Here is a 57,671-nt window from a genome sequence, read left to right as displayed (position 1 = left end):
GCAGCAGCGCGACCCGCACGATCGCAATGAACGCCAGGATGAGGCCCATCACCACCGCGAGTCCGATCATCCAGATCAGGAACATCTGCGGGCTCTGCAGCTGCCCGACCGGGTTGGTGAGCTTGTTGGCGATCAGGTCGCCGGCCCGCCGCCCGTCCACCCCCTCGCCGAGCAGCGCCGCGACGAGGCCGTTGGCCAGCTCGATGGCGTATTGGCAGAGGGTGAGTGAGAAGTTGAGCGTGATCGCAGCGACCACCAGGCGGGGTGCGACCTCGGCGGCGGTGGTGGAGGTCTGCACGCTGCCGTACGCCATCACGATCACACCTGCGGCCAGCACGAACAAGGCCAGCAGCGCGTTGGCCACCACCCGCACGTGCGCCGACAGCTCCTGCACCCGCGCCACCATCGACGGCGGCGGCGCCGACAGCAGCAGCGTGCCGACCGTCTGGAAGGCGGGCTGGATGGCCTCGGTGACGATCAGGCCGAACCAGCCGTTCAACGCCCGGTTGATCTTGCAGCCGAAATCCAGCCAGCCACACTCCTCTGCGCCACCGGCCGAGTCAGGTTCCGGTACCGGGTGTGGTTGCGAGGTGGGAGCTGCGGGTTCGGTGCTGGGGTTCGGCTGGACCGGCGGCGTCAGCATCGGCCCCGTCGGTGTCCTCGGCGTGGAGGACTGTGTGGAGCCCGGTGTGGAGCCCGGTGTGGATGTTGAGGCGGGCGGTGTGGGCTGCGGGTTCGACGTCGGCGAAGGTCCCGGCGGTTCTGGTTCCGCGGCGGCTGAGGCTGCTGCGGCCGCGGTGACGGTGAGGGTGATGGCCAGGATGGCGAGGATGGCGAGGATCTGTGCCATGCAGCGACGTGCGGCGGCTGGCAGCGTGCTCGCTGGGCGCGGGCGCGGTGGTGGGTGGCGGGTCATCGTCAGGCTCCGACGATGCCTTTGAGGACGGTGACCAGCAGCGGCGCCAGAACGGCGATGCCGTAGCCGAGGGCGGCGTAGCGCAGGGTCTTCTTGGCTGCTTCGACTTCGCCTGGGTCGCCGCCGGCCAGGATGTAGCGGACCCCGCCGACGGTCAGGAACAGGGTGGCGAGGGCGACCAGCAGGCCGACGATGACGTTGCGCAGGTTGTCGATCACCGCGTTCAGCGAGGCCGGCGCGGCTGGAACCTGACCAGAGACGGTGACAGGGCCGGAGGCGTGGGTGGTTGTGGTGGCGGCGTGGGCGATGGCGTATTCGAGCAGGGTGCCCAGAGCGATGCTGCCGAGGATGGTCAGGGCGATGAGCAGGATTTTGAGGCTGTTGGCTTGGGATGAGGTGGTGGTGTGGCGCCGGCGGGGTGTCATGTGCTGCCTCCTGGGAGGGTCGTGTGATTGGAGCCGTGTGGCGGTGTGTGGCTGCGTGTGTCTGAGGTGCTGGATGGGCCGGGCTGGTTCTCGTTGGGTGAGAAGGCGGCGCGGAGGTGCCGGATCCGGCTGCGGGGCCGGTGGGCGTCCTCCTTCAGCGAGTAAGTGCGGGTGGGCTGGGCCGGGGTGACAGGGACCGGTGACCAGGTACGGGTCCCGCTGCCGGGTCCGGGCGCCCTCCGCGCTGCCTTCTCAGTGGTTAAAAGACCTGGGTGAAAGGCCGAGTTAGGACATCGGGGCCAGCGGATTTGGTGCGTTCTTTGCTGGCCGCGCGCCGTCGGCGGCGGTGTGATCGCTACAGGTCGCCGGCCTGGAGGGCCTGGTAGAGGGCGGTTTCGGCGCGCTGGCGGCGCTTGAGCGCGGTGCAGTACAGCAGGCCGCGGCGGCGGCAGTAGGAGCTGAGCGCGATGCCCTCCAGCCGGGTGAAGGCGATCAGCTCCGCCTCCTGCTCAGTGATGATCCCTTCGGCGACGGCTTGCGCCAGGAGCACATCGCAATGGCCGGTCGGGTAGGTGAGCGTTTGCTGGCTACTCTCGGTGAGGTCGGGGTCGGTCAGCAGATGGGGCTGGTCGGTGGCGTGGGCGCGCAGGACGGTGATGCGGGTCAGCCGCGACAGCCGCAGTAGCGGGTGTGACCAGGTCAGGTTCACCCGGCAGAGAGCTTCCATGTAGGCGGCCAGCACGTCGGCTTCCAGGTCCTCGCGGCAGGTCCGCCCGGCTGGGATCGTGTCGGCGAGCGCTGCGATGAGGCGGCGCAGCATCGGGATCGCCAGCGCGACGGCGGCGACCATCCACGCCCCCCGCTGGGTGCGGGCCTGGTCGATGAGGTGCCGCCACACGTGGTCACGGGCGGTCCGTGAGCAGGACGGGTGCAGCAGCATCCCCCGCAGTTCGCTGAGCGGGATCGGCCGAGCCGGCAGTCCGTGCCCGAGCAGTGCGCCGTCGATCGACAGCGGGGCAGGGCCGCGCATGAGCAGGTTGAAGGCGTGCTCGGCCACATCCAGCGGCAGCGACCCGCCCAGGCTCGGATGGTCATCGAGGCCATCGCACGCCTGGCTGGGTTGGGCGTCGTCTGCGTCGAGGTCGCCGGTGGGCAGTGTTTCGGCTGGGGCCGGGTGGGCCGTGGACGGGCCGGTGGCGGCCGCACGGTCGGCGGCCGGGCTGGTGGTGCTGGTGATGGCCACATCGGTGGTGTCGGTGGCGAGGCGGACCGAAGGGTGAGACATGGCGACGCTCCCGAGAAGGCGTGTTCGATTCGGACGTCGCCATGCCGCCACAGCGCCCGGACAGCAACCGGGCAGCAGCCGGGCAGGAAATGATCAGACATCGGGCAAGGCAAAGATCACCCCAGCTTTCGATCACGCTCCGAAACCATGGATGACCTGCGAAAACGCTGGGAAACGGGGTTGCGCCGTCGAGAAGCACGAAGGTGCGATCCAGGGCATCGCGCCCAGAAGGCGGCCTTGACCTGCGATAATGCGATGACATCGAAAGTCTCGGGTCAAGCTTGCGTCAAGCGGTGGACCGGAGCCCAGACTTCGTGGCGGGCTCCGGATCGCCGCTGCGTGGCTCGGCCCTGCATCGGGCCGCTCAGAGATTCTCCCCAGGGCCGGGAGGCCCGGAGGCCGGGTGGGCAAGGGGCTGGGCGCGCTGGTGCGGAGCTGGTGGGCCTCGGCCTGCGCTCGGGCGATGACGGCCGAGACCGCTTCAGCGGAACGGCGGGCCGCCCGCTCCCGGATCTCCTGGGCCGGGTCGCGGTCATCGATGATGGCGAGCGTTCCCTCGTCGGTGACATGGGTTCGGACCTGCCAGCGAAGCCAGCGTCCGGCGGCCCGTGCGGCTCGGCGGACCTCGGCCGCATCACCCAGTTCGGTCACCGCGTCGCGGGCGAGAACGAGCTGGCCGTAAAGCCCCCGGTACTCCGGCTTGAGGCCGGCGGACATCATCGCCTTGATCTGGCCGACGAGCTTGGCGAAGCGCCATCCGGCCAGTTCGTCCTGGCGCGGCATGCTGATCGCCTCCGCTGACACGCCTCGGTGTCTTCTCATCTCAGGGGAGGTCGCACTGGGTCAACGCTGCTGGTGCCCGTGGTGGAGCCGTGACGGACGTTGCCCGGGAAATGCCCGGAGAATGTCCTGAAGGGCTGTGACCTGCGAAAACGTGCTTCTTCGGCAGGGTCGCGGGCAGGAGATGCGGGAGTGCGGGCGCCGGCCTGGCTGACCGGCTGGCTCGGTCTGCAGCCTGCGTACGGGCCGGACCCCCTCCCCGGCATCCGACCCGTACGCCGCATCATTATCATCGTGACCAGTCGTGCGCGGAGAGTAATAGCGTCGTGGGTATGGCGGTGCGTCTCGCCAATGCGGCACAGCCTCGATGATCGGGGGAGCCCCGACCGCCACGGGTTGCCCACAACCCGCGGATGAGAAGCCGAGAGCCCCAAGCGGCGGTGCCAGCGAGGACACGGCACGCCTGGTATTGCCGAACCTTTGCTTGACGGCTTGTCCTAACTCGAGTCGTGCGGCAGGTATTTGGAACAGTGACAGGGATCGGTGGCCCGGCACCTCGGGCCACACCCACATGACCGAACCCACCACCACCTCGACCGCTTCCGCATCCGCCAGTTCCTGCGTCTCTACCGGGCCTGCCGCGCCCGGCTCCTCATCCACCGCCTCCCGACCGGACGCCCAGCTCCGTGAGCCCGGCCTCCAGGTAGTTCGAGAGGCTCAGGATGTGGTTCGAGGACATCTACCGCTGTCGGTGTGGCTGACGGCGGCCGACACCGAATCGATCGCGACCTGCCCGGCGGGCTGCTGCCATCCAGTCAGCGGCCCGTTGGCCCGCCATCTGATCGCGGCCTGCGCCCGGCTGGGCGAGACCGTGATCCACCTCGGCGCGAGTGATCACCAGCTGATCTCGGCAGCGCTGACGGCGGGCTGCCTGCCGGTGGCCGTGTTCACCGACGCGACCCGCGCGGGCATGTCCTGGACCTGCCTGGCCCGCACCCACCCCAACGACGACCTGGAGATCACCGAACTACGCCTCCTCGACCCCGGCGATGACTCCCCGGTGCTGGCCGACCTCACCGGCGGTGCAGGGCTGGTCGTGGTCGAGCAGACCTGCCAGCAGCCCCTGGGCGGGCCCACTGATCGGCTGGACTCTGGGGCCGGAGCCGAGGTCTTCGACGTCGCCGGCGCGGCGGGGCTGGTTCAGCCGGGCGGGCATCTGGCGGTGGTCACCGGTCTGCACCGGCAGGGCGGTGTGGTCGACCCGGTGCCGGAGCTCATCGCCCGCGCCCGGGATGCGGGGCTGGTGTATCTGCAGCACATCATCGCGCTGCGCCATCCTGCTCGCGGCGAGCGCATCGACGCGGATCTCTCCCGCCGCGCCCAGGCGGCGATCGAGGGGTTGCCGGAGTGCGCCGGGTTGCCGGCGAGCGCGCGCGTGCACAGCGACGTGCTCATCTTCATAAAACCCACGATGCTCCTGGGTTCAGGCACGTCGACGTCTCCGGCAGCGGAACGCGCCACCGAGCCGGACGTCGCCGAGGCTTCGGTTCGGGCCGGGGGTGAGCGTTGATGGCCGAGGTGACGACGTCGGTGTGGGCAACCGGGCAACGCCCGTCGCGGGTGCAGCGGCGAGGTCGGTATGTGCCGGAGTCGATGCGGCATCCGGGCAAGATGCTGCCTTCGATCGCCGCCCGGGTGATCGGGACCTATACGGCGGCGGATGAGCTGGTGGTCGATCCGATGTGCGGGATCGGTACCACCCTGGTCGAGGCCGCCCATCTGGGCAGGCATGCCGCGGGGGTGGAGTTCGAGGAGAAGTGGGCGCGCCTGGCGGTCGCCAACCTCGGCCACGCCAAGAAGCACGGGGCGCCCGGCGTTGGGCGGGTGGTGGCCGGAGACTCGAGGCACATCGCCCGGCTGCTGCCTGACCTGGTCGGGCGGGCGGCACTGGTGCTCACCTCACCGCCGTACGGAGCGGCAACGCACGGGCACATCCGCTCCACCCGCGACACCGGCGAGCCGGGGGTGCGTAAGTGGAACCAGCGCTACTCGGCCGACCGCGCCAACCTCGCCCACCAGCGGCTTCCGCAACTTCTGGAGGGGTTTGGCCGCATCCTGGCCGGATGCGTGACGCTGCTGCGGCCCGGCGGAATCGCGGCGATCACAGTGCGGCCATATCGGGTGCGCGGCGAGCTGGTCGACCTGCCCGGCCATGTCCACCAGCTGGCCGAGGAAGCCGGGCTGGTGTTCGTGGATCGAATCGTCTGCCTGCTGTGCGGGCTCGGCGACGGCCAACTCCGGAACCGTGCGTCGTTCTTCCAACTGCACGAGGCGCGCAAAGGCTGGGCACGTGGGCTGCCGATCCACGCGGTCGCGCACGAGGACCTGCTCGTGTTTCGCCGACCGCCCGCCACGCCATCCACCGGCATGACCTAGAACCCGGGCCGCCAGCCGGCAAAGGAGTCGGCTGGGCCGTGACGGACAGTAACCGCAGACGCGCCGGTTACTGTCCATGCAATCCGGTGCACCAGGTCCACCTGCCGCCCTCTTTGATCTCGGCCCACCGGGCTATGTCCGTCGCCGCTCGACGGGGCATAGCACGGCCCTTCCGGCATGGGCGTCTGCTGGTCGAGGCGTAGCGCCGCTACATAGCCGCGGTTCGGGGCGGCCTGTTTTCCGGGTGTCTGTTCTTCACAGCCACATCGTGTCCATACGAGCAGTACCTCTGGCCACAAGGAGATGATCGTGAAAGAGATGAAGGGTCAGTGCGTGCCGTCGGCCCAGGACGTTGACCTGCAGAAGGCCACTGAGTCTCAGGCCGTGATGGAGGGGGAGGCGGCAGCGGGCCAGCCGATGGTGGTCGGGCTGGTCGGAGCGGGGCGGCTGCTCGGTATGGGCCGTACCAAGGCCTACCGGATGGCCAAGACCGGGCAGTTCCCGTGTCCGGTGCTGCGAATCGGCGGCCGGTATGTCGTGCCGCTGCGCGGGATACAGGTGCTGCTCGGCTACCACGACCGCGACGAGCGCCAGGAGCGCGAGACGGAAGGGTGATGTCCGAGCTGGGAAGCGCTCGTGGCGTAGAGCGCAGAACGGGAGCTACGGTCAGCGGGAGTTGCGGCGGGAGCTCGGCTGGATGAGCGGCTGCTCGCGGCACTGGTGCCCCACGGTGAGCGCTTGCCAGAAAGGGGTGGCGTTGGGGGTGCAGCCCCCTGCCGATCTCTTCGTAGCCGCTTTCGGTTCGGCATAGAACAAAGTAGAGGCCGCCTTCGGAGCACCACTCGTACTCGCCGCAGCAGGAGGTTTGCGCTGCGATCGCGCGCTCGGTTCGGGACGGCGTCCGACCGCACAAGCGCATGTCTTGCTTCCCCCTGCGCGCATCTTGCAGAGGCGGCGGTGAACGTTGTAGCCGTCCTGAGGAAGCGTGGTCACCTGAAGCTCGCGCAGGACCTTGACGCCCAGTTCGGCTGGCTCGCTGGAAGGTCTGCGCCCGTCGCCAACACATTTGGCGCTCTGCGCTAACGACATGGAAAACATGACGGCGCAAGATTGACTGCGCATCACCTTGACGACAGCAACTGTCACGAATGGCGTTTCACGTGGAGATGAAGATCATGAGTGTCAGAAAGACCACGATCGGCGCAAGCATTGCGGCCGTGCTCAGCGCCGCGGCACTTGGCACCGCTGCCACCGCCTCAGCATCCGGCCAGATCGTCGAAACGCCTGCCATAGTTTGCGGGCCCGGTTATCAGGTCGAGCGGCAGGCCTCGTTCAGTGGCGGTGTCGCTTACCTGCTTTACAACGCCGGCAAGCAGAACGCCTGCGCGGTGGCGTTCAAGACCAAGAACGTAGGCACGCGGACTCTGGTTTGGTCGGCGGTGGACGTTAAGGGAGCGGGCGTGGTGAAGAATGAGGAGATCACTCCGTTGCACACCGTGCCCGTCTACCATGCAGCACCGGCCGGGTCCTGGGTGAAGTTCTCCGGCGGCACCAAGAGCGCCGACTCCGGCGGGGGATACGAGCAGATCGGGTAATGGCTTCGTCCCCGGCCGTCCGGCGTCCGCTGACGCCATACGTTGACACCCTCTGCCGCGGTCCTCAGCATCGGCCTGCTGAGGACCGCTTCTGCGTGGGACCGTCTTTACGGCGCGAGAGGAATGACAGCGCTGAGAGCGTGGCGCCCGTGCTCGTCAACCTCGTGCATCTGATCCCGTGGGACGACCCTCGAGTCGAAAGCCGCGCACTCGCCACAGCAGATCATCAGGTAGAAGTCGCGAGCATGGGCGACCGCCTGCACAGCCGCTACGAGCGGCCGTACCTCTCCATCTGGCTCATGAACACGGTGTGCGTGTCCGTCAACTGGCGCTCCATCTTCCCGAAGGCGGCCTCGTCCACTACCTCCTCCACTCCGGCCTCGGCCATGAGGGCGCTGGTCTGCCGCACGCAATCGTCCTGAGCGGCGTTGACCGCCCGCAGCAGTTCTTCGGACAGTTCTTCGCTGGCCAGCCGCATTGCGCGCGGATGGAGGTCGATCGAGTCAATGCGGCCCGAGTGGTCGGCGTTGACGACGATGCGCCCGTCGGCTCCTGAGCCTGTTCCGCGGATGGTGGCGAGCCTTTCTTGGAGTCCCGTAAGCCGGTTCATCGTTTGCTCGGACTCCCGCCCGACCCGCTCCAGTTCCTCAATGCTGATACCACCAGGATCGAGCACGAGATTCCCCTTGTCTGCCAGCTGTAACACTTCACGAATGACTCAGAACAAAATACAAGATATTCTGCTTTCGGTTAAGGTGATGTTCTGCAACCGTTAGCTTTGCCAAGGAGAGAGATGTCGCAGGACATTCACGTGACTTCCAAGACGCTCGCTAGGATCCAGGCCGATCTCCGCGAGTCCGTAATCCCAGGTCTGGAACGGCTCAAGAGTTCCGTTGATACCACGCATGTCCCCATGCCCGGCTTCGGGATACAGGGCATTGCACTGGGTAACAAGTACGACGACATCCGTGACGACGTCAAAAGTTACGCCGACGACGCCATCAAGACCGTCCGCAATTGGATCGACGCCCTGGAGACGATAAAGAGAACCTGGGCAGCGGCCGAGGCGGCCAGCACCGTCGTATACCAGTGATCGGAGGAATCTGACTCATGACGACGCCCTATAATCCCGGTAAACTTGTGGCAAAGGCTGCGCTCGACAACCTCAAGCTTGCCGCCAAGTCGGCGCCGGGCATCATGATCGGGGTCACCATCGCCACCACCGCGTGGGCGAATGTTCCAGCCATGGGCGAGGCCAAGGCCAACTGGAACTCGTTGGCCAAGGCTCTGGAGGTCGAATATCCGAACTTCATCAACAACGCCGCCCTCCTGTCCAGGGCAGGCTGGATCGCCGACGACCGGGAGGAGTTCCTTAGGGCGACCGCTTTGTTCAACGGTGATCTACTTAAGCTCAGCGGCCTCTGCTACAGCATGGAAAGTCAGGTCGACCAGGTGCGCGATGTCTACGCCATCTACTGGATGCAGATCGGAGTTCTGGCCAGCACTGTGCTCGGCTATATCGCAGCGTGCCAAGCAATGAAGGGGACGCCGCACCTCGCGGCCACGGGCCAACTGTGGCTTGAGCGGCTCGTCGCGCTGACCAATGGGATGATCGCCCACAAGACCAAGTTCCTTGTCGGGTTCCTCGCGGTGGCGGGCGGCACACTGGCGACCAGTGCGCAGTCGCTGGGCCAGCTTTTCACTATCCAGCCGAGCGGAGACGCCGGCATCAGCTTCGAGCGCGCCGTCATCAGCACCGACCCGCCCACCAGCTATATCGCCCCCAAGCTCGACGAGGCCGTCCCGCCGGCAGCCAATTAATCCGTCTGGATAACGACGTATCTCGACCTTGGTGGTTCGCCTGGGTGCCTGGTGGAACGGTCGTTCACCAGGCGCCTGGCCCGTCTTGAACCGACCCTGCGGCGTGGAAAGGTCCACTTCTCATCAGCCTTTCGTGTCCGGTGCCTTCCAGTCGAAGTGGTCGGCGCCCGAAGGCAGCTGACCTGGCTGCGCAGGTTGCTGGAACGACGGGAAGGCATTGGCGTCGATGGTGGCCTTCTTGAAGTCGATCTTCCCCTGGCCTACCGGGTCCACAAAAGTGAACTGGTGGCCCTTCCTGGTCAGTGTCGCCAAGGTCTCGCCCGCGCCGCTCACGGCGGCCCCCAGCACGAGCGTGGCCGTAGCCATTCGATGGCTGGCCTTCGCCGAGACCAACTTCTCCAGGATCCGGCCGTAGAGCGCGGTTCTCGGATCCGCCTTCAGCTTGTCGGTGAGTGCCAGCAACGCCGCTGCGGCGATGAGTAGGCTTATGATCTGAAGCCAGAAGCTGCGGTATCCTGCGGCGACCTCGTCGAGGATGCCACCGATGTCACTCAGCACTCCGCGCAGTACGCCGATCTCCTGGTGAAACTGCTCGACAACCCTCTCGAACTCCACCTGGTCCTGCGCGACCCAGCCGTCTCGCGAAGCGTCGAGCAATTGGGGCAGGACTTGCTTGATCCCGTCATCGAGCCGGCCGGCGATACCGTGCTTCCAGTTGGAGGCCGCCTGGGCCATTTCGGGTTCGTTGGCTACGGCGGTGATCACAATCGCCAGTCCCGGCAGCAACGTCGGCCAGCGCCTGCCCATCCACTTGGCGAGTTCTCCGGCCCGTTGGCTGAGTGGAATCATCCGACGTACCGCACCTTGCTGGCCTCCTCCGCGGCGCGCCAATTGGCCTGGGCGTGGGTCAGCGCATCGCTCCATCCGGCACAGGCGGACTCCGCCTCGCCGAGCTGTTCCTGCGCCCACTTGCGGACACGCTCGTAATTGATGCCGATCGCAAGCTGGCCCAGCACGCCGAAACCTGGCGCGGCCACGTTCGTCGTGGTCTCACAGAGGCCTTTTATCTCATGCAGATATGCCTTGAGTTCGCCATCGATCCGGCCCCGCAGGGCTTCGATCGCGGTAGAGGTGACATAGAGGTAGCGGCCAGAGGTGGCATCCGTGCTCATGAACTTAGATTTTATCGAGGAATCGGCTTGTGCAGGTGGCCGATAACGATGGTTATGATCAATTCGGGGTCCGGCCATTCGGCGCTCGGCTTTTGTTAACCGAGAATCGATGGCGTAGGCACATGGATGCAGACGAGGCGCGACTCATTGAATTGGACAAATTCGTGCATGAAAGCGAGCGTTCGGTGCGCGAGCTCGAGCAGGCCATTAAAAGCCTGCGCGAACTCTACGGCACGGGCGAAAGCCGAACCGGAGCGGTCTCGGCGCGGGTGGACGCAAGCAGCAAACTCGTCGAGCTGGCCATCAGCCCGAGGGCGATGAAGCTCGTCAATCACGAGCTGAGCCGTGAGGTGGTGGAAGCCGTCAACGCAGCGCAACTCGACCACGAACGCCAGACCAAGAAGTTGATCCCCACCACGTCGGACGCGGAGGCCCTGCTGAAGACCTTCGAGCACGACCTGGCGGGGATGCAGGACGGCTTCACGGCCAAGACACACGACCGGCTCAACCGTGTACGTGCCGTGCAGCGTCGCTGGGAGTCCTGACCGTTCGCAACGACGACGGTCCCATCCGGCGAGGTTCCGGGTGGGACCGTCCGGCACTGGATCAGCCGCAGTTCGCCCACCCCGCGCTGGTGCTTCCCGCACCGACGCTGCCGGAGAACTTCACGCACTTGCCCGGGGCGGGCAGCTTGACCGGTCCGGCGTAGTACTTGTAGTTGCCGTTGTCGGTCACGCTTTCCCCGCCCTGGACGTCGAGTGTCGCGCTGACGGGGCTCTCCTTGCCCACGCTCACGTACTTCATCGTCACCACGCAGTTCTGCTTGGTGCCGCTGTTGTAAAGCTGGAAGGTCTCACCGCCGTTGAACGGCTGCGAGCGCTGTACGTAGAACCCGGACCCGCACACCTGGGCCGGCGTGTGCGGGTTCTTCGGTTCCGGCTGCGCGGCCGGTGGGGCCGTGCTCTTGGTCGGCTCCGGCTGTGGAGACGGTGGGGCCGACGTGGTGGGCGCCGGCGCGGGCGCTTGCGTGCTTCTGGCGGGAGATGGAGAGGGGGGTTCGGTGCTCTTCGCCGGAGACGGGGTCGGCTCCTGGGACTGCTGCGGAGCCTTGGTGTTCTGGTCCGTCGGTTTCTCCGTGACCGTTTTGGTTACCTCCGGGGTCTTCGGCTGTGTGGTGGTTGCCTGTGGAGTCTGCTGCTGTGTGCTGGTCGGTTGCGCAGTGGGAACGGGCTGGGTCGACACTGGTGTGGGAGTGGGCACCGTGCTGTACACAGGTGCAGTCGGGACATTCGACGGCGTCTCGGTGGGCAGAACGAGCGGGCCCACGCCGTACGGGTCGGTGTCGGAGGAGGAGGCCCACGGCACGGTCACCTCCGGCTGGTCGGTGCCCGGCTCATCCAGGTGCGGAACCGTGCCGTCAGTGGAATCGCTCTCCGGGCTCTTCCCCGCGTCGGTCAGCCCGGCGGGTCCATTGGTGGCCTTGCCGTCGGCCGCGACATCAACCGAGTTGATCTGCTGGTTGTCCGCGTAGCGACCGGCTCCCCAAAGGGCGACACCAGACAGCACCATGAGTGCGGCGACTGAGGCGGCCAGGCCGACCGGAAACCTCCGGCGCGGAGCGAGGGACCCCATGACCGGCGCCTGCAATATGTGCGGCCGCTGCGGCTGCTCTCTCATGGGCTGTTGCTGCTGCGGTGGCTGCCAAGACTGTTGCGGCTGCACGGGCACACCTTCGATCGGTGCGCTGCCCCCAGCCGGCGACAGTGCCGGTGAATCCTGTATCGGCAGCTGGGGCGGAACTCCTCCCGGCAACAGCTTCGCCGTGATCTCCGGCTCCGCCCGTTGGCCGCCGAGCAGGCGCAACAGCGCCGCGTATGTGGTCGGCCGCTGATCTACATCCTTCGACAATGCCGCGAGCAGCACACCCCGCAGCGGTCCGGTCAGCGCGCCCAGCGTGGGCACACCGGTCAGCACCGCCTCGGAGTCATGGCCGAACGGCGCCTTCCCGGTGGCCGCGAAGATCACCATGGACGCCCAGGCGAACAGGTCCGTAGCGGAACCGCACGGCTCACTCCGCAGTTGTTCGGGCGCGCGGTAGCCGATCTCACCGGCGGCCTCGCCGAGGTCGAGGTCGGTCACCCGGAGGCCGTCAGCGCTCATGATGACGTTGTTCGGAGTCAGCCCCCGATGCGTGATGCCCGCCAGATGAACGGCGGTCAGCGCGGTCAGCGTGCCGACGGCCACCCGTTCCACCGCGTCGGTGCCGAGTGGCCCGTCGGCTGCCACAGTCTCGGCGAGGCTGCGCCCCTTCACATGTTCTCGCACGATGTAGAGGCGGCCGTCATGCAGGCCGACGTCCACCGTCCTGGCGATGTACGAGCTGGAAACGCGCCGGACCGCGGTGAAGTGCGCGACAGCATCCGCGGCCGCATGCGACTTCCCGGTCAGCAACTTGATCACTCGGAGAGGAGTGTCATCCGACACCTGGCCGAGGAAGGACGCCCCGCGCGGCCCCTCCGGCAGGCGTTCCGACAGAACGTAGTCACCCAGCCGCTTCGGATCGCCGGGCTGTAAAGGGTGCACCTGTCTCCCTTTCGTGTTCGCGATCCGATGGCATAGTGCGCCACATTCGGATCAATGCATCAGTGGTCTAAGAGGCAAAGCTGGATGGATCAGGTCGGCCGTCCCGGTCTCCAGCCCCGGTTTCTGCCGAGCGGCAGCACCAGTGCGACCGCACCGGCCACGGCCAGGAGGATCAGCGCCCCGGCTGCCACGGACAGAGAGATGTTCCGTGCCACGACATCCTCCGGCGGCACCTTGCCGATCGCGTCCGACGAGAGCGGTGCCGGAGGAGGTCCGGCCACCACCGGCCGATCCGCGGGTTCGAAGGGCAGCACGGCGCTGACCGCCTGCACCGGATTGACCACGCCGGCCCCCGTGCCTTTGCCGACCGAGCCGTCGGCCGTGGCGATGATGCGCCGCCGTACCTGCTCCTGGCTGAGACGCGGGAACCTGGCGCGCACCAGCGCGGCGGTCCCGGAGACGTAGGCGGCGCCGAAGCTCGAGCCCTCAAGGTCCAGCTTGTACGTGCTGCGCGGCCACGGGGCGATGATGCCGACGCCAGGCCCCAGGACGCCGACAGGCGTGGCCGTGTTGGAGGAGTCGGCGCGGCGGCCGTCCGGAGTGGCCGAGCCGACAGCCAGCACGCCTGCGTAGGAGCCCGGATAGGCGGGCACGTCCTGGTTCTTGTCCGTGATGTTGCCTGCGGCGGCGACGATCACGATGTCCCTGGCCAGGGCATTCTGGACGGCGGCCTTGAGTACGGGATTGTCGGCCGCCTTGATCGAGATGTTGATGACGTCGGCCTCCAACTGGACCGCCTTGTCGATGGCCGCAGCCAGGTTGGCGACGTGGCCCTCGGCCTGGTTGCTCTGCTTGAGCTCGATGACGGTCGCCTGGGGGGCCACGCCGTGGAAGGTGACGCCCGGATAGACGCGGCCGGCGATGATTCCGGTGACGGCGGTGCCGTGACCGACACAGTCGATGTAGCCGGTTCCAGTGAAATCGACGAAGTCGGAGAACCGGCGCAGCTGCGGATGCTGGATGTCGAGGCCGCTGTCGATGACCGCTACCCGTACGCCAGCTCCGGTGCTCAGCCGCCACGCTGTCTTGATGTCGAGCCGCTTCTGCGCCCAGGGCTCTTCACCAGGCAGCTTCACGACGCCCGCTTCGGGGGTGCAATCCTGGAGCGGGCGTGTGACGGCCGCCGCGGGAGTAGCGGTGAGACCGAGAGTCAAAATGGCTGCCAACAGCACCCGGCCGAGGCCCGGGCATATCCGACGGAGATACAGTTTGTCCTCTTGCGGTGCTGATCGCTCCGCTTCAACCACAGTCATCCTGGCCATCCGCACTGTCAGATCGTGCTGGATGGCGAGAGCCTTCATGATCATCGCAGGCAGGCGCTCAGCGAAGACCGGGACCGGGCAAGAGCGTCATAACCGGTCCGTGTCTCGACACCGTATCCAGCCGTCGCCCTGATGTGCAGGACGACGACGAGTGCGGGCATCTCGAGCCTGGGGTCCGTGGGCACGTACACCTGTCCTCGATCGCGGTCGCATCCGTTCGTTCGAGAGGCAGTCTTGCGCCGCTCGATTCTCCGTGTCGTTAGCGGAGAGCGCAGGATGTGTTGGCGATAGGCGCAGGCCGCTCGGCGGTGCCGACGATGCGGCCCCCTTCATGCCTCTGCGGTGGACGTAACGGAGGCTTGCCCTTGGCGAAGCGCTAATAGGGCCGGTAGCCGCCGCCTTGCGCCAGCGACGAGATGCCGGGGTGGCCGCCGAGGTTGCCGTAGCGGCTGTAGGTGTACAGGACACCCGCGATGATGTTGTCAACCGGGTCCAGGATCTTGCCGTGACCGGGCAGGGCGTGCGCGTTGAACGTCGGCGGGATGGTCTGCATCAGCCCTTGGGACGGCACACCGTTCTTGGCGTTGATGTCCCAGTTGTTGATGGCGTTGGGATTGCCGCCGGATTCGTGATAGATGATCGTCCAGATGCGCTCGACGTCCTGGGGATCATTCGCGTCCAGATCATTGACGTCAATGCCGCGTTCGCGCATGATGCCCGCCATCTCGGGCGACTTGATGATGGTGAGCGCCTGCTTGATCCATTCGGCGACCTCTGCCTTGGGCGCGGGTGCACCACCACCCCCCGCCGCGGAGTCACCACCGGTGCCCGAGCCGCCACTGCCCGACAGTTGCGTCTGCTCCTGAACCGGCGTTCTCGTCCAGACGACCTTCTCTTCGCCCGGAACGAAGTCCGCTCCTCCAGGGGCGCGAATGCCGGTGAAGAAGCCGAACCCGGCGCTCTCCCCTGCCGCACCGGTCTTGACGTGGGTGCTCAGCAGGGTCGAGGCCGCCTTGACGGCTTCGTGAGCCGCCGCGACGTGACCGAGGGCGATCTGGATATTGCCGTCCATGAGGCTGATCATGCCGGCGCTGGCCCGCATCGCGACAAGCGCGTCAGCCTGGAACTTGTCGCGGTTTTTGTCAAGGTAGTCCGTGAGGAACGCGACTGCACGAGTGACCGCCTGCTTGCAGAGGGCGTCAATCTCGGCATGGGCCTTCTCCATGGCCTTGGCGGTGTTGTCGAGCGCTTCGGCGCAGGCTCGGACGGCGGTGTTGAGCTGTTCGCCGGCTGTGGGATAGAGGCGGATGTACTGGTTGAAGGCGTCGGCGGAGCCGCCCTCCCAATTCAGGTCGACGTCGTTGACGGACCTGATGAGCGCGGAGGTGGTGTCAGCGGGGTGGAACGAGCACACTCGCCAGGCCGAGGCGATGCCCCTGACGCCCTGGGGGTCGCCCTTCACCTTCGTGAGGAGGTCTGCTAGCTCCTGGCCACGAGGGAGCTCGATGATGTCGGGCGTCCGGACGTCGATCATGCGCCCGAAGCCGTCGCTGCGGCGCGGAGGTTGTCCATCACCGCGTTGAGTGCTCGCTCGACTTCTTCCAGTTTCGCATGGCCGCTCTCGATCTCGCCGCGGATGCCGGTCCAGGCCGCGTCCATCTTGGCGGCCAATTCCTGAGCGCCGTCCAGCATGCCGAACAACGCGGCTGCCGTCGGTAGGGCGGGGGCTGTTGCCCCGCCTTCTTTGAGAATGTCGTCGAGGTTGAACTCCTTCGCCGCTGCGAGGACCCGCGTCCTGCACTTGTCGAGTGCCTCGTAGGAAACATCAACCGAGCCTGTGTCCATGGGGCGGATCATAGAGGACGTCACTGAGGCCGGCGGGGCTCGTTTTCCGCTGATGTCAGGAACGCCGTCTGGATCAGCCGGTCGCCGAACCTTCTGTCCACATGAAATCCGCGGCCGGGCGGGAGAGGCTGTGGCCGCACCTTACCGAACAGCACGCCTTCGTCCCGGTTGCCCGACATGATCAGCGCCGGGCTGGCCATCTCCTTGAGCCGCTGCACCGCCTGGTCGTACATGGCCCGGTTGGCGCCTCCCATCTGACGCGCCAAGATCAGGTGCAGTCCGATGTCACGCGCCTGCGGCAGTAACTCGGCCAGTGGCTGCAGGGGGTTGTTCGAGGTCGCCACCAGGTCATAGTCGTCCACCACGATGTAAAGATCCGAGCCCTTCCACCAGCTGCGCTCGCGAAGCTGGTCAGGGGTCAGGTCGGCGGGCGGAAGGCGCTTGAGCAGGGCGAAGCGGACCTCCTGCACCAGCTCCGCGGCCGCCGCACTCGACGCGGCATAACCGATGCGGTGGTCGGTGACCGCGGTGTCCAGCAGCGCCCGGCGATAGTCGATCACGACCAGTCTGGCTTCCTTCGGCGTCTTGCGCGCGACCAGACCTTCCATGATCAGCTTCAGCACGTTCGACTTGCCGCAGCCGGTGTCGCCGAAGACGATGAAATGCGGATCGGTCTCGAAGTCGAGGGTGACCGGAGACAGCGTCGCCTCGTCGATGCCGATCGCGATGCGGTTGTCGCCCGTCTGGTCCGGGCCTGGCATGTCGGTTGCGTGAAGGAGCGCCGGCAGCAGGCGCACGGGAGGGGCGGCCGGGCCCCGCCACGAGGCATTGACGGTCTCCACCAGGGCGCGCAGCCCGTCGGCGAGATCGTCGGAGCTGCGCAGCCCGTCGATGCGGGGAAGGGCCGACAAGAAGTGCATGCCGTCCTTGGTGAGCCCGCGTCCCGGTGTGCCTTCGGGCACCGCCAGTGACGCGCTACGGCCGATCTCCGACTCGTAGGCATCGCCGAGCTTGAGTTCTATCCTGGCGCCGAACAGGTCGCGGATGCCTGGCCGGAACTCCGACCACTTGTTCGTGGTCGCAATGACGTGGATGCCGTAGCCGAGCCCGCGCGCCGCCAGGTCGGTGATCACCGGCTCCAGGCTCTCGTACTCCTGCCGGATCGTCAGCCAGCCGTCCACGACCAGGAACACATCACCCCAGCCGTCGCCCACCAAGCTGCCCTCGGCCAGCCGCTTTCGGTACGTGGCGATCGAGTCGATGCCCTGCTCGGCGAAGTCTCGTTCACGCTGCTGGAGGACGGTGGAGATCTCGGCGACCGTACGACGGACCGTGTCGGCGTTCTGCCGGTTGGTCACGCCGCCCACGTGCGGAAGGCCCTCCAGCGCCGACAGCGCGCCGCCGCCGAAGTCCAGGCAGTAGAACTGCACCTCGAGGGGGGTGTGCGTGAGCGCCATGCTGGTGATCAAGGAGCGCAAGATGGTGCTCTTGCCGCTCTGTGTGCCGCCGGCGATGCCGATATGTCCGGCCGCGCCGGACAGGTTCAGCCAGTACGGATCACGACGCTGGTCAAAGGGCCGGTCGATGATGCCGATGACGGCCAGCAGTCGTCCTCTGCCGTCCCACCCAGGCGTGGACAACCCGAGCTCGGGAGTCACCGACAACGAAGGCAGCAGGTGAGCCAAAGTCGGAGGCTCGCCCAGCGGCGGCAGCCAGATGCGGTGCGCGGCGGGGCCGCGTCCCTGCAGCCGGCCGACAACGATGTCGAGCAGGCTGGACTGGGTTCCGTTCTCTTCAGCCTCTGCCGGCGCCTCCGTCGAGGGCGTCTCGACGACCGGCAGCGGCGCGTAGGCGGGCTTGTACTCGATGACCTCCCGCGCCACGGGCTGCCCGTTGCCGGAGACATGCCGGGTGTCCGGCTGGTACGCGGCGGAGACGTAGGCGGCCTTGAACCTGGTCATGCCGGTGGTGTCGAACTTCAGGTACCCGTTGCCCGGTGCCGAGGGCAGCTCGTACGCGTCGGCAACGCCGAGCACCGCCCGGCTCTCCATGGCCGAGAACGTACGCAGGCCGATCCGGTACGACAGGTGGGTGTCCAGCCCGCGCAGCCTGCCCTCGTCCAGGCGCTGGGAGGCCAGCAGCAGGTGTACACCCAGTGATCGGCCGAGCCGGCCGATCATCACGAACAGGTCGATGAACTCGGGCTTGGTGGACAGCAGTTCGCTGAACTCGTCGAGCACGACGAAGAGCGTGGGCAGTGGCGACAGCTCGGCGCCCTGCTCGCGGGCGCGCTCGTAGTCGCGCAGTGAGGCGTAGTTGCCCGACGCTCGCAGGAGCTCCTGCCGGCGCACCATCTCGCCGTGCAGCGCGTCGTGCATGCGGTCGACCAGGGGGAGCTCGTCCTCCAGGTTGGTGATGACAGCCGAGACATGCGGGAGCGAGTCGAGGCCGAGAAAGGTCGCACCGCCCTTGAAGTCGACCAGGACGAAGTTGAGGATCTCCGAGGAGTGGGTGACGGCCAGCCCGAGCACCAGCGTACGCAGGAGCTCGGACTTACCGGAGCCGGTGGCCCCGATCAGCAGGCCGTGCGGGCCCATGCCGCCCTGCGCCGACTCCTTGATGTCGAGCTCGACCATACGGCCGTCGGCGCCGAGCCCGATCGGCACCCGCAGCCGGTTACGACCGGCTCGTGGCCGCCAGGTCATCGCCGGATCCAAGACACGGGGGTCGCTGATGCCCAGCAGGTCGGTGAGCGTCGTGTTGACCGACAGCATGTCCTCGCCATCGCTACCGCTCGCGGAGGAGGCCCGGAGCGGGGACAGCTGCCTGGCCAGCCCTTCCATCCAAACGAAGGCGAGCTTGTCCGGCGCGCCCAGCCGCGTCTTGCGTTCCCGGCCCGCGTGGTCGATCTTCACTATGCGCAGGTCGTCCTGCTGGACCTCCAGCCGCAGCGTGTTGCCCTCCGCCACGGCGCTGGTGGAGCCGGTCAGGTCGATGACGGTCACGCCCTGGATGGCGTCGCTGCCGAGCTGCGAGTCGTGCGGCATGTGCCCGCCCTCCACGATCAGCACGTGGTACGGCAGCTCGTCGGCGGGCGAGCCCGGCTGGAACCTGGACCGCTCCTTGAGGTCGCCGCCGACGAGCCGGTCCAGCTCACCGAGGTCATCTGCCATCAGGCGGACGGGTCCGGAAGCATCGACCTCATCGGGGTGCAGGGCGTGCGGGAGCCACTTGGCCCACTCCCAGTGAGGCATGCGCTCCTGGTCGGCGCAGACCATGATGCGCATGTCGTCGGGAGAGTGGAAGACGGTGATCTGGCCGACCATGGCACGCACGAGACCGCGCATCGCCTTGAGGTCACCGCTGAGCCGGATGCGGGCGAAGGAGCCGAGGGCGACGGCCACGGGCAGCTGGGAAACTGTGGAGTGGGCGCGCATGAATCTCCGCAGCGCACCAGCCGACAGCGCGTCCAGATCTTCCACGGGCTTGGAGTCCGGCGGGAAAAGCTGGATGGCCAGCTTCTGCACGCCGGTGCCGATCCGTACCGTGCTGAAGTCCTCGTCCCGGGAACGGCGCTCCCATAGGCGGGGTCCCATCGCGATCCACCACAGGGACTCCGGCTCTGGGCCGCTCCACTCCAGGGCCTCGCGCTGCTGCTTGGCGGCGCGCCCGGCCTTTCTGCGGACCTGGCCGAGATAGCGGAAGTAGTCGCGGCGAGAGCCGTTGAGCCGGTGCTTGCGCTCGGCCGCCTGGCGGCCCATCTGGCTGACGGTCATGCCGAGCATGGAGACCGCGAACAGGCCGCTGGCGACGTACATGATCGGGTTGGAGTTGTTCCCCGTGGTGAACATCAACGCCATCGCCGCCGCCCCCGCCACCATGGGCAGGTAGTTGAGGACCAGCATGAAGCCCTGGCTCTGGACCTCCGGGATCTCGGGCGGAGACTCCAGCATGACTTCTCCGCGAGGTGGCTTTGGGCCTGGGCGGCGCTCGGGGCGCCGGACAACCACTTTGCTCACGCGACGTTCTTACCAGAATCGACCCGCTATGTTCTGTGCTGTCCGTGACGCTTGTGAGACGGAGTGAACCGTGGGATCGATGGTTCAGAAGCCGCTGCCCGAGCCTTCGCCTCCCGTGAAGGGGCCCGATGGGTCCATGCCGACACGCTCGGGGCCGATCCAGCAGGGCGCTCTCGCACAGTTGCCGCTACCGCTGCCGGTGTTGTGCAACATCACGATCGTGGGGTCCAGCCGCAAGGCCGACTTGACGCTGCCCGCCGACATACCGCTGCCCCACGTGCTGCCGGGGCTGCTGCGCATGCTCGGTGAAGTGGGTGGTGACGCCGTGTCGTCGCCGGGATGGACGCTGCAGCGGCTCGGTGGCGCTCCACTCGACCTGGAGCAGAGCCTCAGCACGCTGGGTGTGCTCGACGCAGAGGTGCTCTACCTCCGCCCGCGCGAGTCGATCCTGCCGCCCGCGATCTTCGACGACGTGGCAGACGTCGTCGCCACCGGTGTCCGTAACGGGTCGGGTAAGTGGAGCCCGGCACACACCAGGGCTCTCGGCGCGGCCGGGGCCACGGGTCTACTGGTCCTCGGCGCCGTGAACCTGGCCTTAGCGGGTCTGCCCCCGCTGATCGGCACGATCGTCTTCACAACGATCGCGCTGCTGTTGATCGCCGCGGGGGCCGTGTTGTCGCGTGCGTTGGATGAGGCCACGGCCGGTGCGCTGATCGGACACGCGGCGCTGCCGTACGGCTTCCTGGCAGGGCTGTTCACCCCCGCCGGCAGCGGAAGCCTGGCCGAGGTCGGCGCTCCCCATCTGCTTGCCGCCTTCGCCTGCACGGCGCTCGCCGCCGCCGTCGCCGGGATGATGATTTCGCATGGCATATCCGGCTTCCTCGGTACGGCCATCGCCGCGACGTGCGGTGCGGCTGGTGCGGCCGTCATCATGGTGTCGGGGACCGCACCTGCGGGAGTGGCGGCCGTTGCCATCGCCGTGCTGCTGGCGCTGAGCCCGCTGGTGCCGACGCTCTCGTTCCGGCTGGCCCGGGTGCCGTTGCCGGCCATGCCCACCACGGCCGAGGAACTGCGCGCCGACAATCAGCGGCTCGACGCGATGGCGATCCAGGAGCGCACCGTGATCGCTCAGCGTTACGCCACAGGTCTGATCATCGCGGTGGGATTGGCCGCGCTGGTCGCCCAGGCGTTGCTGGTGCTGAACGACGGATGGATCGCGTACCTCATGACCGCCACTCTTTCGCTGACGCTCATCATGCGCGCCCGCGTCTTCTCCGGTCTCGGCCAGCGGATCTGGTTGATCGGCTCCGGCCTGGCGGGGCTCGCCATGGTGGCCTTCGCGCTGAGCTCCAAGGGAGGGGTCATCGGTGCGCTGGCGGTGGCGGTCTGCGTGTTGTGGGTGTCCCTGCTGGCGGTGGGCGTCGGGAGGAGCCTGGCATCGGGGAAACCCTCGCCGTACTGGGGCCGTGCCGGCGACATCCTGGAGTTGGTGTTGATCGTTGAACTGTTCCCGCTCGCGGTCGGTGTGCTTGAGATCTACAGCTGGGTGCGCGGATTGTCGGGCTGATGCTGGCAAGGACAAGAAGGAGTGAGGATTGTGCAGGGATTCGGCGACTTCGCGAACATCGACATGGACAAGCTGTTCAAGCAGGTCGATGAGCAGATCGCGCGGATAGAGAAGTTCGAGAAGACCATGGAGGATCAAGTAGGCCGGGCGCAGGACGATCTCGGTTTGGTGACCGTGGAGTGCGGTCAAGAAGGAGTCCGCGAGCTGCACCTGCATCCCAAGGCTCTGCGCCTTCCCTCCGGCGAGCTCGCCGACCTCATCAAGGCAGCGCTGAACGACGCCACCCGTGATCTGCAGCAGCAGATCAGCGAGGGTATGGACGCGGCCTTCGGTGACTCCGATGACAATCCCATGAAGATCGTCAAGGACCCGGAATCGCTGCTGAACAAGATCAAAGGGGCGGAGGCCGTCTACAACCGCACCTTCGAGGACGTGATGGGCGAGCTCAGCCGCATCCAGCGGCAACTGGAGTTGTGAGCTCCCTGCCTGCTGCTCCTGATGGTGTTGGCGCAGAGTGCAGGATGTCTTGGTGATGAGCGCAGGTCCGTGATCAGTGGGTCATGTGGTGCCTAATATGCGAGTCGATATTGGTCCGCCGAGGGTAGTCCGTCTTGTCCAAGCTGGCTGCCCTCGCATGAGACAAGGCCATGTCCACTTGGAGGTCCAGTGGCACTGTACGGAGCAAGTCCGACGCAGTTGACCAACGCTGCGGGGTACTGCCAGGACACCGCGCAGTACATCGAAGGTATGCGTCAGCGGGTTCAGGCGATCAAAGGCGATCTGACCACCCAGGGCTGGCGGGGTGGCGCGGCCCAGAAGTTCAGCCAGGCGCTCGACCGGTGGGACGTCGAGTTCAAGGCCGTGATCAAGATCCTCGAAGACATCCACGACCGGCTCAACATCGGCGCCGGCGTCTACCGGAACGCCGCCGACCAGAACATGGACTTGTCCGGGTCGCTGGTCAGAGACGGCAGCGCGGGCCGGATCGACTCAGTGATCAACAGCAACTAGCCGACCGACGCAACGGAGACCGCAGTGACCGTTCCCGATGATCACACATTCGTCAAGTTCGGCAGCATGGACCATGCCTACGAGGAGCTGAAGAAGGTCGTGACCGAGCTCGACAAGGTCACGGACGATCTGTATGCCGACATCAAGAAGGAGCTCGGACCCAGCTGGGAGGGCGAGGCGGAGACGTTCTTCAACACCAAGAAGGACCAGTGGAACGCCCACGAGCAGGAGATGGGCAGGCAGTTGTTCCAGGCGGCCGGTGCCGTCGACGTCGCCAATGGCAACTACCAGGCCGCTGAGCGGCGCAACATCGCCATCTGGACGGACTGATCGTCGTTGTCCATGCCTTTTCTCGGTCGTCGTGCCGCCGCGGCGACCGAGACCTCGCGTCCGCAGGAGTAAGTGATGGCCGAGCCGGGCCGTGATGGGCGGGTCGATCCGTCCATGGCTGGCCATTTCGAGAGTGACGGGAGGGTTCACGAACCCTCCACGATGCGAGCTGTCGCCGAGGTTCTGACGAAGTGCATCGAGGCCGTGGAGAAGCCGGGCCTCAGCGGGGCCGCCATGACCGATGTCCAGCTCGAGGCCACTCAGTTCGGGGAGTGGATGGATGCCAAGACCTTCGGTGTGACTGCGGGCAGGGACAGCGCAGGACAGAAGCTCGGGCAGGTCCACTCCGAGTTCGTCAAGGCTTACAAGAACGTCATCGCGGCCATCGAGGCGAGCGCGGGCAACCACGCTGAAGCGGATAGGCGAAACGAGGGCGCTTGACCGTGGCTGACAGCGGCACGAAAGGTGAGACGCTCGCCATCTGGGGTGACAGGATCCCCACGGGTGAGACGGAGTTTCATCCGAAGGAAGAGATCCGGCGCCTGCTGGGCACGTCCCAGCAAGAGTTGATCAAAGGGGCTGGTTCCGCCTACACCAGCGCAGCGGAGGCGATCACCAGCGCGGTTGCCGGAATCGAGGATAACGCCGGCAAGATCCTCACCATTTGGAAGGGTCCGGACGCTGACAAGGCTCGTATCGCGCTGGAGCTCGTGCACGCCACCGGTCAGCAGCTGGCGCGCACACTCACAAGTATGGGCCAGAGCCTGGAGACCTACGCGGGCTATATCCCCATGGCCATCGCCGAGGTCGATGGCATCAAGGCGGCCAAGAACGAAGTGGACGCGGAGGTCCAGGAGGTCATCCGGTTACGGAAGACCATGCTCACGCTCGACCTCTTGGGTGACGCCGAGACCATCGCCACCGCCAGGATCGAGAACCCCAGGGCGCAGGAGGCGCTGAAGAGGCTCAACGAGAAGATCCGCTCTCTGTTCATCTCCTCGCTCCCCATCAGCATCACCTATGAGCTGCCTACCGTGACGATTCCGCCTACGCCCGGCGCATCGATCAGCGTCGAATATCGGAGCAGAACCGAGACCCAGGGCTCCACGTTCACCACCACCACCGCCGACCACGCGGATACCGACGGTGCCGACGACGCGAGCGTCAGCGGCACGGGTAGCGGAAACAAGGGGTCCACGGCCGACGCGCCGAACTCGATACAGGATCACGATCGTTCGGGCGGCGAGGCGGGTGTCGATCCAGTGACAGCACCGGATGATCAGCCTGGTCAGGACCAGCCCGGTGGCCAGGATCAACCCGGCGGCCAGGATCGGCCCGATCGCCAGGATCAGTCCAGCGGCGGAGAGCAGCCAGGCAACACGGTCCAGCCCGGGGAACAAACCGGCAGCCCGGGTAAGAACGCCGGAGCAAGCACAGAGGACGGCACCGCCCCGCCGGTGATCGGCGCCCAGGACAGGACCGCCTTCGACGATGCCGTCCCCGCGACGGACCCCCACCACACCGAGACATCGGCTTACCAGCCCACGACGGCCACGATCGGCAACACTCCCACAGGTACGGTGACCCCCACCGCGACTCCGGCGCCGTGGGCCGCGCCCCCAGGTGTCCCGTCAGTGATCGGCTCCCCGAACGTCGCGTACACGCCCGGCGCGGGCCTCGCGACGGTGCGCAGCGGGAGCACGGTGAGCGCATCCGGTATGCCATTCATGCCGATGACGGGAACAGGCGGCGCGATGGGGGATGAGGGCGGCGACATGGAGCGCAATACCTATCTGTCGGAGGACAGATCGTCGTGGAGCAGCAGCCATGACGTGACAGATCCGGTCATCGGATGAGCAATCCGCAGGAAGGCAGCGCAGGTCAGCCGACCGGCCAGCAGCCGAATGCCGCTACCACGTACGGCGGCCTTCCGGTAACCGCTCAAGCGCCGCTGGCCTCGTCCGGCATCTCCTTCAAGCCAGGCGGACTCGACGCGGTCAGTGGCAGGATCGAAATGCCCAAAGGGCTCTTCGGCACCCTGCAGGGGAGGTCCGATGAGATGGGTGTTCCGGCCCCCGGCTTCGGCGTGATCGGCATCGGGCTCACCACTGCTCACGACAAGGCAATCGCGGCCCAGTCGTCTGCGCTGGCGAGAGGCAAGAACGCGCTGGACAGCTGGAGGGAAGCGCTGAAGAAGGCAGACGCCAACTACACGGAGGCCGAGAACCCCCCTGGCCCCGGCGATGACGGCAAACCGGGTCCGGAATTGCCCGGCCCGGGCCCAGAGATGCCCGGCATACCGGACCCGGAGCTACCTGGCCCGGACCCGGTGCTACCTGGCCCGGACCCGGTGCTACCTGGCCCGGACCCGGAGCTACCCGGCCCGGACCCAGAGTTGCCCAGCTCGGATCTCCCCGAGAACGGCGCACCGGCGACGGATATACCCGGCACGAACCTGCCGAAGAACGACGTCCCGACGACGGATCTCCCGACGGATCTGCCCCGCTCGGATGTGCCGACAACGGATCTGCCTGGGACGGACCCGCTGAACGTCAGCAGCCCGGATACGAAGGTCCCCGACATCGACGCGGCGCTCAACCGGCCGTCAGACAAAACTGACCTCTCCTCCTACAATCCCAATAACCCACAGCTCAACGGGCCACTGAACCCTGACGGGCCCAACGCGAATACCCGCTCAGGCACGACATTGGGCACGCCGTCGGGCGGCGGAGGGGGCCCAGCCAACGCCAGTGGCATGCGCCTTCCTGGCGTGGGTGCCGCCGGCAACATGGGCAGCGGGATGCCCATGATGCCCATGATGCCCATGACCGGCGCGAGCAATGAAGCCGACGAACGTGATCGGCAGGAAAGTCTACTGCTGGCGGAAGACGAAGGAGTGTGGGATGGCGACGAGGACATCGCTCCTGCGGTCATCGGCAAGGAGAAGTAGATGAACAACTGGGAACCCGTCACCGCCGTGAACCCCGCCGCCGCCGCCACCACCGCCACCGCCACCGGCGTCGGGAGCGCCGTCACCGCCGCGTGGGATTACGGGGGGAGCAAAGGCCTCTACATCAAGGCCGCCGCCACCGCGACTGCCGCCGCGTCCTTGATCGGCCAGGCATGGGCCTTCTATGTTGCCGCGATGATCGGGACCATGATCTCCGATCCGGGACGGATGTCCAAGTCGGCCGAGACCTGGCGCACCGTCGACCAAGGCGGCTTGACCTACGAATTGACCGGAATTCAGAACGACCTTGCTGTTCTCAAGACCTCGCTCCAACAGCAAGCCAAGTGGGATGGTGCTGCCTTTGAGCAATTCGAGGAGACTTGGAACGAATTCAACAAATCACTTAAAACTCTCGAATCAACGCGAAACAGCACAGGCGAGGCTGTCGATCAGAGTGCGAAGTTGTACCACTGGGGGGCGGTTGCGTGCATGGCTATTGGTGGGCTCATGATGGCCATCGCCTTGGTGCTGTTGATGGTGAGAGGCAAAATGCCTTTCTCCTGGATAGTTAGTTCCAAGATCGGCAACGTAACGCTTGAGATGCTTAAAAAGTTCCTGCTCAAGCATGGCATAGCGGTCGGCACGCTCACCACCATCATGTATCTGGCCGTCAAGAAGTCCGAGGACAGCGGCAAGCTGTTCCCTGGTACGAAGCCAATACCGAGCGAGCTCAGCAGAATGGCATCCGGTGCTATGCCGGAATTCACCAACGTCACGCTGGACTACACGGTAGGGACCCCCGGCCTCACCCTCAAGCCGGACTCGAATGGCGGCATCAGCCAATTGTGAGCCCCATCGATAACCTCATCCGCCGGTGAGGCGGTTGGCCGGCATCTCCGCGACGGGTTGCCGCGCGGCGGCGGGATCCAGGAGCGGGCCCTCGGGGATGAGCCGCAGGAGATGGGCGGGCACCGGCGTCACCTGAGCGGCGTCATACCCCAGCTTGCCCACCACATCGGCGGAAACCAGCCTGAACCGTTTGCCCTGGTCAGTGATGAGCGAGTACTCGTTGATCGCGTCCGTCTGCCCTTCTCCGGAGAGCTGACCTGCCAGCGCCGCACCGCCGGGGGGCAGTAACACCTGGTCGACGTGGTCGGGGCCGCCGCTGCCCGAGGGCTTCGGGATGGTCAGCGTCGCGCCCGTCGTCAGCTGCGCCCGGACCGAACCCGCAACCGTGTCGGCGTACACCGTGCACAGGGGCGCGGAAGCACTCACTGTACGGAAGCGGGGCATCGTGAGCGGCAATCCGCCCCCCATGACCTGCTGGACCGAGACTTTGGCGGAGTTGACCGTGGCCGCGTCAACGGCGATCTGGCGCACGCCTCCCTTGCTGTAGGCGACCTTGGTGGCTGGATCTTGCAGGAGCAGCATCGCCTGCGTCTGGCTGATGGGCGCGAGGCCATCGCCGAGCAGCGCGTACCAGCGCTCCGATGCGCCCGGGATGGCGGCCAGCGTGAAGACCTGCCCCACTCGCGCGGGCGCACCGCCGGGGCCCGTCACTCGCTTGCCACGCTGCGCAATCTTGAGCGCGACGAAATCCGGTCCGGCGGGAATGGCATTCACCCAGGACAGCGGCACTTTACGTGGTGCCTGGTCGGTGAGCCGGCGTACGTCCTTGATGAGCATGCGGTAGTTGTTCCACAGCACCCAGCTCTGCTGCCCGTCGTTGACGACCAGGGCGTCACCGCCCACCGGCGTGCCACCGACGTCGACTCCGCCCAGCAGCGTGACATACGGCCGGGCCGTTCCTGTCGCGTCCGCCTGCTCGACCACGCAGACCGTCCACGGCGATTTGATCATCTTTGCCGGTTTGGGGAGCGAGTCGGGTGCGCCGGAGATGCCGATCTTCTGACCTCTGGCCAGGCCGGACAGCGACTCGGCCGACACCGAGCGAACCTTGATCTCCTGGCTGTCCAGCAAGAGCCTGGCCGAGACGTAGTTGGCCACCGGCTGCAGCTTGCCGTCGCCCTGGTTGTAGACGTAGGAGGCGCCGGTCTCTTCCTCAATAAGCAGCTGACCTGCTTCTTTGAGCTTGGTGGCGCCTCCGGGGTTGAGCATGCCCCAGATCCCGAACCCGGCCGTGATCAGCACCACGAGGAGGATGCTGGCGAACGTCGCCACGTTGTATCGGCGCATCGGGGACTCGGGCAGGTCGGGCTCGCCCTGAAGCAGCGCCAAACCCAGGCGCTGGGTCATCAGCTTGTGCGCCTGGTAGAGATCCTTGCGGGTCTGCATGATGCCTAATGTTACCCATGTTTCGCCATTCATTGGATGTCAACAGATGTCCAATATCTGTACGGCAAAGCGATGGCCAAGTACGCTCTGGATCAACCGAATGTGGAGGGTCACATGGCAACAACGAACCCAGGTTGGCATCTGGAGCAACACTGGCCGGGTCTGGTGGCGGACAGAGACGAGGTCATGTATGACCCCAAACTGCTCGGTAATGTCGCCGACGCGTTGCACAAGAAATTGTCCGAACTCACCGGCGTGCCGGCCATAACATCCGAAGCCAGCGAAAGGACCACGGTCACCACGGACTCGCCTGCGCAGGGTTCCCTCCCCGATGTGGAACAGCACCGCTACACGCTGGATATATTCGCCAGCCAGCTGGAAGACGTGAAGAAGTGGGAGGGCGGCGATACCTTCGCCGCCGCGCTGAGGCAGGGCCATGCGGAGCTGACCAAGGTCTACAAGGAGGTCAATGAGAAGCTTGCAATTGCGTTCGCCCTGATCGACGCGGGTGCCGGCAATTACCGGCACGCGAACGTGGCGAACGAGGGCTAGAGATGGCCGAAGACCTGAAGGCGGTGCACCCGATCCGCCTCAATGAGAGCGCGTCCTTCTCCGTGAACGACGACGGCCGGAGCGTCGCGGAGATCAAGACCTTCATCCAGATGCTCAATCCAGCGATCATCCAGCGCGCGGCCGCATCGTACCTGGCCGCCAGCGACAAGCTCTTGTCGATGTGCCAGACCCTGTCGTCCGGGTCGACGGCGATGGCCACGGTCTGGGAGGGCCCGTCGTCGGTGGAGGCGCAGCAATCCCTGCGCACTCTGTACGCCACCATCCGTGAGCTGGCGCTGAAGTTCGAGGCAGTCGGCCTGCCGTTGGAAGGGCTTGGCAGGCGGCTGCTGGAGCACCAGGACTTCGTGGAGAACAAGTCCGGGGCATGGAGCGACAACACCTACACCTTCGATGACAGCATGGCCAAAAGAGTCCAGACGATGGACAAGGGGGTAGAACATGGCTCGCAGGACGAGATGGCCGGTCAGCACCTGCGGCTGCTCAACGATGACCTGAGAAACGTGTATGTGCAGTGGCCGGTCGGTGTCTACAAGGTCGTTCCCGACATCAAGCCTCCGGCGCTGCCCGACCCTGACCTGACAGCACCGCCGGGCCCCGGGGACTACCGGGTTGATCCGATAGTCCTCAACGGTCCTGGCAGCGAATACCAGAGCCCCGGCATCGATGACATCGGCGCCACCCCGACCATCGGCTCGGACCCGGCCGGCCTTCCCCAAGGCACCCTCAACCCGGACGGCACCTACCGGAACGAAAGCCTCGACCCGAGCACTATTGGCGCAGACGGTCGTTACCCGGATGGGACCTACCCCAACGACGGTGACCCGGGCACCGGCGATCTGAACGGCACCACCCCGAACGGCGTCAACCCGACAGGTGCCTATCCCAACGGGGTCAACCCGAACCTCACCGCCAACGCCGGGGTGCCGGACACCAGCGGACCGAACACCCCTGACTCGCGTACCACTCTTGAGGACTTCCAGCGCCCGGCCGGCTGGGATCCAAGCATCTCCACCTCTGCGCAGAACAGCGGCTCGCCCTACTCCATGCCTGGCACCGGGCCCGGGACGGGTTCCGGCGGCGCCATGATCGGCTCAGGTGGTCTCCCGCTCAATGCGAGGTCAGCCTCCGTGACCGGCAGCGGCATGCCGTTCCTGCCGATGGGCGGGGCCGGTGCGGGCGCCAACGAGTCGGAGGACAAGGAGAACAGCACCTGGCTCCACGAGGACGACGACGTCTGGGGCACTGACACGGAGGGTGCAGTCTCCGACAAGATCGGCTAGTTCGAAGCGGACCGGCGTAGCTCCCGGAGCGTCTGCTCGGCGACGGCCTGGTCCACCGCAGGACACCGGAAGCTCTGCGCGGCGATGTGCGCGCAGAGCTCCTCATCTGGACGGATGCCGTGCTCTTCCAGGTAATAGGTGATGGTGTCCGTCCAGATCCAGGCGCCGTCGGTTCGGAAGCTGAGCGGCACCACCGCGCCCCGCGCAGGGTCGAGCCGATCGACGTCCACGCTCGTGGTGGAGAGGATGGCGGCACCGGCCCTCAGGTAGTCCGCCAGCCGCGGGTCGTGCACCTGGGGATGGTCGGGCAGGAAGTACGGCACGCCGTCCCTGACTCCGTCGAAGACCCTGGCCACCGAGATCTCCGGGACGATCTCCACATAGCAATTGCTCCAGCCGCGCAGCAGGTCGAAAGCCGCCACCAGGGACCACGCTCGCGCGGCGGCCATCGTCTCGATCAGCTCCTGAACATCCTCTGAGCTGAACTTCAGCTGGTCCCCGTCCCGTGTCAGCGTACCGATGACCCGGTCGGAGCGGATCTCCACCACCTTGAGCGTGCTCATCCGACGCCCGATCCCGCCATGCGCCATCAGAAGCGCGCCGTGTGTCATGTTCGGCCCGTCCGATCCGGGTCGGCAGCGGATGCCGACCGCGGGGTCGCGTCTCCGACGGCCTCGTCGAACTCCCAGCCGAAACGGTGCTGGACTTCGGCGGGAGCATGCGACGCCGGGGCGATCAGCGAGGTCTGGCCCGTGGCGTGTATCCCGATCTGGTAGAGCCGGTCCAACGCCACGTTGTAGGCGGTGTCGAAGCCATACTTCTGATAGTCAGGACGCAGCGACACCATGATCTCCGTGAGGAACTCCACGTCCTGACTGCTCAGCGGGTTGTCGATCCAGTAAAACCGGTCGTCGGCTCCTAGCTCGAGAAAGTTGCCGCGGAAATGTATGGGGTCGAGCACGCCCTTGCCGTCACGGTCAACCATGAAGGCACGTCCGTGGTCGATACCTGTGACGCCGTCGTCGGTGATCACGAGATTGCCTTTGTGTCGATCATTGTTGATGATCAATATGTCGAGCAGTTCGAGCAGCATGGCGCCACGTCTCACGTTCAGGTCGGATCCTCTTGGTGCAGCCAGGCCGGGGACGTAGTCCATGAGGACGGCATGGCGGTTTGTCGGGTGCGCTACGACGACAGGGACGTTGGCGCCGATACGCTGCCCCACTATCGATCCGAGTATCTCCGCCTTCCGGCCGTCTGTCATGATCTTCCGTGCGATGGTGGTGCCGTCCTCCAGGACGAGCACGTCCACGCGGCCGTCTTCGCCCGAGCCCAAGCGGATCCAGCTCGCTGGATCGGCTGCCATCGCGGCTTCGACGAGGCCAGGCGGCAGGGCCCGCCGAGGGGCGGTCGCCCGTGGCCGAACCTGGACCGGGCTGGGTGGCGCTGCCACCGGTGCTGCAGGGCGGGCGTGCAGCCACTGGTCATCGTCGTTGGGAGAGAAGATCGGTCGTCCATCCGCGCTGTATTGCTGGATGGCCGCGGTATGTGCGCGCCTGTCGGCGCCGACGTAGACGATCTCGTTGCCCGCGAGCACCGTACGGCCGGTGAGGTCGGCGAGTTCCTGGAGCACCGCCTGGTCTCGTGCCGTCTCGCCGCCCAGGATGCGCAGCCTCGCCTTGGGGTTGCTGATCAAGCGCGGGTCGTAGGCGAGCATGGTGGCCAGATCGGCCACGCTGAGCCGTTCGGGGCCGATGAGAAAGCTGGTGCCGTCGCCGGCGATCGCGACGACGATGATGCCGGGCATGAGCCTGAGCAGGCGCGGATCGGCCGTGGGCATCACCAGCGAGTTCTCGTCGCGGTACCAGATTCCCGCAACGACCTCGCGTCGATGCTCCAGGATCAGGTTTCGATGCCGGCTGCTCAGCGGGGGAGCAGACGCCCGATTCGCACTCTCATCCAGCGCCTCCGAAAGGCCGGCATCGACATGGGGAGTGGGGCGGAGGCCGGAGACTGCGGTGGGCGGACTATCGGACGTCGCCGCCAATGCGGGGGCGAGCCAGGTACTGAGCAGCTCGGCGATCGCTCCTGAGGTGTCGCCGGGCGGGAAGATGCTGAAGTGCCCCGGTGGCCCGTAGATGTCTCCGACGCGCAGGTCGCCGCGTGATGTCGTCTCCACCGGACCGTTGGCGGCTGTCACGATCCGGCCCGTCAGGTGCGCGAGGCGCTGCGCGATGGTCGTCGTTCCGGCGTCCGCGTCGGCGAGCAGGATCGTCTGGCCCGGCTGCAGGTCAGGGCTGTTCAGAAGCAGCGCCGCGATCTCCTCGACCGTAACGAATCGGCCGTCGATCAGCGTTCCACGCTCTGAGAAACGGCCTTGGACGATACAGGTGCCGGGCACGACGCGTGGCGAGGGATTCAGGGCTTCATGTCCGTCGCTGTGGATGCGGATGCCTGCCGTGGTCCCGCTCACCGCCGGGTGGGCATGCTCGGCGAGGGCCTGGGCGCGCGCCGGAGTGAGTCCAATCGTGGGCGTGATCACCGGTCCTGTTCGATCCCCGGTGGGCTGCTGCGTCAGGAAATAGTGCGGCTCGCCGTTGTCGGTGGTCAGCACGGCCGTTACGGCGAAGCGGGCACCTGCCCTAAACAGGGCGCGATGCGGATGGCCCGACAGATCGCCGACCGGTACGTAGTCGGAGGCCAGAATGGTCACCCGCACGCCATGGGGACTCTCGCTCAGCAGGTCGGCGTTGTCCACGCCGTCGAGCAGAGTGTCCACGGTGAACTCGGAGCCGGGCTGGATGTCGGCGGGAAGCACGCCGCCAGGCACCCGAGCGAACACGTGGCCCTCGGCGTTGGGCAGCTCCGCCAGCTCCGCATCCGCCCGCGTGATCACGTCGGTCTGGTTCCGTGTGTTCACCTGCCACAGGTGGTCGTCCTGCAGAAGCTCGCCCAGGATGGGGCCCGGTTCCGGTGCAGGCTGCCAGGCCGGCGCATGGTGTTCGCCGGTGGTCAGCCCTTCGGAGAGCGGCAGCGAGATCAATCTGGCGTTCTCGGAGCCGATGAACCTGCTCAGAGTGCTGAGTATCCACTCATGACGGCTGCTCAGGCTGAGCGTGTCGAAGATGCTGCGAAGCGCCGTGAATCTGGTTGCGAGGTCGGTGACGTCACGGGCCGACAGCACGGGTGCGCCTGCTCGAAAGTCCCAGTCGTACGCCTGACCGAATCGGACCAGCATCGGGTTGGCGTCGAGCAGCCGTCGCAGTGTTGCGTGGTCCATCGGCTTGCCCAGACTCAGGAAAGTGTAGAGGGCCCGGTCGGCCAGACGCGTCTCCGTCTCGGCGTCGGGCTCCGATGGGATGACGATCTCTTCGTAGATGACGTAAGGGTCGGCCCGGTGGGAGCCGGGGCGGCCGTCCGTGACGTCGTACGCTTCCTCCAGCCTGGCCTCGTACTCGTCGGCCGCCGCGCGGGTCGGAAACTCGCGGCGCAGGGCTTGGCTGCCGTCATTGAAGACCACGGTGGTCGTGCCCCCGGGCTGCTGAGACCCGTCGATCACGTGGTCGATGCCCGTGGCGGCACTCGCCTGCAACCGGTCGCTGCCGAGGGTCCGGTAGACGTTTCCCCGGTGGTCGAGATGCACCGCCGGGCCGGCGAGACCGAGCACCCGCCGGACGAGAGCGCGGACGAGGACCTCCGGGGCCTCTCTAAGGGGAAGTTCGAGAGCTTGCGACCCGTCGGCGAATGTGACGACGGGCCCCAGCGCTGATTCCCGCCGTGACACGATGCCGTGCTGGAGGTTCGCCTTCAGACGGCGCACGTCCTCGTCCACGGCCCTGGGACGTTCGAAGTCGGCCATGAGGAGGCGTCGGGCCGGCGTGGCGGTCACGACGTTTTCCATGCCGGCCGCATTCCAGACGATGAGGTGATGTCTGTCCATGATCTGGTTGAACGCGGGCAGCAAGCCTATCTCGGCGAAGTCCGCGCGTGCGGCCTCCAGCATGGTTCCCAGCGCCTGGAGGTCCGACCAGGACAGCGGGTTGCTTCCCCAGCCGAGCTCGCCGAAAGCGTCCTGGCGCAGGAACGGCGCAAGGAGCAGCGTGCCGCTCGTCAGTACGTGCAGAGTGGGTTTGGTGACGAGCGGCGTCATGTCGGCCAGCGCGATCAGGTATCCGGCCAGCACCGCTTCGCGCGTGCCGAGGAGGCCGGGAGAGGTTTCAGTGGGCGTCCAGTTGATCAGGATATGCCGGTCACCAGCCGCCCTGGCGCGACCGACCAGCCCCAGGCGATTGGCGAGATGAGTCACCAGCAGTTGCAGGTCCCTCTCCCGGCTGGTGGAGTGGTCGAGAAGCAACGCCGTGGAGCCATTGGTCAACGTCACCTTGAAGACGTTCGATCCGAGATGTTCTGGTTCGCCGAGGATGCCCAGGGCCGCCAGTTCGTCGGTTGCCGTCCAGTTGATCAAATCGTCGATCGAAGGCGACGGGCGAGTGCGTACGTCGAGATCGCGTTCTACTGCGGCGACCTCACTCGCCAGCTTCTCCGCCGCCTGTGTGTTGCCTGCTGCCACGGCAGCACGCTGCTTGCGCTGTAAGAAGCGAAGCTCGTTGCGGCGGCCCGTGACACACTCGTCGCGCGTAGCCTGTCCCGGCGTATGCGTGTGCGTGCTTTCGAGCCGGTGCTGGATGACATCGCTGATCTCGTGCAGAACGAGCCGCGCCACCTGGTCGTCGGCGACCCGGGGCACCAGCGTCATCACGTGGGGATCTTCAGCGTTTCCAAGGACCTCCTGAACCTTGGTTTCGCCGAGGTAGCCGCCGTCGACCGGACCCACCTGAACCATGAAGTGCAGATCCCCCAGCGTCGCGTGCTGGACGATCAGTTGTCCGCCCGGCTCCCACACGATGCCGGTGACGGCCTCGCCGAAGTCCTCAGGAATCACTTCCCTGACGAAGGAATCGTGCGCTTCGGTGGCGGTGAGGTCGTCCAGGCCGGTTCGGCCGTCCGGGATGAATCCGGAGCCGGGATCGGGGGAGCCGTGCGTGGAGCCGGGGCGGCCGATCGCGGTCGCGGGAGTGTTCCCGGTACGGCGGATGGTCCCGATCAGCCGGGCGATCAGGCTTGGCGCGTTCGGGGCCTGCGGGGCCGGTGCGGGCGTGACGGCAGGCTGCCGGTCCACCGATGGCGTCGTGCTGGTGACGGTGGTCACCGTCTCGGAGGTGGTGACGGTGCCGGGCGTGCCAGCGTCTTGCGGGCTGCCGGTGGGTTCGGGCGTGTGAGCGGTGTGGTGTTCGCCGGCGTTTTCCGGCGTGCCGGCCGGCTCTGGAGCGGTGGTGGCCTCGGGAGCACTCGCCGGTTCCGGGGTGCTGGACTGTTGTGGAGCAGTTGCGGGATTCGCAGTGCCCGACTGCTCTGGCGCGCTGGCGGGTGCGCCTGAAGCTTCGGCCGGAGCCCGATCCGACGTGGGTGCGGACTGCTGACCGGCAGGTGGGGCGGTCGGCGCAGCGGGTTGAGACACCGGCCCCTGAGCCTGGGTGTCCAGCTCTTCCTCTTGCTGTGGAGCGGGAAGGTCTTGCTGAACCTTAACTTCATTGTCCTGCTGTGTCCGGTTGGTCCGGTTCGCGTCCGGGGTGATGATGTCAGGCGTCGGTGCGGTCTGCGTCCCCTTCCTCCCGGACTCCTGATCTGCCGGGCCGATGACCGTAGCGGTGCTGTCACGCCTGGTCGCGCCTGTGGACGGGCCGGTGACGTCAATGGCCTGCCGCTGAGGCGGCACCACCGGCGCGACGGTTCCGTCAGCCGAGCCGGGGCGCGGCCCTGCCGGGGCGGGGGAGTCGCCGACGGTCGGACTCCCCATGGTGTCGGCGCTGCCCTGCTGGGCTGCCATCGCGGAGTCGAACACGCCGCTCAGCGTGGACATCGGGTTGATGATCGCGCCCGCGACGCTCGGGTTGAACGGGCTGATGGTGTTCGTCCGGCCGGCACCGCCTAGGAAGCCGCCGTAGAACCCTTCCGCGCCCGGCAGCGAGAACTGGTCGTAGACGGCGTAGTTGGCGACGATGCTGCCAGCGGGTGAGGCGACCATGTTGTTGAGGCCGGTGTTCAGCGCACGTCCGGGGAAACGTAGAAAGGCGTTGCCGACGCCACCGTTGTCGCCCGCGATCCTGTTCAGTCGCGAGATGCCGGGCAGGTTGTTGGCGAAGCGCGACATCGGCCCGCCGAGCTTGGTGCCCGCGACAGCACCGGCGCCCGCACCGATCGCCGCCGCTTTGATCTTCTTCCAGTCCCAGGTGTCGCGGGTGCCCATCTTGATCTGCTGGTACTGGGCGAAAGCGTCGATGAAGACCTCTTCCGTGATCTCCTCGACCAGTTCGGCGGCCAGTGCCGCATTGAAGAACTTGTTTCCCGCAGTGGCTCCGGCGAGCTTGGTGATCCGGCTGCTCGCGGCGACCGTACCCGACCTCGACGCTACGAGCGCCAGTCGTTCCATGATCAGGGCGATCCTGGTCGCTCCCGCTGTGCCGACGCTGCGCAGCAGCAAGCTTGCGAGCGGGGAGAAGCCCGCGGCGATCAGGGCGATGAACGCGGCGACCACCGCGACCCAGAATGCGACGTTGACCGAGAGCTTGGAGTACTGCGTCTCGCGGGCGAAGTTGTCAACCATCTTCGCGTACGAGAACGACTCCTGAGCCTTGGCAACCACGCCGGCCTTGTCGTCGGACAGCTTGGCGAGCCGCTTGAAGATGGCCGGTTTGGCGGGCGACTGGAGGCTGCTGTTCAGGATCTGCACTGTGGTGGCGGTCGGATCGAGGGTGCCGATCAGCAAGTTCATCAGCTTGACGTACTCGACACGTAGTTCCCAGAGCTTGCTCTCGCTGCCCTTGGGCCAGCTCTGGCCCGCCGTGAGCAGCGGGATCAGATGGTTGACCACCCAGCCGGGCAACGCCTCGGTCTGCCAGACCGGTTCCACGTCCTTGGTGGCGATCCCGCCGTCGAACGCGTGGGCGCTGCTTGTCGGCTGCCGCGCGCCGTTGACGTCCCCCTTGCCCGCCATCATGCCTGGCGGCAGGTGTTCGTGACGCCTAGCTCGATCGCCTGCTCGGTGGTGAGCGTGTTGGAGACCGTCGCGCGCAGCAGCGGCCCGGAGCCGGAGATCTCCTCGATCAGGTCGCCGGTGTCACGCAGGAACCTCTCGGGCCCGCCACCCGCCAGGTAGCTCGCGTTGAAGGAGGCGCCGTCCGTCCCGTCGCCCTGAGGTTGTGCGGCGTTCAGTGCGCGAATCCGCGCCGCGATGCCCGGCCAGGCGGTGCTCAGGTCGTCCGCCATGGCGTCCCACTGATCCAGGCTGTTGCTGATCGGTCCGCGGATGTGCAGGTCCGCGCGGTCGTCGGCAGTCATCGACGGCGCCTTTCTCCCCGTATCCGGCTGGAGAACTGATCGAGTACGGTCTCCAGGTCGCCGTCCAAATGGGCGCGTAACTGCTCGGGCGGCACCACCGGCTCGAAGAGTCCGACCAACTCCTCCATGGCCTTGGCTTTGGCCCGCTGCACAGTGTCGGTGATCGCGTCCGCCAGGCCCCTGGCGTCGGGACGGCGGAACACCCGAGGGTCGAGGTCCAGTCTGATCAGGTCGCCACGGACGCTCACCGTGGCCGAGACGAGGCCGTCAGCGGACTTCTCGGTGATCTGGATCGTCTGAGCCCGGGCATTGAGGTCGGTCGCCTCGCGCCGCGTGCGCATGAAGGTTTCGCGTAACTCGTCGGCGTAAGCCTGCGGCCCCGCCACGTCGCCGTCCTCCATCAAAGCCCCCTAACTGGGGCGAATATAACAACAACATCATCCGCCCGTGCCTAGTTCATCAAGTGCTCACCATCACCACAGCTCTCTCTCTGAGCGCTGTCACCTCATCAGCCTTCACCCAGGTGCGATACACGCCGCGCTCGACCCGTTCCAGGCCAAGCGCCACGGCGTGCCGCGCGTCCCCGCCGGTGTACTCGATGAGCAACTCCGTCTCCCGCGCCGTGTGCACCAGGAACGGGGCAGCACGCCACTCGCAAACGGTCGTCACATGCCAGATCGCGGAGCAGTCCATGGCCGGCACCGCGCGCACGAACCGGCCGGGCACCACCTTCTCGAAGCCGTCCGCCGGCGCCGAGCCGTACAGACGCATCCAGAGCGCGCTGTCGACGAGCTCCGCCGACGCCTCGTAGTCCACTCCGGCCCAGCGGGCGCGGTACGCCTGCCTGCTCACTCGCCGGCCACCATCATCCAGCGGCCATGATCGGCGTCGTACCTTGCCTGCGTACGCTCCTTTCCGTCGGCCGCCAGCTCCACGATCTCGGCGCCATGCGGCAGGCCGATGCCGTCCACCTTGTACTCCCTGATGGTCTGATGCACGTTCGGCACCAGGCCCATGCCAACGAACGGCGGCTCCTCGACCACCCAGCCGGCCACCGCCACGCGGCCCTTCTCGTCGGTGCCGCCGTAGGGGGTCCGGTAGAGCTCCAGCCCGATGGCCGGCCAGCGCAGCAGGTTGACAGCGCCCTCCGCGGTGAGCGCGTCCTCTTGGAGCAGAGCGTCGGCGAGAACGGAGGGCGTCGCGATGTATGCGACATCCAGAGCGTGATGGCAGTAGCCGGAGACCCGTGGGTGGGCGCTGTCCAGCAACTCCTGGATCTGCGCCACCTGGAGCAGCTTCTGCACGATCGGGAGGCCGCTGTGCGGCTCAGCCGCCAGGTCCTGCTCCAGCGTGGGCACCGCCAGCCGGGCAACCGTGCCCGGCTCCAGCAGGAACGATGGATCCAGCCCCGGATTGACCGCCAGCCCCCAATGCGGATCGGGCCAGCCCGCCGCGAGCTCGACCAGCGACAGGATCCGAAAATGGCGTACAGCCTCGCCGACGGCCTCCCGCATCGCCTCCGCCGAGGTGTACACCACCAGCCAGGTCCGATCCGCCCCCATCACCGTCGGCCAAGCGATCTGCTCGTCACCCCTGGCGGCAGCATCGCCGACCGGGCAGGCGAAGTCCGCGTACCGCAAAAGCGTCAGGCAGGTGGTCAGGTCCTCTCGGCCGTGTGCCTCCTGGAGCCGCTTCTCGAACGGTGTCGGTGTCCGCATGGCGACACCCTAGCGGCGAGGTTCGCTGACCAAATGCTACGGGGGATCCTGGCCGAGCCCAACCTGATTCCGCCGCGACCGTCCGATGGTCGTCAGGGACGCCTACCGTACTCTCGCTGACCGTTGGCGTTCGAGCACCAGCGATCGGGTATGGCGCTCACGGTCTGCGGTTGCTGCTCGAACCAGCATATGCAACGTCCGTAGAAGAGTGTGGTGGTTGCGCCGTTCCCTCCCCAGCTTCGTCTTCGGCGAGAGCTTGCTTGCGATAGTCGCGCGGGCTCATTCCGTAAGCGGCCCGGAAGGCGCGGCTGAACTCGGCGGTCGTTCGGTAGCCCCAGCGGAGGCCGATCTCGCCGATAGGCCGGTTCGGCAGCCGTGGGTCGGTGAGATCGGCGTGGCAGCGTTCGAGCCGGCGCCGCCGGATCGTGGCGCTTACGGTTTGCGGCTGTTGCTTGAACAGCAGGTGGAGCGTGCGTACGGAGATGTGGTGGTGCGCGGCGATGTCCGCGGGACCGAGGTCGGGGTCGCCAAGGTGGTGGTCGATGTAGGCGTCGATCCGCGCGACCAGTGCCCGGTAGCGGGTCTCGGCCGGTAAATGGCGCTCGGCGTCGAGGCGACCAGCAAGGAACATCGCGGCTAGGTCGAGCCCGATCGTGCCCAGGCGGGGCAGCTCTGCTGGATCGCAGCCGGCGGCGTGTTCGCGCAGGCCGGTGAGGTAGCGGGCCAGTAAGGCCCCGGTGCCGGTTCGGGCGGAGAGCTTGAGCGCCAGCAGCCGTTCTACCTCGTCACGGGGCAGCGGCAGCGCGGCGCGGGGCATGAACAGAAAAGTCACCTGAGACAGTTGCCCGACGTCCACGAGGTCGGCGAAGAAGGGCAGAGAGGTGTCGAACAGCCCGATGTCACCGGCCTCCAGGTAGGCGTCGTTGCGCTGCTGTTGCAGCCGCACAGGACTGTCATGGACCAGGAAGAGCTGGTAACCGTCGGGGTCGCGCTGCCGGACGTGGGTCGGCGTGCGGCGGCCTGCCATCGGCGAGACCGTGTACTCAGCTACACGCACACCCGAAAGATCGACAGAGTGCGCCCACCCGTGAAAGTCGTCAGCGTGCTCGGTGGACAGCGCCGCGGGCACCATCTCGTGCGCGGACATGTGTGCCCACCACGCCAGGCGGTCCTTCCTCGGCACCAGCTCAGTGGACACGGAGGCCACGGGGCTGCGTCCGGCCATGGGATGGATCCAGGAGGTTTCGGACGAGTGATCGCGCACCGCCTGCACGCCCTCGGCCACCGTCCCAGGGGCCAAGCCCGCGGCGAGTCGTGTGGTGACTCTATTGATCATGGATGTCCTCTCAGGTCGTGACGGCTTCGACGGCACCGCTGGCCGGTTCCGAGGTTGGCAGGTGCGGCGCCTGTCCGGAACGGTTCGGAATGAAATAGCGGGTGAAGTCCGGACAATGAGTTGTCCGCGGACAACCGTTCTGCTGCACTGATCAACGGTTCGGGAGCGAGGAGAGAGGCGAGCGCGGGTGACCGGCAGAGTGGGTAGGCCCCAGGGTCAATGGAGAGGCAGCACTGAGCAGGTGAACGCGCTGGCGGAGTTCCTGCTGACGCTCACCGGCAGGATGACCGTCCGTGAGCTCGCCGGCCGCTACCCCGTGGGCAAGACGCTGTGGGGTGAGTACCGCTCTGGTCGGAAGGTCATTCCGTTGGAGCTGCTGACACAGCTGGTGGAGGACCATATATCGGACGACCGCGTCCGCCAGGTACAGCTGGAAACGGCCGGACGACTGCACGCGGCGGCCCTTGACGGGGCACTCGGAACGCCCGCTCCGACGACGATCCCCGTATCCAGGACCCCGCAGTCGCCGCCAGGACAGGTGAAGCCTTCGGAATCGTCGGGCGTCGCCCCGCCCACGCCGGGCGCGGAAGCTGGCGAGATGTCCGTGGGAAGACGCCGACGTGCTCGCCCGCTGCTGTTCGTCGGCGGGGGAGTCGTGCTCGTGGTCCTGGCGCTGCTCGTTCCGCTGGCCGGGCGTGGTCCGGCGAGCGTGCCGCGTACTTCCGGCGCCGCTGCGCCGCTCACGGGTGACGGCGTGTTCGCCATCGGGCCGGGGGAGCGGGGTGTCTTCCAATGGGACGGCACGGACGCGACCGGGTGGACCAAGATCGGCGAGGCCGCGACGCGCCTCTGGTCCGGGCCCGCAGGTCTGTTCGCCGCTGGGACGGACAAGCGGCTCCGCAAGTACGGGGGACGTCCTGGCCTCTGGCCGGTCATTGGCGAGGCGGGCCACGACGTCGCGGTCAGCGGCTCTCACGTCTACCGCCTGGATGCGGACCGTAAGGCCGTGCGTGTCTGGGACGGGCAGGGCACGTCGTGGACCCGGATAGGCGGTCCGGCGGCACGCGTGTACGGCGGCAGGCCCGGCCTGTTCGCGACCGATCCGAACGACGGCCGGATCTTCCGCTACCTGGGCCGGCCCGATCACTGGGAGTTCGTCGGCACCGCGGGCGCCTCGTTCGCGCTTACCAGCAGGGACTTGTTCGGCCTCAACCCGGAACGGACGGCCGTCAACCGCTGGCTGCCCAGCCAGCAACCGGAACCCGTCCTGCCCTGGGTTCACGCGGCGGGCCCAGCCGGCGCCTTGTATGGCGGTACCGCCGGGCTCTATTCCACCGATTGGTCGGGTGAGAGGCTGCGTATCCTCTTGGTCGGGCCCGGGAGCGAGGCCGGCGGTCAAGGTTGGCGGGACATCGGGGCAGCGGGTGCGGAGACGGGGGTGGGCCGACGGGAGGTGTACGTCCTGACCGCCGACCGCACGCAGATCGTCCAGTGGTCCCGTGACGCCGGCACCTGGCGCCGCATCGGCGGCCCCGCTGAAACGCTGACGGTGGCCGCTGCCTACTGAAACCTGCGGGCAGGCTTGTGCGGTGCCAAAACGCCGATGCTGTTGCTGAGCTGGGCATTTGCAAGGCGGTCAGGCTACTCTGTGGTACTCGCTGATAAGTCCGGTGACGGTCCTTCGACGGTGGATTCGGGCGGTCATGTCGATCATTTCGCTGGGGTCGTGCATCGGCGGGCGGAGCCAACGGCCCTGATGCGGGCGATGCTGGTTGAAGTGGCGTTCATAGGCGGCCAGAACTGTACGCAGGTGCCGTTCACCGTAGATGATCAGGTGGTCGAGGCATTCGCGTCGAAGTGTGCCGACGACTCGCTCGGCGAACGCGTTCCCCCGTGGCGAGCGCGGCGGAATCTTCAGGACGCGCACGCCCGCGCCGATGGGCACCTCGTCGAATGCTCTGCCGAACTTGCCGTCCCTGTCCCGGATCAGGAACCGGAACCTGTCGGCTCGCTCGCCCAGTTCCATCAGCAGATTGCGTGCCTGCTGCGCCGTCCAGGCGCCGGTTGGATGAGCTGTGGCACCGAGGATGTGCACGCGCCGTGTTTCGATCTCCATGATGAACAACGCGTACAGGCGCTTGAGGAACACCGTATCGACGTGGAGAAAGTCGCATGCCAGGATGCCGGAGGCTTGAGCGATGAGGTACTGGCGCCAGGTCGGTGAAGCCCGGCGCGGCGCGGGCCTCAGCCCCGCCGCCGCCAGGACCCGGCGGACCGTCCCCTCTCCCACCCTGTAGCCAAGACTGAGGAGCTCGCCCTGGATGCGTCGATGTCCCCATCGTGGATTCTCCCGAGCCAATCGGACGATCAGATCGCGGATCTCTTCGGAGATCGGGGGCCGGCCCTGTTTGGCGGGGTAGGTCCACTTCTTCTTGACCAGCCTGCAGTGTCAGGCGAGTAGCGTGCCGGGCGTCACGATGCGATGCAGTCGAAGGCGAGCGGGTAACAGCCTGGCCAGCGCGGCCAGCAGCGCCCGATCGGCCCAGTCCGGTCTGGGCTGGGCGACCTGGCGACGCAGCACCGCGATCTCATGCCGCAACACCAAGATCTCCACCTCTTTGGAGGCACTGCCCCGTGTGAGCAGCACCAGCCAGCCGAACACCCTGACCACCAGCAGATACAGAAGTCGAAACAGCACGAGAGTCAATCCTAGAAGACCAGGTCAGACCCGCTGCAATCAGTTCTGGCACCGGACAGGCCGCCCTCGCGCACTTTCTGGGTCAGGGCGTCGATCCAGACGAAGGTGTAGGGGCCGCTGTCGAGGGCGCGGGTGCGGAACGCCTCGACCTGCTCATCCAGCGTCTTGGCCATCTGCGAGACCTGGCTTCTTGGAGATGTGCTTGATGCCGAGCTGCTCGACCAGCTTGTCCACCCGCCGCGTCGAGACGCCCAGCAGATAGCTGGTCGCGACCACGCTGATCAGCGCCTGCTCGGCCCGCCGTCGGCGCTCCAGCAGCCAGTCCGGATAGTACGAGCCCGACCGCAGTTTCGGGATGGCGAGGTCGATCGTCCCGGCCCGCGTGTCCCACTCACGTGTCCGGTAGCCGTTGCGGGAGTTGGTTCGCTCCTCGCTGCGCTCGCCGTAGCCGGCCCCGCACAGGCTCTCGGCCTCGGCCGACATCAACGTCTCGGCCATGGTCTTCACCATGGATCGCAACATGTCGGGGTCGCCGGTCTCGATCTGCTTCGCCAGCCACCGGGCGGGCGTCACACTGTTGTCTGCGGCCATCGTCTGGTTCCCTTCGATCTTGATCTAGCTACTCGAAGGATCACTCGATGGCCGTCTTCATATGCGACGCCACGCCTGTGACCAGGCCAAACTCGTACACCACTCCCGTGGACGCAACCCACCAGTAAGGGCCGTTGCGACACATCAGACGTGCCTGGGTGCAGCCTTCAGGCGGGAGCGCTCATGAGGAAGGCGGCAATGGGGCTCGTGTTCTCGGCATCTGCTCCGGGGTATGGGCGGGGAAGGAAGAGCGGTTATCAGAAGAGTCCGCTTCGGGAGATCCAGATGGACTCGCGGCAGTTGCCGTATTGGCTGCCTTCGCACAGTTTGAAGACGGTGATGAGGCTGACGAGGGTGGAGTCGGTTCCGCAGCCCCATTTGGCGCCGTTGGTGTCGACCACGGTCCACTTCTGCAGGTAGGTGGTGGCGTATTCGACGCGGACGGCTTGGCCGTCGTTGCTCAGGTCGCAGACCGTGATGTGCTTGCGGTCGGCCGAGACGGTGACGGAGCCCCAGCCGGCGTCATCATTCCAGCCGCCGGGCGACTGGGCGGCGGCCGATGGGGTGGCCAGTAGGAGGGTTAGGGCGGTGGCCGCCAGAGTGAACCGAGGCAACATGGGCTGTCCGTTCGGAGGAGAGGGTGTCAGAACGGTGCCACTGTGAACCGACCGCACGGCCAGAGCGTGCAGGCCGGAGCGCTGATGACGTGGCTTGATCAACATTTGGCCGCTGCCTCAGGACGGATGGCCGTTCATGATTAAAAGTTCCCGGTGTGATGCCTGCGGCTTATCCGGCTGGCCTGCTGCCTACGAGGTCGATAGCCGTAGGGGAACTCTGGCCTCTAGATCAGCGGGTTGGACCGGTACGGCATCCGGTTGAGCCGAGGTGCGGATCAGCGCGCCAAGCTGATCCAGAACGGCAGGAACCAGGCGAGATACCCCGCAAGGCGGGGGCCTCGGCGACGATCACCTCGTATCCAGCGGCGGCCTGCCTCTGGGCACGGTAGGCCTTCACCACGCACGCGGGCCGTAGAACGAGAACCTGTGCCGCAGCCGCGCCGGGATGGTTGCGGCGCTGAGCAAAAAACTTGAATTGAACTTCAACATAGCGTCTTCCTCGCTATTGATGGGAGAGCAGAGCCCAGCACAACCCGCAAGATCGAGAGCCAGAGACGGGCCGGAGAGCAGTGGTGTGAGAGGTGAACCAGCGCAATCGCCTTTCACGCTCACAAGGGTGAGTCATGGGTTGGAGGTGGGATGGTGTCCGGCGTCCAGGTGCATGCCCTCTCTCCAGGGCGATGCCCCGACTACTCGTGGCTCATGGCTGATGAGAGGGAAGGAGCAGATGTCGTGCCGGTATCGAAACGTGCCTTGTGCGAGTGACGCTCGGGGATGTTTGCTGCTTGCACATGGGCTGAAATATTGCCTATGAATGCCGAGCTGGAGACCAATGAGCATCGGGGCCACTTGCGCGAAAGAGGAGTAGCGGCGGCGTCGCCTACGCACAGTTCCTTTGCGTAGGCGCGACATCCTTGAGGATGCAGAATCTGCTGAAGAACGCTACAGTACGGGAAACTGAGACGTAATTGGAGCATCCCTATGGCGAAGCGTATTGTTGAGTCCTTTGTCGACGACGTCGATGGCAGCGATGCCGAGGGAACCACGAAGTTCGCTCTCGACGGTACGAGCTACGAGATCGACCTGTCGGGTTCGAACAGGGAGGAGCTGGAGAAGGCACTCGCTCCCTTCATCACCAAGGCTCGCGCAGTACGCACCGACAGGGGCGTTCGGGGACGACGCGGAGGCGCCGGTTCTACTCGGATGGTCAGCCGCGAGAAGTCCACGGAGATCAGGCAGTGGGCCAAGGCCCAGGGCCTGCCGGTGAGTGAGCGAGGCCGTATCGCCGCCACCGTCATGGAGCAGTACGAGGCAGCCCACTGAGGGAGCATCTCAGCTCCGCGTGAAGCAGGGGCGCCCTCGCATGCCTGGAGGTACCATGCCGGGCAGTTTCCTGTCCGGCGAGCAACGCGCCGATACGGCGTCTTCAACGCCTCCCGACATCGCCGGCCGGGCGCTTTCTTCCATCTCGATGCCGACGACCGGCGCCGGGCGATGGCCGCTAACGGCGCTGGCAACCAGCTCGGCTGATCCCTGCAACTAGGCAGGGTGGAACTTGCCCTGTGGGACGCGATCTGGCGAGCAGTCAGTGTGCCGTTGGATGCGGTGACCTGGACGCCTATGAACGGGGTGCTCGCCAGATGGGCCAGATGCTTGGGCCGTCGGGCAGGGTGATGGCGGGGCCGAGGGGGTGCTGGCCGAGGCGTTCGTACAGGGCGAGGTTGCGGGGCGAAGTGCCGCCGCCCGCCAGGGCCGAGACCTCGATCCCGACGATGCGATGATCGTCCGGGTGGTCGACTATACCGTGCCCGACCGCAGCGGCTTGGGCCAGGGCTTGATGGGCTCGGTGCCCGTTATAGAACAGGTCATACTCGCGCAGGGCGTGCCGCAGGTGGCATTCGTTCCATACGAGGCAGCGGTCGAGAAGCTCGTGACGGCAGGACTGCACCCATCGCTCCATGATGGAGTTCATTCGCGGCATTCGAATGCCGGTGAGCACCGCCTTGATGCTGACCTCGTCGAGGACCTCGTCCATGAGGGCTGGGAACTTCCCATCCCGATCTCGGAGCAGAAAGCGCGCTCTGCAGCCTGCATCGTCCAGATCCATCACCAGGTTCTTGATCGCCTGGGTGACCCAGTTCGAGCTCGGGGGAGCGGTGGTGCCGAGCACGCGGACGTGTCTGGTGGCGTGCTCGATGACCGCCAGGACGTACTGGCGTTGTCCGGTGAGAGTGACGGTCTCGATGAAGTCGCAGGCCAGTAGGGCGTCTGCTTGGGAGCGCAGGAAGTCGGCCCACGTGGTGGAGGCCCGCTGGGGTGCCGGGTCAAGGCCGGCCTGCTTGAGGATCTCCCAGACTGTGGACGGCGCGACCTTGATGCCGAGCGTGGTGAGCTCTCCGTATACCCGCCGATAGCCCCAGCTCGGGTTCTCCCGAACCAGGCGCAGGATGAGAGCGCGGATGGAACGGACCATGGGTGGGCGGCCAGGCCGTTTTGGCCTGCAGGTAAGGGCGTGACGCTGTTTCATCAGGTCGCGGTGCCGGCGCAGGACGGTGTCCGGCCGGACGAGGAGCCGTAGCCGGCGCAGGACCTCGCGGGGCAGCGATGTCAGAAGTGCAGCGAGAAAGGCCCGGTCCTCGGGGCGAATCTGACTCTGGTCTCGGCGCCGAGCTGCCGTTCAAGGGCGGTGATCTGGTGGCGCAAGGCTCGAATTTCCACGTCCTTGTCCTGACCGCCCATCGGTAGCAGCCGCAGCGCGGCGAAGGTGTTCGTGACGGTGAGATAGGCCAGGCGAAGGAGCATGGCCGATCATCATGCCGCACTTGGTCCCTCTCCTGGTGGACGGAATCGCGTCACGCCGCGCTAAGCCCTGCAAGGCCATGACCTGGGCGGATGACATTATTGGCAGGCGTAGGTTTCCGGGGGTCTTCGCTGGCATGCCGGGCGGGAATGGGAAGGCAGAGGAGCATCGGCGGTGTCTGATTCACCCTGGTATAAGGTGATCCGCCGATGCTCCCAGCTCGCACGTTACCCTCGCTGGCCGCGCTGCTGGCAGTGTTCCGGTCCTGTTTCACCGCGCCGGGGCACCGTTCGTTCGCCGCTCTTGTGGTGGGGTTGATCGCGCAGACGCGGCGCCGCACGGTGTGCGGGATGCTGCTGGGCGCAAGGCTGGAACGAGCCTGGTATTACTGTCGCGCGCACCGGTTCTTCTCCGCGTCTCGCTGGTGCGCCGAAGGCTCGGGCTGGTGTAGTGCGATCTGGTCGTGGCCCGGCTGCTGCCGCCGGGCTCGGCGATCATCGTGGTGGTCGATGACACCCTGTTCAAACGGTCGGGGAAGAAGGTGTTCGGCGTCGTCTGGCATCACAACGGTGCGGCCAAGACGCCCAGGCCGATCGGGTTCGATAACTGCTGGGGTGATCGCCGGGATCATCGTGCAGTTGCCGTTCTTGTCCCGGCCGCTCTGTCTGCCGATCCTGGCCCGCTTGTGGCGCCCCGGACGCACCGGCAAGATCGCGTTCGCCCGGGAGATGGTCGAGGCGATCGCCGCCCGCCACCCCACCCGGACGGTGCATGCCGTCGGCGATGCGGCTTACGCCGGTGAACATCTACGCGGCCTGGACCCCTCGATCACCTGGACCAGCCGGCTGAAGGTCACCTCGGTCCTGCACGCCTTGCCGCTACCCAGAACCGGCAGGTCCGGACGGCCCCGCACCAAAGGAGCCCGGCTGGGCACCCCGGCGAGCACCTGGTCGGGGCGCTGATGGCCGAGCGCGATCGAGGGACGTTCTGTGCCAGTTCGGCAACGCATCTTTGAGTACGGATCAGGAAATGAGGGACAAGTCTTGACAGTTGCGACCGTACATACCGATGATGTACTCACGAGTTTATGCGACTCTGAATAGATATTCATAATCATTCTCAGTAGTGGTACTAGCGGCGCCCTGATAGTTAGCCTCAAATATCACATGACAACGTTCCTGACTACCTGTTGCAATAGCCCCAACGCGCTCTGTAATCGCGTCGCCTTCGAGGAGTATTCGATGAGCCTCGCAGCTCGGGCCGCCACCAGGCATGGCCTTGCTGGGCCATGGACCGCCTGCCCGAACCGCCGGACGCGGTCTTCACTACAACGACCTGCTCGCGCTCGGCGTGATGCGGGCGGAATTGCCCCCGGAGGTCGCGGGATGCCGCAGGGCGTCGCCAACGTCGGATTTGACGGCACCGCCGAGGGGGTGCATCGCCACCCCAGCGCTGACCAGCATCGCGCCCGGCAAGGAGTGGATCGCCGAACTCGCCGCAGCCTGGCTGATGGCCCGCGTCGAAGGCAACAAGAGCCCGCCAGCCCAATTGGGAAGGCGCCCTGGTCGAGGCACTACAGGCATCGCCAAAGCGGACGCACGACGGTCGCCGTTGGACATCAAGGACCGGCAACGAGACGATCGGGCACCAATGCTGATCACAGCGAGACAACCACCTCTAGCCGAACTGCTCCATCAGACGTATGAAGATCGAGAAGGATCGGGAAGCGGTCTTTTAGGCTCCATGGCGGACTATGAATCCGCTGGCGTGTACGTACAAATTGCGACAGACCTATTTGCGCTACGTCTACCGATATCGGGAGGAAAGGGGAGGGTCATCCGAACTGAGGGAGAAAGAGATTGAGTCAGCAGTCAACCGATCGTTTTCTTTCTGAGAAACCAATCATCAGCGCAGACTTACCTACGTTCCCCGTATCGGGATACTCGCCCACTGATCAAGCGGATGTGCAGCAAGTCCCCCTCGACGCGTTACAGCCAGGCTTCTCTCCGCGACTCGAGGGCGAGGACCCTGAGCACGTGCAACTTCTCACGGAAGTACAAGAAGAGCTGCCACCCATTCTGGTCCATCGGTCGAGCATGCGGGTGATCGACGGCATGCATCGACTGCTCGCCGCTCGGCTTAGGCAAGAATGGACGATCAATGCCAAATACTTTGATGGCGATGAGCGAGAGGCGTTCGTCGCGGCGGTCAAGGCCAACGTCACTCATGGACTTCCGCTCACTCTGGCCGACCGACAGGCGGCGGCGATCCGCATTATCGAGATGCAACCACATGCCTCGGACCGGGCGATCGCCGCGATGACTGGCCTCGCGGCGGGTACGGTCTCAGCGATCCGTCGGAGGATCGGCACCGATGCCCAGAAGCGAGAACGCATCGGACGCGATGGACGAGTTCGGCCGTTGAGCAGCGCCGATAGCCGGCGTGTGGCCAGTGAAATCATTGCGAAGCGTCCGGATGCATCGCTGCGTGAAGTTGCGAAACTGGCGGGCACCTCGCCGGCTACCGTACTGGACGTGCGGAGACGGATAGCCCGCGGAGATGATCCTGTGCCGACCAAGTTGCGGCCCACGCGCGAGAGGTCCCATCGCTCGCGGAAGAGCCTTAGCAACCGAGACGCCGACCACCTGCCCACACGTGACCCCATCTCCTTGCTGCAAAACCTCAGCAAGGACCCGTCCCTACGGCTCAACACCGGAGGGCGCAAAGTGCTGGAATGGCTTTATGCGCATATGGCGGGCCTGTACGGCTGGAAGGGCCTGGTGCACGAAATCCCCACGCACTCCGCCTATCTTATCGTCGAGATGGCGCGCGGCTGCGCGCATGAGTGGGCGGTTTTCGCTGAGCACCTAGAGCAGCGGTTGCTCGGCTCTGATGAAAAGTGAAGTTGCACGGAGCGGTCCGCGTTCAACTGTGCACAATTTGCAGTCGAACGGTGGTGCCGCAGGCTGCGGGACAAAACCAGAAGAACCAGGGTTTCTGGCTGAGCACATCTGCATAGCGCTTGTCTTTATCGTACATGCTCCGTAGTCCGATTGATTAGCAGCGGCAACTATGACCCTGGCTGAGCGTGCATAGAGGATCACCATAGGCGCGAAGTCAGCAGAAGGTCAGCGCCCTTTTCCGCGACCATTCGAAGCGCGCTCACGATGCCCGCGGAGCCAGTCAGCGAAAGTCTTAACGAGAAGTCTAAGATGGTCTCGGGGACTCGCCGGTGATGCGAGATGGTATACGCGCAGAGAGGTTTCCAATATGCATAAAGAGGTCCAAGAGCACGTCCAATCCCGAATGTCGGGGATACTTTAAGATTGACACCGCTTGACATATGCCTACACAGCGCGCCCAAAGATTATCGTGTGCAGGCAGTGACTCAACGGTTCGATCATGCCACAGCCAGGGTCGAACGGCTTCCGTCGGACGAAAAATCTCTCTGTGCAAGAAATTCGCGTGGGTGGTCCAAATATGATCAGGATCTACAAGCAGCACAATTGCCTTCAGTTGGACCGGATGGCGGGTGATTGATTCAGCCAAATCGGCCACGCGGATCGGTGCTTTCTCGCTCGGACCGTCGGCAAAACTGACCTGCTCAATACCGGGGGGAGTATATCCTGTCAAAGCAAGCGTGTTTCGACTTATCAGAGGGGTGGTTGGCCATAGAGAGATGTGCTCCACGCCGTTTATCGAGGTGACAAGGACTTTATCGTTTCCCACGTACTTGCAACCGCTTCTCAGTGCTGCTGCCAGTGCGGTCGTCTTCCCAGCACCCTTGGGGCCGATAAAGGCTATTGCGTACTGGCCCATAGTCACTGCTGACGCATGTATTAGAAAGTCGCCACTAGCGGCTGCATATTTTGCCACAATTTGGCGAACTACGTGCCGCAAAAATGGAGCCGCAGATGATAGTGCACCGTAAATCCGAAAACTATCATTGCGGCCATAAACCGCATGCGTTAAAACGTCACTCTTTTGTTCTGCTGCATAGTAAGACATGCCATTTTCGGCATAGTGGTTGCATCCGAGATGGAATGGTTCCAGCTCGACCAAGTTACCGCACTGGTGTCTGATGACCGGACCTTCGTATGACAACGATATTTCTGCTCTAGATTCATCGCGAGTAGAAATCCGACCGATTTCAAATAGGTCTCCGAACAAATCCTGCGCCTGTATAGCCACCGCTGCGAGTGGTGGATCAAGCCTTATAGAACCATAGGGATGCTTAACGAATAGCGATTGTTCCATAATGTTTTCATCGCCTAATCTAGAGTCCAAAGCGTCTCTTGAGTTGCCTAGGTTATCCCTCTTGGGCCGGCCTCGCTAGACCCCGACCCTTCCACAGCTCTCGACTAATTCATCTGGGTGGATCATCTCATACGATTGAGAAGTCGCTCCTTCTGGTGAGGAATGGCGATATGCGTTACGTTGAGGCTTTTTCGTGCGCCCAGCAGAGCAGGAGGTGAAGCCGTGACATAGCGGCTCATCTTGTTGTTCGTAAGCTCGTCGTCGCTTGCCGGTGGAAGTCCGGTCCGGGTACGTAGCCATCAGCCGCCGATGGCCGAACCAAGCACCCGTTGTCGTAGGAGAGTCGGCTGGGCGGGCCACCTGCTCGAACACCTCCTGGCCGGCTCGGCACCCAAGCGCCGCCTGGCCTGAGTCACCGCACCTCGCGTCGGCGGCTGCCACCGCGAGCCCGGTATGAACGCGAGCATTCCAGTCAGCTTCTCGGTGACCTCCTCGTAATTATTGTCAGGAAACAGACACAATGCGATTAGGAGATAGACGACCACGTGCGCGGGCAGCTTGCGAACCCGACGCTCCCGGCACTCGTGTGCGGCGATGGCCGCGTCCTGGACTTGGCGGGGATCAGCTCCGTCAACCGACCCTGACCGCCACTGGACGAGGCGTCGCCAGCAGATGATCGCGGCGGCGAGGGTCATGAAGGCTTCATGGATTTCTCAGCGGATGCGCAGGCGGCGGAACCAGTGCAGGAGGCAAGCCGGGCTCGAAGCATCACGTCATCGCCGAGGGCGGCGGTATTCCGCTCGCGTTGTGGCTGACGGGCGGTCACCCGCCACGACGTCACTCAGCTGATTCCGCTGATCAAGGCGATTCCGCCGGTGCGAGGCCTATACGGCCCACCTCGCAAACGTCCTACCTGCGTGTACGCCGACCGCGGCTACGATCACGACTTCTACCGGCGCCGGGTCTAGCGTACCGGCATCCGGTCCATACATCGCCCGGCACGGCACTCCGCATGGTGCTGGCCTGGGCGTTCACCGCTGGGTGATCGAACGCACGGTAGCTGCGGTCGACCGGGCTTGGCTCGGTTTTGGGCCGCCCTTGAGCGCCCGCACGCGCGAGGTGTCGATCACCGCCTTGGATTAGTCCAGCCGACCGGGGGCGTGCAACTCGGCCAGCAGCGGCCGAAGCCGCTCGTCCCACACGCCGGCGGCGCGAGTCTCGCAGCCGCCGCTAGCGGTAGTCCGTTAGATCAAGACCTTGGCTGGGCAGGATGGTGTCGCGGGGGCTTCCGAGGAGGGAGCCAGGTGATGACCAAGCCCAAACCGGTTCCAGCCGCGCCAGGGGCGCTGGAGGGGTACACGGCCAGGTTCGATGGTCTGTTCACGCATCTGGGGCAGCGGCGCGGGTTCCGGGAGTATGTGACGGGGATGCTGGCGCCGCGGGAGCGGAACAAGACAGCCGCTTCTTCACCCAGCCCCGGCTCCTGGTGATCGACGAATTCGGCTACCGCCGCCTGGACGAGGAAGGCCGCGGCCTACTGTTCGAAGTGATCAACGGCCGCTACCTGAAAGGCTCGATCATCACCACCAGCCACGTCGGCGTCTCGGCCTGGGCCGAGCGGCTCGGCGATCCGATGCTGGCCGCGGCCCTGCTGGATCGTCTTCTGCACCGGGGCATCATCGTCGCCATCGACGGCCCGTCCTACCGGATGCGCGCCCATCAGGCCCACACCGACGCGCTGCGCCAGGGCCTGACCTGCCCGGCACCCGCCACCACACGCACGACGGCGCCCACCTCATGAGTCACCGCGAGCAACGCACCTGCCCGGTCTGCGCCACCCTCTTCACCTGGAACAGCAGCCGCCCCACCCACCGCTTCTGCGACCCCCGATGCAAAGCGATCTGGGCCCGGGAGATGAAGAAGGCCCGTGAGCTGGGCCTGCCGCCGCCTGTTCCCGGCGATATCCGCCTTCGTCCCGGCCCCGCGGCACGGGCGCGAGACCCACGTGCCCACGACAGGCATCTCCACGGCGACCCTCTCCCCGAAGACCATCTCCGGGGAGAGGGTCGCCGAGGGGACCTCGTCACGGCCGCCACGACCAACGCCCGCCAAAGCAGCTGCCCGCACTGCCGGAAACCGATCGCGGTGGTGGCCATGCTCGTGCCACCTGCTGCTGTCCATGTCGACACGCCGTCACAATCCGTGACGAATATCAACTAAAGCCGTAGTATGAAGTCCAACGACCTGGCAACTTTCCCAGAGCGCCCCTGGTCAGATTCACGGCTCTGGCGATCTTTGTGTGGTGGCGTCACAGGCAGTGGTGGAGACTCCCGTCCGTGACTGATCGCAATCGTGTTACTGGCCGCGTATAGGCGCGGCCGCCCTGTGAGGATCTTGTTCGACCAAGAACGTGATCACCATCTGAGCGGCCGCGAGGTTCATTGTGCCCTGTGCGCAGCATGCGGTGGCGGGCGATGCCTGCTGCCTGCGGATGTTCTTCCCTCACCTGGCCGAACTCCTCGTTGAGGAGGTGACCGATCACGGGGACTACGTGCTGGTCGCGGCGCATACCAGCGGCGAGCCGGCGCCCTGCCGGGCGTGCGGCACAATCTCCTCACGAGTGCATGGCCGCTACCGTCGGCTGCTGCATGATCTGCCCGCTGCGGGCCGCCCGGTCCTGATCGCGCTCACGATCCGCCGCCTGACCTGCAAGAACCCGGCGTGCCCGGTCCGGACGTTCGCCGAACCGGTGCCTGGTCTCACCCGGCGCTACGCCCGCCGCACTCAGCTACTGCGCCGGCTCCTGGAGTTGATGGCTCTGGCACTGGCCGGGCGCGCCGCCTCCCGGCTGCTGGAGCGGCTCGGCGTACGCGTCGGCCGGGACACGCTGATCGCTCTGGTCCGCGCCCTGCCCGATCCCGAGATCGGTCAGGTCACCGTGCTCGGGGTCGACGATTTCGCCAAGAAGCGCGGGCACTCCTACGCCACCGTGCTGATCAACATGGACACGCACCAGCCCATCGATGTGCTGGACGACCGGACCGCCGACGCCCTCGAGCAGTGGTTACGCGACCATCCCGGCGTCCAAGTGATCTGCAGAGACCGGGCCGGAGCCTATGCCGCCGGCGCCAAGACCGGGGCACCCGAGGCGACGCAAATTGCTGATCGCTTCCATCTGTGGCAGAACCTGTGCGACGCGGTCGAGAAGACCGTCATCGCCTGCCGCGCCGACCTGCGTGAACCCGCCCCCGATGACCCCACCAACGAGGAACCTGGTCACCAGCAGCCAGGCAACACGCTCCCGCCAGAGCCGAGGCCAGAGCAGCCATCAGAGGAGGAACGCCGACTCATCGTCCGGACCCGTGAACGCTACGCCGCGGTGCAGGACCTGGTGGCCAAAGACTGGACGATCTCGGCGATCGCACGCAAGTTGCGGCTGTCTCGGCCCACCGTCCGCAGGTTCGCCCGCGCCGAGGCGGTCGAGGACCTGCTGACCAAGGCGACCGGACGGTCCGACCTGCTCACCCCCTACCTGCCCTACCTGATCCAGCGGTTCAACGACGGCTGCACCGACGCCGCCCGCCTCACCCGCGAGATCCAAGCGCAGGGATATCGCGGCAGCCCGCAGACCGTCCGCAAGTACCTGCACCCGTTCCGATCTGCGACCGCAGCCGCCCACACCACGTCCTCAGCCCCGACCGTTCGCGAGGTCACCAGGTGGATCACCAGCCACCCCGACCGTCTCACCACTGACGACCAGACCAGACGCGCCGACCTGCGAGCTCGCAGCCCCCGCCTGGACGCCACCGCCGGCCATGTCACCGCCTTCGCGACCATGATGACCACACTGACCGGCACAAAGGAGAGCCTGCACGCGTGGATGGCCGCCGTCGACGCCGACGACCTGCCCGCCCTGCACTCCTTCACCCACGGTATCCGCCGCGATCTGGACGCCGTCGTCAACGGCCTCACCCTGCCCTACTCATCGGGTGCTGTGGAAGGCAATGTGACGAGGGTCAAGAACCTCAAGAGGAGCCGATACGGCCGAGCCAACCTCGACCTACTGAGAAAGATCATCTTGTGCGCTCACTGAAACTCACTATCAGTTACGCCACCACACAAAGATCGCCAGAGCCAGATTCACAGAGCGCCATCAACTCGGCTGGGCCGACTTCCAAGTCCGCTCCGACATCGCCATCCGCCGCCACCAGAGCCTGGTGCACTGCGCGTTCAGCTTCTGCTGGACAACCTGGTTCAGCAACTCAACCTCAGATTCCGCCCCACCTGGGCCAGCGTCTGACACCGAACTCGAGAGGGGGCGGCGAGGCCCGATCCCATCCACACCTCTCAGCCTTACCCGCCCCATCGCCACCCAGCTGGCCCCACGCGCTGCGCGCCGTCCGCAGCTGGCTGGCCCCGGCCATCGCGCTATCACCCTGGTGGAAAGCCTGGTCCACCGCGCCCCCACCACCTGAACTCCAGGCGATGATCGACGCTGTCACCGCAGGTCAAGGCCTCTACCTCTACACGCCACCTTGATTCAACGGACTACCGCTAGCACGTCATGCCCGAGCCGAAACCCAGCTCCTGGGGCAGGAACTCGCACGGATCGCGGTGTCAGGAACTCGCACGGATCGCGGTGTAGAGCACGAGCAAAATCTCGCACAACGGCTTACGGTCATCCAGCCGCTTACGCCCCGGGAAGATGCCTGCGCCGCTGCACCTTCGGCAACAACGGCTCGATCCGCTCCCACAAGCTGTCCGAGACGATCCACGGCAGTTGCTCGCCCTTTCTCACACTCCACCCCAACGATGATCATCACCGTGAGGATGTAGGCAATCTCATCCTGTTATGACCTCTACCCCCCGCTGTGACGCTGTTGGCGATCTTTTGGGGGTCAGGCTGGAGGTGTCGGCGGGACTGCGAGCCGGTCGAGAGGGGCGAGGTCGATGTCACTGCGTCCGCGAGCGAGTACAGGGATTCCCGCGAAGACGGCGGAGTTAGCCTGGATGGTCTGTCCGAAGGGGATATCGGCGATGCTGGTCCGAGTTCGGCTCGGAGAGATTTTCGAGTATGAGGAGTTCGTCGGCTGGTTTCCGGTCGACGGACGGCCGTCGCTGTCGGCAGCGCAGCTGGCGCTGGTCAGCGTGTTGCAGTTCACCGAGGATTGCTCCGACCGGCAGGCGGCTTGCGCGGTCGCGGTGCGGATCGACTCCATGAGGTCGCTCTGGCGCCGGCTCAACCCCGGCCGACAGGCGCTGCTGGTGCTGGTCTACCTGCGTAAGGGCGAGACCTTCACCGAGCTCGGCGCCGGGTTCGGGGTATCGACCGCGACCGCGTGGCGATATGTCGAGGAGACGGTCGCGCTGCTGTCGGCCCGCTCACCCAAGCTCACGGCGGCGTTGCGCAAGGCCAAGCGGGACGGACTGCACTACCTGATCCTGGACGGCACGCTGATCCACACCGACCGGATCAAGGGCGACCGGCCGTACTTCTCCGGCAAACATCGCGTGCATGGGATGAACGTCCAGGTCATCGCCTCACCCGAAGGGACGATCCTGTGGACCTCCGGAGCGCTGCCCGGCAAGGCTCACGATCTGAGCGCCGCCCACATCTGGGGCATCCTGCGCGCGCTGGAGCAGGCCGGGATCATCACCCTGGCCGACAAGGCGTATCAGGGAGCCGAAGGCCCGGTCCGCACCCCGTACAAGGGCAAGAAGAAGCCCGAGTCCCAGAAGCAGGCCAACCGTGCCCACGCCAAGCTCCGTGGGCCAGGCGAACGCGCGAACGCCCAGCTGAAGAGCTGGAAGATCCTCCGCAAGCTACGCTGCAGCCCCAGCAAGGCCGGCCACCTCTGCAAGGCCATCGCCGTCCTTCAAAATCACCGCATTGCCCAGGCCGCCTGAGGATGAAAAGGGCTCAGTGAAGCTCTTTCATCCCCCTGGCGGCGGGCTGCTGGTCACAGCATGATCGCGAGTCCGGTCTTCGCCTGACGACGTAAGAAACCCCTGGTAGATGGATTGATCACCACAACCAGATCCATCACAACC

Annotated in this window: 51 protein-coding genes and 2 pseudogenes (1 of these 53 running past the window's edge); 25 read left to right on the top strand and 28 right to left on the bottom strand. The window is 65.9% G+C overall.

The genetic code is table 11. The features are described 5' to 3' along the window. The 4 genes from ABEA43_RS60065 to ABEA43_RS60050 all read right to left on the bottom strand — a co-directional run. On the bottom strand, positions 1-499 hold the beginning of the coding sequence (locus tag ABEA43_RS60065; RefSeq protein ID WP_345577163.1) for a TrbL/VirB6 family protein. Its footprint begins 905 nt before the window's first position; the window shows 499 of its 1,404 coding nt (coding positions 1-499); its start codon is at positions 497-499; its stop codon lies off the left edge, out of view. A 419-nt stretch (positions 500-918) separates the two neighbouring features. After that, entirely contained in the window at positions 919-1,341 is a 423-nt protein-coding gene (locus ABEA43_RS60060; RefSeq protein ID WP_345577160.1) for a pilin, read from the bottom strand. A gap of 355 nt (positions 1,342-1,696) precedes the next feature. After that, complete coding sequence (locus ABEA43_RS60055) at positions 1,697-2,626, bottom strand: hypothetical protein (protein ID WP_345577157.1); 930 nt, start codon at positions 2,624-2,626, stop codon at positions 1,697-1,699. A gap of 132 nt (positions 2,627-2,758) precedes the next feature. Further along, on the bottom strand, positions 2,759-3,430 hold the full coding sequence (locus ABEA43_RS60050; protein WP_345577154.1) for a hypothetical protein: 672 nt from the start codon (positions 3,428-3,430) through the stop codon (positions 2,759-2,761). A gap of 700 nt (positions 3,431-4,130) precedes the next feature. On the opposite strand from ABEA43_RS60050, the gene ABEA43_RS60045 reads away from it, so the two are divergent. From ABEA43_RS60045 to ABEA43_RS60030, 4 genes are all read left to right on the top strand, one after another. Continuing rightward, positions 4,131-4,976: a hypothetical protein gene (locus tag ABEA43_RS60045; RefSeq protein WP_345577151.1), complete on the top strand. Its 846-nt coding sequence runs from the start codon at positions 4,131-4,133 to the stop codon at positions 4,974-4,976. Continuing rightward, complete coding sequence (locus ABEA43_RS60040) at positions 4,976-5,842, top strand: TRM11 family SAM-dependent methyltransferase (RefSeq protein WP_345577148.1); 867 nt, start codon at positions 4,976-4,978, stop codon at positions 5,840-5,842. Before ABEA43_RS60045 ends, ABEA43_RS60040 begins: the two co-directional genes overlap by 1 nt. Before the next feature lie 318 nt (positions 5,843-6,160). Beyond that, positions 6,161-6,457, top strand: a complete 297-nt coding sequence (locus ABEA43_RS60035; RefSeq protein ID WP_345577251.1) for a helix-turn-helix transcriptional regulator — start codon at positions 6,161-6,163, stop codon at positions 6,455-6,457. Positions 6,458-7,002: 545 nt separating this feature from the next. Further along, a complete protein-coding gene (locus tag ABEA43_RS60030; RefSeq protein WP_345577145.1) occupies positions 7,003-7,437 on the top strand; it encodes a hypothetical protein in 435 nt (144 codons plus the stop codon). 268 nt (positions 7,438-7,705) lie between these two features. Here ABEA43_RS60030 and ABEA43_RS60025 read toward each other — a convergent pair whose 3' ends face one another. Then, positions 7,706-8,113, bottom strand: a complete 408-nt coding sequence (locus tag ABEA43_RS60025; RefSeq protein ID WP_345577143.1) for a YbaB/EbfC family nucleoid-associated protein — start codon at positions 8,111-8,113, stop codon at positions 7,706-7,708. 117 nt (positions 8,114-8,230) lie between these two features. Between ABEA43_RS60025 and ABEA43_RS60020 the strand changes: the two genes are divergently transcribed. After that, positions 8,231-8,530 (top strand): hypothetical protein, encoded by a 300-nt coding sequence (locus tag ABEA43_RS60020; RefSeq protein ID WP_345577141.1) that lies wholly within the window; start codon positions 8,231-8,233, stop codon positions 8,528-8,530. Positions 8,531-8,547: 17 nt separating this feature from the next. Continuing rightward, positions 8,548-9,258: a hypothetical protein gene (locus tag ABEA43_RS60015; protein WP_345577139.1), complete on the top strand. Its 711-nt coding sequence runs from the start codon at positions 8,548-8,550 to the stop codon at positions 9,256-9,258. Positions 9,259-9,381: 123 nt separating this feature from the next. On the opposite strand, the gene ABEA43_RS60010 is transcribed toward ABEA43_RS60015, so the two are convergent. Both ABEA43_RS60010 and ABEA43_RS60005 read right to left on the bottom strand, forming a co-directional pair. Next, on the bottom strand, positions 9,382-10,107 hold the full coding sequence (locus ABEA43_RS60010) for a WXG100 family type VII secretion target (RefSeq protein WP_345577137.1): 726 nt from the start codon (positions 10,105-10,107) through the stop codon (positions 9,382-9,384). Continuing rightward, entirely contained in the window at positions 10,104-10,430 is a 327-nt protein-coding gene (locus tag ABEA43_RS60005; protein ID WP_345577135.1) for a hypothetical protein, read from the bottom strand. Before ABEA43_RS60005 ends, ABEA43_RS60010 begins: the two co-directional genes overlap by 4 nt. Before the next feature lie 122 nt (positions 10,431-10,552). Between ABEA43_RS60005 and ABEA43_RS60000 the strand changes: the two genes are divergently transcribed. Then, complete coding sequence (locus ABEA43_RS60000) at positions 10,553-10,975, top strand: YbaB/EbfC family nucleoid-associated protein (protein WP_345577132.1); 423 nt, start codon at positions 10,553-10,555, stop codon at positions 10,973-10,975. A 61-nt stretch (positions 10,976-11,036) separates the two neighbouring features. On the opposite strand, the gene ABEA43_RS59995 is transcribed toward ABEA43_RS60000, so the two are convergent. From ABEA43_RS59995 to eccCa, 5 genes are all read right to left on the bottom strand, one after another. Continuing rightward, positions 11,037-13,013, bottom strand: coding sequence for a protein kinase domain-containing protein (locus ABEA43_RS59995; RefSeq protein WP_345577129.1), 1,977 nt, complete (start codon positions 13,011-13,013; stop codon positions 11,037-11,039). An 89-nt stretch (positions 13,014-13,102) separates the two neighbouring features. After that, the gene (locus ABEA43_RS59990; protein WP_345577248.1) at positions 13,103-14,335 is read right to left on the bottom strand and encodes a S8 family serine peptidase; all 1,233 of its coding nucleotides are present in this window, start codon (positions 14,333-14,335) and stop codon (positions 13,103-13,105) included. Positions 14,336-14,711: 376 nt separating this feature from the next. Then, complete coding sequence (locus ABEA43_RS59985) at positions 14,712-15,869, bottom strand: transglycosylase SLT domain-containing protein (RefSeq protein ID WP_345577126.1); 1,158 nt, start codon at positions 15,867-15,869, stop codon at positions 14,712-14,714. Next, the gene (locus tag ABEA43_RS59980) at positions 15,866-16,180 is read right to left on the bottom strand and encodes a hypothetical protein (RefSeq protein WP_345577123.1); all 315 of its coding nucleotides are present in this window, start codon (positions 16,178-16,180) and stop codon (positions 15,866-15,868) included. Before ABEA43_RS59980 ends, ABEA43_RS59985 begins: the two co-directional genes overlap by 4 nt. Before the next feature lie 20 nt (positions 16,181-16,200). After that, positions 16,201-20,133 carry a type VII secretion protein EccCa gene (gene eccCa / locus ABEA43_RS59975; RefSeq protein WP_345577120.1) on the bottom strand — a complete coding sequence of 1,311 codons (3,933 nt, stop codon included), beginning with the start codon at positions 20,131-20,133 and terminating at the stop codon, positions 16,201-16,203. 202 nt (positions 20,134-20,335) lie between these two features. Between eccCa and eccD the strand changes: the two genes are divergently transcribed. The 8 genes from eccD to ABEA43_RS59935 all read left to right on the top strand — a co-directional run bounded on the left by eccD (position 20,336) and on the right by ABEA43_RS59935 (position 26,906). Next, on the top strand, positions 20,336-21,766 hold the full coding sequence (gene eccD / locus ABEA43_RS59970; RefSeq protein WP_345577117.1) for a type VII secretion integral membrane protein EccD: 1,431 nt from the start codon (positions 20,336-20,338) through the stop codon (positions 21,764-21,766). A 30-nt stretch (positions 21,767-21,796) separates the two neighbouring features. Further along, positions 21,797-22,243: a YbaB/EbfC family nucleoid-associated protein gene (locus ABEA43_RS59965; RefSeq protein WP_345577114.1), complete on the top strand. Its 447-nt coding sequence runs from the start codon at positions 21,797-21,799 to the stop codon at positions 22,241-22,243. A gap of 189 nt (positions 22,244-22,432) precedes the next feature. After that, positions 22,433-22,777 carry a WXG100 family type VII secretion target gene (locus ABEA43_RS59960; RefSeq protein WP_345577111.1) on the top strand — a complete coding sequence of 115 codons (345 nt, stop codon included), beginning with the start codon at positions 22,433-22,435 and terminating at the stop codon, positions 22,775-22,777. A 24-nt stretch (positions 22,778-22,801) separates the two neighbouring features. Next, complete coding sequence (locus tag ABEA43_RS59955; protein WP_345577108.1) at positions 22,802-23,107, top strand: WXG100 family type VII secretion target; 306 nt, start codon at positions 22,802-22,804, stop codon at positions 23,105-23,107. Between the two features lie 75 nt (positions 23,108-23,182). Beyond that, the gene (locus tag ABEA43_RS59950; protein ID WP_345577105.1) at positions 23,183-23,548 is read left to right on the top strand and encodes a hypothetical protein; all 366 of its coding nucleotides are present in this window, start codon (positions 23,183-23,185) and stop codon (positions 23,546-23,548) included. Then, positions 23,545-24,963: a WXG100 family type VII secretion target gene (locus tag ABEA43_RS59945; RefSeq protein ID WP_345577102.1), complete on the top strand. Its 1,419-nt coding sequence runs from the start codon at positions 23,545-23,547 to the stop codon at positions 24,961-24,963. Before ABEA43_RS59950 ends, ABEA43_RS59945 begins: the two co-directional genes overlap by 4 nt. After that, positions 24,960-26,057: a hypothetical protein gene (locus ABEA43_RS59940; RefSeq protein WP_345577100.1), complete on the top strand. Its 1,098-nt coding sequence runs from the start codon at positions 24,960-24,962 to the stop codon at positions 26,055-26,057. The genes ABEA43_RS59945 and ABEA43_RS59940 overlap by 4 nt, the downstream gene beginning before the upstream one ends. Further along, a complete protein-coding gene (locus ABEA43_RS59935; RefSeq protein ID WP_345577098.1) occupies positions 26,058-26,906 on the top strand; it encodes a WXG100 family type VII secretion target in 849 nt (282 codons plus the stop codon). Between the two features lie 15 nt (positions 26,907-26,921). Here ABEA43_RS59935 and eccB read toward each other — a convergent pair whose 3' ends face one another. Next, positions 26,922-28,385, bottom strand: a complete 1,464-nt coding sequence (gene eccB / locus ABEA43_RS59930) for a type VII secretion protein EccB (protein WP_345577096.1) — start codon at positions 28,383-28,385, stop codon at positions 26,922-26,924. Between the two features lie 3 nt (positions 28,386-28,388). On the opposite strand from eccB, the gene ABEA43_RS59925 reads away from it, so the two are divergent. Both ABEA43_RS59925 and ABEA43_RS59920 read left to right on the top strand, forming a co-directional pair. Next, the gene (locus ABEA43_RS59925) at positions 28,389-28,904 is read left to right on the top strand and encodes a hypothetical protein (protein WP_345577094.1); all 516 of its coding nucleotides are present in this window, start codon (positions 28,389-28,391) and stop codon (positions 28,902-28,904) included. A gap of 2 nt (positions 28,905-28,906) precedes the next feature. Next, positions 28,907-30,205: a WXG100 family type VII secretion target gene (locus ABEA43_RS59920; protein ID WP_345577092.1), complete on the top strand. Its 1,299-nt coding sequence runs from the start codon at positions 28,907-28,909 to the stop codon at positions 30,203-30,205. Here the strand turns inward: ABEA43_RS59920 and ABEA43_RS59915 are convergent. From ABEA43_RS59915 to ABEA43_RS59885, 7 genes are all read right to left on the bottom strand, one after another. Continuing rightward, positions 30,202-30,768, bottom strand: coding sequence for a hypothetical protein (locus ABEA43_RS59915; protein WP_345577090.1), 567 nt, complete (start codon positions 30,766-30,768; stop codon positions 30,202-30,204). The two genes, ABEA43_RS59920 and ABEA43_RS59915, sit on opposite strands and share 4 nt — an antisense overlap. Before the next feature lie 44 nt (positions 30,769-30,812). Continuing rightward, positions 30,813-37,262 (bottom strand): WXG100-like domain-containing protein, encoded by a 6,450-nt coding sequence (locus ABEA43_RS59910; RefSeq protein ID WP_345577088.1) that lies wholly within the window; start codon positions 37,260-37,262, stop codon positions 30,813-30,815. Continuing rightward, positions 37,259-37,603, bottom strand: coding sequence for a hypothetical protein (locus ABEA43_RS59905; protein ID WP_345577086.1), 345 nt, complete (start codon positions 37,601-37,603; stop codon positions 37,259-37,261). Before ABEA43_RS59905 ends, ABEA43_RS59910 begins: the two co-directional genes overlap by 4 nt. Continuing rightward, positions 37,600-38,004 carry a YbaB/EbfC family nucleoid-associated protein gene (locus ABEA43_RS59900; RefSeq protein ID WP_345577084.1) on the bottom strand — a complete coding sequence of 135 codons (405 nt, stop codon included), beginning with the start codon at positions 38,002-38,004 and terminating at the stop codon, positions 37,600-37,602. The genes ABEA43_RS59905 and ABEA43_RS59900 overlap by 4 nt, the downstream gene beginning before the upstream one ends. 58 nt (positions 38,005-38,062) lie before the next feature. Then, complete coding sequence (locus tag ABEA43_RS59895) at positions 38,063-38,455, bottom strand: hypothetical protein (protein WP_345577082.1); 393 nt, start codon at positions 38,453-38,455, stop codon at positions 38,063-38,065. Next, positions 38,452-39,321, bottom strand: a complete 870-nt coding sequence (locus ABEA43_RS59890; RefSeq protein WP_345577080.1) for an SseB family protein — start codon at positions 39,319-39,321, stop codon at positions 38,452-38,454. Before ABEA43_RS59890 ends, ABEA43_RS59895 begins: the two co-directional genes overlap by 4 nt. A 157-nt stretch (positions 39,322-39,478) precedes the next feature. Next, positions 39,479-40,468, bottom strand: coding sequence for an AraC-like ligand-binding domain-containing protein (locus ABEA43_RS59885; RefSeq protein ID WP_345577078.1), 990 nt, complete (start codon positions 40,466-40,468; stop codon positions 39,479-39,481). A 430-nt stretch (positions 40,469-40,898) separates the two neighbouring features. On the opposite strand from ABEA43_RS59885, the gene ABEA43_RS59880 reads away from it, so the two are divergent. Next, positions 40,899-42,224 (top strand): hypothetical protein, encoded by a 1,326-nt coding sequence (locus ABEA43_RS59880; protein ID WP_345577076.1) that lies wholly within the window; start codon positions 40,899-40,901, stop codon positions 42,222-42,224. A 69-nt stretch (positions 42,225-42,293) separates the two neighbouring features. Here the strand turns inward: ABEA43_RS59880 and ABEA43_RS59875 are convergent, their stop codons facing one another. From ABEA43_RS59875 to ABEA43_RS59860, 4 genes and pseudogenes are all read right to left on the bottom strand, one after another. Beyond that, positions 42,294-43,097, bottom strand: coding sequence for an integrase core domain-containing protein (locus ABEA43_RS59875; protein ID WP_345577245.1), 804 nt, complete (start codon positions 43,095-43,097; stop codon positions 42,294-42,296). Between the two features lie 9 nt (positions 43,098-43,106). Next, positions 43,107-43,355: a hypothetical protein gene (locus ABEA43_RS59870; protein WP_345577074.1), complete on the bottom strand. Its 249-nt coding sequence runs from the start codon at positions 43,353-43,355 to the stop codon at positions 43,107-43,109. A 59-nt stretch (positions 43,356-43,414) separates the two neighbouring features. Next, positions 43,415-43,946: pseudogene (locus ABEA43_RS59865) on the bottom strand (transposase); the annotation flags it as partial. 257 nt (positions 43,947-44,203) lie between these two features. Then, entirely contained in the window at positions 44,204-44,563 is a 360-nt protein-coding gene (locus ABEA43_RS59860; RefSeq protein ID WP_345577072.1) for a hypothetical protein, read from the bottom strand. Positions 44,564-45,544: 981 nt separating this feature from the next. Here ABEA43_RS59860 and ABEA43_RS59855 point away from each other — a divergent pair. Then, on the top strand, positions 45,545-45,886 hold the full coding sequence (locus tag ABEA43_RS59855; protein ID WP_345577070.1) for a histone-like nucleoid-structuring protein Lsr2: 342 nt from the start codon (positions 45,545-45,547) through the stop codon (positions 45,884-45,886). A 295-nt stretch (positions 45,887-46,181) separates the two neighbouring features. On the opposite strand, the gene ABEA43_RS59850 is transcribed toward ABEA43_RS59855, so the two are convergent. Together ABEA43_RS59850 and ABEA43_RS59845 are read right to left on the bottom strand one after the other, a co-directional pair. After that, positions 46,182-47,036: a hypothetical protein gene (locus ABEA43_RS59850; protein WP_345577068.1), complete on the bottom strand. Its 855-nt coding sequence runs from the start codon at positions 47,034-47,036 to the stop codon at positions 46,182-46,184. A 134-nt stretch (positions 47,037-47,170) separates the two neighbouring features. Continuing rightward, positions 47,171-47,365, bottom strand: a complete 195-nt coding sequence (locus ABEA43_RS59845; protein ID WP_345577066.1) for a hypothetical protein — start codon at positions 47,363-47,365, stop codon at positions 47,171-47,173. Positions 47,366-47,977: 612 nt separating this feature from the next. Between ABEA43_RS59845 and ABEA43_RS59840 the strand changes: the two genes are divergently transcribed. Together ABEA43_RS59840 and ABEA43_RS59835 are read left to right on the top strand one after the other, a co-directional pair. Continuing rightward, positions 47,978-48,325 carry a hypothetical protein gene (locus ABEA43_RS59840; protein WP_345577064.1) on the top strand — a complete coding sequence of 116 codons (348 nt, stop codon included), beginning with the start codon at positions 47,978-47,980 and terminating at the stop codon, positions 48,323-48,325. A 1,134-nt stretch (positions 48,326-49,459) separates the two neighbouring features. Continuing rightward, a complete protein-coding gene (locus ABEA43_RS59835) occupies positions 49,460-50,266 on the top strand; it encodes a streptomycin biosynthesis protein (RefSeq protein ID WP_345577062.1) in 807 nt (268 codons plus the stop codon). Between the two features lie 304 nt (positions 50,267-50,570). On the opposite strand, the gene ABEA43_RS59830 is transcribed toward ABEA43_RS59835, so the two are convergent. Further along, on the bottom strand, positions 50,571-51,620 hold the full coding sequence (locus ABEA43_RS59830; RefSeq protein WP_345577060.1) for a Rab family GTPase: 1,050 nt from the start codon (positions 51,618-51,620) through the stop codon (positions 50,571-50,573). A gap of 299 nt (positions 51,621-51,919) precedes the next feature. Further along, entirely contained in the window at positions 51,920-52,315 is a 396-nt protein-coding gene (locus tag ABEA43_RS68475) for a transposase domain-containing protein (RefSeq protein ID WP_425570652.1), read from the bottom strand. A 612-nt stretch (positions 52,316-52,927) separates the two neighbouring features. On the opposite strand from ABEA43_RS68475, the pseudogene ABEA43_RS59820 reads away from it, so the two are divergent. From ABEA43_RS59820 to ABEA43_RS59805, 4 genes and pseudogenes are all read left to right on the top strand, one after another. Beyond that, positions 52,928-53,077: pseudogene (locus ABEA43_RS59820) on the top strand (IS701 family transposase); the annotation flags it as partial. A 29-nt stretch (positions 53,078-53,106) separates the two neighbouring features. Continuing rightward, a complete protein-coding gene (locus ABEA43_RS59815; RefSeq protein ID WP_345577057.1) occupies positions 53,107-53,421 on the top strand; it encodes an ATP-binding protein in 315 nt (104 codons plus the stop codon). A 690-nt stretch (positions 53,422-54,111) separates the two neighbouring features. Further along, complete coding sequence (locus ABEA43_RS59810; RefSeq protein WP_345577055.1) at positions 54,112-55,713, top strand: ISL3 family transposase; 1,602 nt, start codon at positions 54,112-54,114, stop codon at positions 55,711-55,713. Positions 55,714-56,657: 944 nt separating this feature from the next. Next, the gene (locus ABEA43_RS59805; RefSeq protein ID WP_425570651.1) at positions 56,658-57,527 is read left to right on the top strand and encodes a transposase family protein; all 870 of its coding nucleotides are present in this window, start codon (positions 56,658-56,660) and stop codon (positions 57,525-57,527) included. Positions 57,528-57,671 lie beyond the last annotated feature (144 nt).

This window comes from Nonomuraea rosea (assembly GCF_039539705.1).
In the GTDB taxonomy this organism is placed as follows: Bacteria; Actinomycetota; Actinomycetes; order Streptosporangiales; family Streptosporangiaceae; genus Nonomuraea; species Nonomuraea rosea.
Note: the sequence above shows the minus strand (reverse complement) of the source record. Positions and strands in the feature narration are given on the sequence as shown.

Coding starts and splice junctions, on each gene's coding strand:
- ABEA43_RS59905 (WP_345577086.1), bottom strand. CDS start 37,603: ATGACTGCCGACGACCGCGCGGACCTGCACATCCGCGGACCGATCAGC.
- ABEA43_RS59900 (WP_345577084.1), bottom strand. CDS start 38,004: ATGGAGGACGGCGACGTGGCGGGGCCGCAGGCTTACGCCGACGAGTTA.
- ABEA43_RS60055 (WP_345577157.1), bottom strand. CDS start 2,626: ATGTCTCACCCTTCGGTCCGCCTCGCCACCGACACCACCGATGTGGCC.
- ABEA43_RS59910 (WP_345577088.1), bottom strand. CDS start 37,262: ATGATGGCGGGCAAGGGGGACGTCAACGGCGCGCGGCAGCCGACAAGC.
- ABEA43_RS60020 (WP_345577141.1), top strand. CDS start 8,231: ATGTCGCAGGACATTCACGTGACTTCCAAGACGCTCGCTAGGATCCAG.
- ABEA43_RS59990 (WP_345577248.1), bottom strand. CDS start 14,335: ATGGCCAGGATGACTGTGGTTGAAGCGGAGCGATCAGCACCGCAAGAG.
- ABEA43_RS59860 (WP_345577072.1), bottom strand. CDS start 44,563: ATGTTGCCTCGGTTCACTCTGGCGGCCACCGCCCTAACCCTCCTACTG.
- ABEA43_RS60000 (WP_345577132.1), top strand. CDS start 10,553: ATGGATGCAGACGAGGCGCGACTCATTGAATTGGACAAATTCGTGCAT.
- ABEA43_RS59885 (WP_345577078.1), bottom strand. CDS start 40,468: ATGTCCGCGCACGAGATGGTGCCCGCGGCGCTGTCCACCGAGCACGCT.
- ABEA43_RS59915 (WP_345577090.1), bottom strand. CDS start 30,768: ATGAGCACGCTCAAGGTGGTGGAGATCCGCTCCGACCGGGTCATCGGT.
- ABEA43_RS59985 (WP_345577126.1), bottom strand. CDS start 15,869: ATGATCGACGTCCGGACGCCCGACATCATCGAGCTCCCTCGTGGCCAG.
- ABEA43_RS68475 (WP_425570652.1), bottom strand. CDS start 52,315: ATGACCCTCGCCGCCGCGATCATCTGCTGGCGACGCCTCGTCCAGTGG.
- ABEA43_RS60005 (WP_345577135.1), bottom strand. CDS start 10,430: ATGAGCACGGATGCCACCTCTGGCCGCTACCTCTATGTCACCTCTACC.
- ABEA43_RS59940 (WP_345577100.1), top strand. CDS start 24,960: ATGAGCAATCCGCAGGAAGGCAGCGCAGGTCAGCCGACCGGCCAGCAG.
- eccCa (WP_345577120.1), bottom strand. CDS start 20,133: ATGCTGGAGTCTCCGCCCGAGATCCCGGAGGTCCAGAGCCAGGGCTTC.
- ABEA43_RS59920 (WP_345577092.1), top strand. CDS start 28,907: ATGGCCGAAGACCTGAAGGCGGTGCACCCGATCCGCCTCAATGAGAGC.
- ABEA43_RS59935 (WP_345577098.1), top strand. CDS start 26,058: ATGAACAACTGGGAACCCGTCACCGCCGTGAACCCCGCCGCCGCCGCC.
- ABEA43_RS59950 (WP_345577105.1), top strand. CDS start 23,183: ATGGCCGAGCCGGGCCGTGATGGGCGGGTCGATCCGTCCATGGCTGGC.
- ABEA43_RS59830 (WP_345577060.1), bottom strand. CDS start 51,620: ATGGAACAATCGCTATTCGTTAAGCATCCCTATGGTTCTATAAGGCTT.
- eccD (WP_345577117.1), top strand. CDS start 20,336: ATGCCGACACGCTCGGGGCCGATCCAGCAGGGCGCTCTCGCACAGTTG.
- ABEA43_RS59980 (WP_345577123.1), bottom strand. CDS start 16,180: ATGGACACAGGCTCGGTTGATGTTTCCTACGAGGCACTCGACAAGTGC.
- eccB (WP_345577096.1), bottom strand. CDS start 28,385: ATGAATGGCGAAACATGGGTAACATTAGGCATCATGCAGACCCGCAAG.
- ABEA43_RS59835 (WP_345577062.1), top strand. CDS start 49,460: ATGCGGGTGATCGACGGCATGCATCGACTGCTCGCCGCTCGGCTTAGG.
- ABEA43_RS59845 (WP_345577066.1), bottom strand. CDS start 47,365: ATGCTCCTTCGCCTGGCCTATCTCACCGTCACGAACACCTTCGCCGCG.
- ABEA43_RS59810 (WP_345577055.1), top strand. CDS start 54,112: ATGTTCTTCCCTCACCTGGCCGAACTCCTCGTTGAGGAGGTGACCGAT.
- ABEA43_RS59855 (WP_345577070.1), top strand. CDS start 45,545: ATGGCGAAGCGTATTGTTGAGTCCTTTGTCGACGACGTCGATGGCAGC.
- ABEA43_RS60015 (WP_345577139.1), top strand. CDS start 8,548: ATGACGACGCCCTATAATCCCGGTAAACTTGTGGCAAAGGCTGCGCTC.
- ABEA43_RS59925 (WP_345577094.1), top strand. CDS start 28,389: ATGTCAACAGATGTCCAATATCTGTACGGCAAAGCGATGGCCAAGTAC.
- ABEA43_RS60060 (WP_345577160.1), bottom strand. CDS start 1,341: ATGACACCCCGCCGGCGCCACACCACCACCTCATCCCAAGCCAACAGC.
- ABEA43_RS59805 (WP_425570651.1), top strand. CDS start 56,658: ATGCTGGTCCGAGTTCGGCTCGGAGAGATTTTCGAGTATGAGGAGTTC.
- ABEA43_RS59890 (WP_345577080.1), bottom strand. CDS start 39,321: ATGCGGACACCGACACCGTTCGAGAAGCGGCTCCAGGAGGCACACGGC.
- ABEA43_RS60010 (WP_345577137.1), bottom strand. CDS start 10,107: ATGATTCCACTCAGCCAACGGGCCGGAGAACTCGCCAAGTGGATGGGC.
- ABEA43_RS60040 (WP_345577148.1), top strand. CDS start 4,976: ATGGCCGAGGTGACGACGTCGGTGTGGGCAACCGGGCAACGCCCGTCG.
- ABEA43_RS60035 (WP_345577251.1), top strand. CDS start 6,161: ATGAAGGGTCAGTGCGTGCCGTCGGCCCAGGACGTTGACCTGCAGAAG.
- ABEA43_RS59850 (WP_345577068.1), bottom strand. CDS start 47,036: ATGGTCCGTTCCATCCGCGCTCTCATCCTGCGCCTGGTTCGGGAGAAC.